This is a genomic window from Rhizobium etli CFN 42 (assembly GCF_000092045.1).
Classification (GTDB): Bacteria; Pseudomonadota; Alphaproteobacteria; order Rhizobiales; family Rhizobiaceae; genus Rhizobium; species Rhizobium etli.
This window is the reverse complement of the sequence record NC_007766.1, coordinates 340252-396075: the sequence shown is the minus strand read 5'-3', so window position 1 is coordinate 396075 and position 55824 is coordinate 340252. Positions and strand designations below refer to the sequence as shown.

Sequence of the window (55824 nt, the reverse complement as noted above, 5' to 3'; positions counted from 1 at the left end):
AAATAATCATAATCGACAATTTCGCCCACTGGGTAGGGGATGAGCGTGTGCGCGAAGATCGCGATAAAGGCCCAGAACAGGATCACGGCAAGCCCCAGGAGCCCGACGAGATTGAAGCGGTAGCTGAGCCGGCGCGCCACGGCGGGCCGTTGTTCGATATGGGATGTCATCGCAGCCTCGGATTGGAAAGAATGGCAACAATGTCGGCAAGCGTGATGAGGATGAGGTAGCCGACGCAGAAGACCATCGCGCAGGTCTGGACAAGAGGCAGGTCTCGCGTTGCGACCGCATCGACCATGAGCTTGGCAATTCCGGGATAGTTGAAGATCGTTTCGACGATGATGACGCCGCCGAGCAGATAAGAAAGCGAGAGCGCAACTGCGTTGACGATCGGGCCGAGTGCATTCGGCAATGCATGCTTCAAAACGATGCGACTGCGTGAGGCGCCTTTCAGCAACGCCATTTCGGCATAGGGCGTGTTCAGCGTTTCAATCACGGCAGCCCGCGTCATTCGGATCATCTGCGCCGATACGCCGAAGGTCAGTGTGATCACCGGCATCGCATAGACGCGTAGCATATCGGTAAAGGTTTTCGCTTCATTGGTCAGGGAGATTGCCGGAAGCCATTGCAGATAGACCGCAAAGAACAGGACGGCCGACGTCGCGATCATGAATTCAGGCACCGATATTACGCCAATCGTAAGCACGGTGACTGCACGGTCATAGAGCGATCCTCGCATCATGGCTGCTGTGGTGCCTAGTGTCAGCGCGATCGGCACCGCAAACAAGGCGGTGATACCCGCCAGCTTCATCGAGTTGGCAAAGCGGCCGCCGATGAGGTCAGCGATTGGCATATCGTTAGCGTAGGACGTGCCGAGGTCGCCCGACAACAGCCCGATCATCCAGTAGACGAAGCGGAGAAAAGCCGGCTGATCGAGATGCATTGCCTTGCGCAGTCCCTCGACGGCCTCCGGCGTTGCCGCCTGCCCGAGCAGGATGGACGCCGTATCGCCCGGAAGCATGGTCGTGGCGAAGAACACCGCGAAGGATACAATAATCAGCGTGACGACTGCGATCAGCAGCCTGCTTGCTATAAGGGACAGGATCGGATTGTTCATCTTCATGCTCCCCGTCGGCCGAAGTCCGACAGCTTATCACGAAAGGGGAGGATGACCGGGAACAATCCTGTTCCCGGCCAGGTGCCTCGTCAGGATTCCAACCAGATATATTCCGGGAAGGAATAGCCCATCATGCCGCCGAGCGGGTTGGATTCGAGCCCCTTGACTTTGGACGACACCGCATCGACGTTGGAGAGATAGGCCGGTATGATGGTGCCGGCTTCTTCCGACACCATGACCTGCATCTCGTTGTAGATCTCCCGGCGCTTGGCCTGATCGAGCGAGCCGCGGGCCTCGATCAGCATCCGATCGAACTTCTCTGACTTGTACTGGCTCTCGTTCCAAGGCGCGTCAGACGCATAGAGAAGCGAGAACAATATGTCGGGTGTCGGACGCGGATTGATATTGCCGAAATGGATCGGCGCTTTGAGCCAGTAATTGTCCCAGTAGCCGTCGGACGGTACGCGCTGCACGTCGAGCTTCATGCCGATTTCGGCGCCGGCCGCCTGGACGATCATCGCCATGTCGATCGCGGAATTGGCTGCGTCGGAGGCGATGACAGGGATTGACTGGCCGAGAAGGCCCGCCTTCTGGAATAGGAACTTCGCTTTTTCGGGATCGAATGCCTTCGGCTTCAGGTCTGCATTGTGATAGAAATTGGCGGGCGAGATTGGTTGGTCATTGCCGATTTCGGCGAAGCCGCGCAAGGCAGATTTCTGAATCTGCTCGCGGTTGATCAGATATTTCATGCCTTCCACGAAGCCCTTCTTGTCGCCGGGAGACATGTCCAGACGGATGTTGAGATCCGTGTAATTGCCCGACGTCGTTTTGGAGAGAAAGAAGCCGTCTTTGCCGTCCATCAGACGCACGGATCGTGGATTGATGGCTGCGGCGAGGTGAATATCGCCCGAGAGCAGCGCATTGATACGCGCATTGTCTTCGCTGATGGCAAAGAACTCAAAAGAATCAACGTTCGGGTGGTTGGCCTTCCAGTAGTTCTTGTTCTTCAGCCCGATCGAGCGGACGCCGGGCTCAAAAACTTCCCGCACGAAGGCGCCGGTGCCATTGCCCTTGGAAAAATCGGTTGTGCCGTCGGCAACGATCATGAAGTGGTGCATGCCGAGAATCGTCGGCAGATCGGCATTGGGGTTTTCCAGCGTAATCTCGACGGTCAGTTTGTCGACCGCTTTGAAGCCAGTCATTTGCTTGGCGATCTTGGCAACCTTGGAGCCGACCGCCGGGTCGAGATGGCGCTTCATCGAGAAGACCACATCGTCGGCAGTGAGCGGCTTGCCGTCATGGAAGGTCACGCCGCTGCGCAGCTTGATCGTCCAGACTTTGGCATCGCCGCTTTCGATGGATTCGGCGAGTTCCATCCGCGGCGTACCGTCCGACTGGATATAGGTGAGACGGTTGTAGAAGGCGCAGCAGCGGACATAGTCGGTGGAGAGCGATGCCTTGGCGGGGTCGAGCGTATCGGCCGTGGAGGACGACCAGCCGGCCGCCTTCAGCGCCCCGCCGGAAACGGGCGTGGCGGCGAGCGCCTTGCCGGCGCGGCCGAGCACGAGCCCGCCGGCGGACATGGCCACGCCGCCCGCGAGCATCATATGCAGCAGCTCGCGGCGGGTGGCGCCACGACGGATGGCGGTTTCGACCATGGCGTTGTCCGATCTGGTCCAATTGGTGATCTTGTCGTTCATCTCATTCCCCTTTTCTTCTGTGGCGGGCGGCAGTGCAGGGCGAGCCCGATCCGGTTTTAAAAGTCAGGCGCGTGCGGCCGCGGCATCGGCAAGGCCGGCCATGGATGTGAAATGATAGTCGGGTGTCGTAAACTCGGCTGGTTCGATCGTGCCGCCGTAACCCTTCTCAGCATGCCGCCGTTCGATCCAGCAGTTGGTCACGCCGAGCTTCCTGGATACTCCGATATCGTGATACTGGCTCTGGGCGACATGCAGGATATCGTCCTTCGAATGGCCTTCCGATGCGATGTAGGCGAAGACCGTCTCGAAGAAGGCGGGATCGGGTTTCTCGGTCCCGGTATCGTCGGCGGTGAAGGCGGCATGGAAAGGATTGCCGAGCTCCTTCTCGAAGAAGGCGAAGGCCCAGCGTCGGGCATTGGTCATCGCAATGAGGCGGTAGTTTTTCGCCAGGCTTGCGAGTGCTTTGGTGCTGTCTGCGAAACCCTTCCAGCTTTTCGCCGAATCCCGCAGCCGCTCGCCATATTTGCGATCGGCGGGCAGACCGAGCTTCGGCGCGATTGCGATGTAGACACGCACGAGGTCGTCGGGAAAGAGGTCGGCGTCGTCGGAGTAGCGGGCCTCGCGATAGAGGCTGAGCGCCTGCTCGCCATCGATTTCATTTCCCGTTTCGGCCGCGATCTCAGCGAGACAGGTCTTGAGACCGCCCTCGAAATCGATGAGCGTGCCGACGACGTCGAAGGTCATATACTTGAATTCCGAAAGGCTCTTGCTCATGCGAATTCCCCAGTGTTCGGCTCCGATGGGAGCACGCTTCTTAAAGAAGAATGTTCTGTTCCCGGCGGGATCATCGTCCCGCTCTTGTATGGAAGGCCCGCCTTTGCCTGGATCAAGGCCTTTCGTCGATTTCAGTTTGTCACCTGCACTGCGCCGGATTCTCCGAAAAGACGCCATCGAGCGGCACAAAATACCGAATCTCACCGTTTGGCGCTATTCTCAGACCCGCAACGCCCGGCGCACATCCGGGTCCTCAAGCGTCTCGTCCAGCGTGATGCGCGTGCGCTCGACGATGGCATCGATTTCCGTTTCGGTGCAGCATAGGGGCGGCGCATAGCCGAGGACGCCGTTGCCGAAGGCGCGGATGACGAGGCCGTTCTCCCAGGCGCGATCGAAGATCCGACGGGCGGGTTCGGCGGACGCCGGCAGCGGCGTCTTGTTGCTTTTGTCGACGACGAGCTCGACGGCGGCGAGCATGCCGCGGCCGCGGACATCGCCCACGAGCGGGTGATCTCTCAGCGATTGGAGGCCCTGCATCAGCCGCGCACCAGCCTTGACGCCATTGTCAAAAAGGCCGTTTTCATAAAGCTTCAGGACTTCCAGGCCGACGGCGGCGCTGACGGGATGGGCCGAGTAGGTGTACCCGTGACCGATAGCGGTGGTGCCGGCCCCCTCGGCAATCGTTTCATAGACGTGATCGGCCATGAAGACGGCGCCCATCGGGACATAGCCGGAGGTGAGGCCCTTGGCGGTCGTCATGAAGTCCGGCACGACCTCTTCCTCGCTGCAGGCAAAGAGCGGCCCGGTGCGGCCAAAGCCGGTGATCACCTCATCGGCCACGAAAAGGATGTCGTGCGCGCGGCAGAATTCCCGCATGGCCTTAACCCAGCCTTTGGGCGGCACGAGCACGCCGCCCGAACCCTGGATCGGCTCGACGTAGAAGGCGGCGACCAGCTCCGGCCCGATCGCCTCGACCTTGCTTTTCAGCGCCGCGAGCGAGGCTTCAATGATCGCCTGCGGATCCTCGCCGACCGGGTTGCGGTAGGCGTAATGAGACGGAATTTTATGCTGCCAATCGAAGGGAAGGCCGAAGCCGGCATGGAAGGCAGGCAAGGCGGTCAAACCCGCACCCGCGGTCGAGGAACCGTGATAACCCTGTTCGACCGAGATGAATTGATCGCGCTCGGGACGGCCTCGGGCATTCCAATAGTAGCGAATGAACCGGATTGTGCTGTCGACTGCGTCGGAGCCGCCGAGCGTGAAGTAGACATGGTTGAGATCACCAGGCGCGCGATCGGCGAGTTCTGAGGCAAGCCGGATCGCCGGCTCGGAGCCAAGGCCGAAATAGGCCGTTGCATAGGGAAGCTCCCGCATCTGCCGGGCCGCTGCCTCGACGATGCTCTCATGGCCGTAACCGGCATTGACGCACCAGAGGCCGGCGAAGCCGTCGATCAGCTGTTTGCCGGAGGCATCGGTGACCGTCGCGCCCTTGGCCGAGGCCAGCACGCGCACGCCATGCTTCTCGTGACTGCGGTAGGAGGCCACCGGATGGATGAGATGGGCGCGGTCGAGTTCGATGAGCGAGTTGGCGTACATGAGGTCTCCGATCAGCCGAGCGCCTGGCTGGCAAGCGCGAACGTGGTGGCAGCAGGGGCGGCAGCGTGGCCGACCGATGGTTTTTTCATTGCGATACCGCCGCCTACATGGGCGAGGCCATATTCGGCGAGCCGTGGGGAAAGTCCGGCCGCGGCCGTGGTATCCACCCTGAGAAAGCGTGCTGGCCGCCGCGCGATGTGATGTTCGATGAGTTTCCTAGCCTCTTCGATGTCCGCGGCAACCACGGGTCCGATCACCTCGCCGCGCCCGAAGGGACGCAGGCAGGCGAAGCCCGACACGCCGCCGTGGCGGCGAATGACGGCGAATTCGCCAGCCTTGGTGAGATAGGCGAGAAGTCCTTCGCGGTCGGCGCCGAAGGCAAGCCGATCGAGCGCCATGATGGCAGGGAGATCGTCGGCGGTGGCGGCCTCCGTGCCGGCCGGCGCAGGAATGTCTCCGGCAAGGCCTTGGTGCTGCAGCACGGTTCCGGTTTCATGGAATCCAAGCTTTTGATAGAGCGGCAGGCCAGCTGTTGTCGCGACCAGCCGCAGCGGCCGGTCACCTGCGATCTGCAGCGCGGCGTCCATCAGCCTGCGGCCGAGGCCGCGCCCGCGCATCGTCTCGTCGACGATGACCATGTTGATGGTGGCGCAATCTTCCTTGTATCGCGTGACGAGAACGGTGCCGACGACCCTGTCGTCTTCGATTGCGACCATTCCTTCGCTCAGGGCGAGCGCCATCTGCCAATCTTCCGTCCGATGCGGCCAGCCCGCCTGTCGGGAAAGCGCAACGGCGGCGTCCAGATGGTCGGACCTGAACGCGGCGATCTCGATCTGACGTGTTTGCATGGGGCGATCCTTGATGTTCTGCCCGCAAGTCTGCCGGAGTGCCGGCGGGCAGATCATCTGAAGGCCGTGGTTCAGGCAGTATGTTATGGCTTTGCGATCATGGGTCGCCGCATCTTATGCTGGCGGACCGACCCTTTCGCAAACCGCTTGCTGCGAGTGTGTTGAGGCCTTCGTCTTGTCACTGCATCATCGCCAGCGCGGCAATGAAGAAATCTTCGCCTCCAAAATTTCCTGATTTCAACGCCAGAAGCATGTCGCCCTGCCTATTGCCGACTGTACGCAGCACCGGCACGCCGGGAGCAATTTCGGGGCCGATCAGAAATGCCGGTATGGCGAGCTTGTCGACCGCGGCTCCCGAGGTCTCGCCGCCTGCGACCACGAGGCGCCGCACGCCTCTCTCCACCAGCTCGGCGGCAATGATCGATGTGGCGGTCTCGATCGCGTGGCCGGAGGCCTCCCGGCCATATTGCGATTGCAGCCGGGATACGGTTTCGGGCGCCGCGCTCGCGGCGACCACGACCGGGCCGGCAGAAATGCGCTCTCCGGCCCAGGAAATCGCCGCGGCGATCTCATCCGGGCCGGCGGCCAGCAGCCGCTCGGGATCAAGCCGCAGCACCGGCATCGCTCGTTCGGCGACGCCGATCTGGTGCAGCGTCGCCTTCGAACAGCTGCCGGCAATGATCGCCGAAAACCCGCCTACGGGGCGAATGACGTCTTCACCTGTCGCGCGGCCGGATATCCGGCCGGAGCGGACGAGCGCGCGGGCAAGGCCGAGGCCGAGACCGGACGCGCCGGTGGATACCGGCGTTTCCAGCGCGATCTCGCCCAGCGTTTCCAGATCGCGCTCGAAAATTGCGTCGGCGATAGCCATGGTCACGCCTGTCCTGAGGAGGGCATCGAGCTTCGCCCTGGTGGCGGCCGGTCCGGCTGCGATGGCTGGGAGATCGATCAGTCCGACGGTGCCACGCGATTGCCGGGCGAGAACCCGCACGAGATTGGCGTCGTGCATAGGGTTCAGCGGGTGGTCCTTGAGCGGACTTTCGCTCAACGGCTGGCCGCCGACGAAGAGGTGGCCGAGATAGAGGGTGCGCCCCGTCTCCGGAAAGGCCGGTGTCACCAGCACGCCGCCGCCGCCCGCCGCCGCGCTCAAAGCCTCGGTGACAGGGCCGATATTGCCGGCATCTGTGGAATCGAACGTCGAACAGATCTTGTAAAGCACATGCGCCGCGCCCTGCTGGCGCAGCCAGCGCTCGGCTTTGGTCGCAGCGGCCACGGCCTCCGAAGCGGGAACGGAGCGGATCTTCAGGGAGACGACCACCGCATCGACCTCCGGCAGCGCGAGCGACGGATTCGGAATGCCGACCGTCTGCACCGTGCGCAGGCCGTTTTTCGTCAGCGTGTTTGCGAGGTCGGACGCGCCGGTATAGTCGTCGGCGATCGACCCAAGTGAAATTGCCATGGTCTAGCTCCGTGCAAAAGGTTTGAACCAGCCAAGGCCGTCCAGTGTCTGGCCGCGCGGGACATATTCGCAGCCGATGAAACGGTCGTAACCCAGCCGGTCGATTTCACCGAACAGATAGGGATAGTTCAGCTCCTCTCCGTCAGGCTCGTTGCGTGACGGCACGCCGGCGATCTGGATATGGCCGGTGATCGGCAGCAGGCGCCGCAATGCCATCGTAACGTCGCCATGGAGGATCTGACGGTGATAGATGTCGAATTGCAGCTTCAGGTTGGGCAGGCCGCATTCGGCGATCAGCCGCTCGGCGATCGCGAAGTCGTTGAGGAAATATCCCGGCATATTGCGCCCGTTGATCGGCTCCAGCAGGAGATCAACGCCTTTTTCCGCAAGCCGGCCGGCAGTGTAGGTGACGGAGCGTCGGTAGGAGGCGGCGGCCTCTTGATCATGAGGGTCGGCGATACCCGCCATCAGGTGCAGTCGCCCGACGCCTGTCGCCGCCGCATAGTCCAATGCCCGCTCGACATCCGCTTTGAGGTCGTCGAACCGTCCGGGAAGAGCCGCGATGCCGCGCTCGCCCGCACCCCAGTCGCCCGGCGGCAGGTTGAACAGGGCCTGCCGCAGATTGTTGCGGGCAAGCCGTTCGGCGATTGCATCCGGTGCGGCCTCGTAGGGGAAGAGGTATTCGACGGCGGAAAACCCCGCGTCGGCTGCGGCGTCGAAGCGGTCGAGGAAGTCCCATTCGCTGAACATCATCGTCAGGTTGGCGGCGAAAACTGGCATGTCGACCCTCCTTACCGGCCTTGCGGCTCTTTGGCGAAACCGGGCAATTGCGCGCCGGAAAGCTGGGCGTAGAGGCGTGCGAGCGAGGAATCATCGTCGCCGCCCATGCCGGCGCCGGCGGCCGCCAGGTACATTTGCAGGGCCGCTGCCGCGAGCGGTGCCGGATAACGCTGCGAACGGGCCATATCCAGTACGATGCCGAGATCCTTGACGAAAATCTCAATGCTGCTGGCCGGCGTATAGTCCCCGGCCAGCACGTGCGGGACACGATTTTCAAACATCCAGGAATTGCCCGCCGAGGCGGTGATGACTTCATAGACCTTGTCGAGGTCGAGGCCCTGCTTGGCGGCAAAAGTTATCGCCTCGCATGCGGCCGCGATATGTACGCCGGCGAGAAGCTGGTTGATCATCTTGAAGGCGGCGCCGGTTCCCGCCGCCTCGCCGAGCTCGTAAACCTTGCCGGCCATGGCGTCGAGGGCCGGGCGCGCCCTATCGAAAGCCTGCCTGGAGCCGGAGGCCATGATCGTCAGCTCACCTTTCGCCGCCCTGGCCGCGCCGCCTGAAATCGGCGCGTCGAGATAGTGCAGGCCGAGAGCCTGCGCCCTCGCCGCCAGATCGCGCGCGATGGCGGGGTCCATCGTCGCCGACGAGATGAAGACCGCGCCGCGCTTCATCGGAGCAGCAACGCCCTTGGATCCGAACAGCACGGCTTCGGTCTGCGCGCCGTTGACCACCACGGAGACGATGATGTCGGCCCCCTTGGCGGCGTCGGCAGGGGATGCCGCGCCACGTCCGCCTTCGGCGACGAAGCGGTCCACCGCGGCCGGCGTTATGTCATATCCAACGACGTCCAGACCTGCGCGCTTCATTGAGCTGGCCATTCCCATTCCCATGGAACCGAGGCCGATGACGGCCGCGACGATGGCGGAGCCTGAGTTTTCAGCGAGCGGTGTCATGGGAACGTCCTCCGATCACGAGCCATTTTGGCAGCGCTGCCATTCTTTCTAGATCATTCCAGCGGCCTCGCCAACAGTCAAATGGCAGCGCTGCCAAAAAAATGTTGCTTCTTGCCCGAAGTGGTGAAAAATGAAAGTCGCTGCGACAGCGCGCCTAGCAGTTGCTTGCGCCGGACGCATTCCTAATGCCGGATTCGAAATTGACGATGGAATTCAAACATCAGGCGACGGTAACCCTTGCAGAGGTCGCAGAAGCGGCCGGCGTCGGGGAGAGCACGGTGTCGCGTGTCCTGCGCAACCATGGTTCGTTTTCGGGCAAGACACGGGAGCGGGTGATGGCCGCCGTGGAACGGCTGGGCTATGTGCCGAACCGCATCGCCGGAACGCTCGCTTCCACCACGTCACGCCTTGTCGCCTTCGTCATTCCCTCCCTGTCCAACATCGTCTTTGCCGACGTGCTGCGCGGTGCCGGCGCTGTCCTGGAGGAAAACCGATATCAGGCGGTCTTCTCGGTGACCGATTATGATCCGAGCAAGGAGGAGGCGCTCGCCGCTGCGATGCTTGCCTGGCGGCCGGCAGCGGTGATGCTGGCGGGATATGAGCATACCGACGGCACGGCGAAGATGCTGCGCGCCAGCGGTTGCCGGGTGGTGGAATTGCTTGATCTCGACGGCGATGCGATCGATATCGCGGTCGGTTTCTCGAACCGTGCGGCCGGGCGGGAGAGCGCGGCATTCCTGCTCAAGCGAGGCTATCGCCGGATCGGCTATGTCGGCCACGATCTCAGCCGCGACATCCGCGCCGGCAAGCGCTTTGCCAGCTTTTGCGAAATTCTCGAAGCCAACGGCACGCCCCTTGTCGCCCGCGAAATTCTGGCGGGCGCTTCGTCGGTGGAGAACGGCAGGCTGGCGCTGGAGCGACTGCTTGCACGAGCGAGCGATCTCGATGCGGTCTATTTTTCCAACGACGACATGGCGCTCGGCGGTTATTTTCACTGTCTCGCCCAAGGAATTGTCATTCCCTCGCAGCTGGCTCTTTTTGGCTATAACGGTCTCGATATCGGCCGGGCGATACCGCAGCCCTTGTCGACCATCCGGACGCCGCGCGTCGCGACGGGGCAGATGGCCGCCGAGCTGGTTGTCGCCAACGCGCCGCCGCAGGCTATCGACCTCGGTTTTGAACTGATCGAAGGGGCGACTGCGTAACTTTGGAGGAACTGTCATGTCCGACGCGCGCCTGCGTGAGGAAATCTGCCGGTACGGCCGCTCGCTGTTCGAGCGCGGGCTGACGCCCGGTTCGTCCGGCAACATATCGTTGCGGCTGGAGGACGGTGGCTGGTTGGTGACACCGACCAACGCGTCGCTCGGCTTCCTCGACCCGGCCCGCATATCGAGGCTCGACGCGGATCGCCGGTTATTGTCGGGCGACAAGCCGACCAAGGAAATCCCGCTACATACTGCCCTCTACGATACACGCGGCAGCGCCCGCGCCATCGTTCATCTTCACTCCACCCATGCGGTGGCGCTGACCATGCTGCCGGAGATCGATCCCCGCGCCGCCCTGCCGCCGATGACGCCATATTATCTCATGCGCGCCGGCGAGACGGCGCTGGTGCCCTATTATCGTCCCGGCGATCCCGCGGTGGCCGATGCAATCCGCGGGTTGGCAGGCAGATATTCATCGGTGCTTCTGGCCAATCATGGACCCGTCGTCGCCGGCGACAGCCTGGAGGCGGCGGTCTTCGCAACCGAGGAACTGGAGGAGACGGCGAAGCTCTATCTGCTGCTGCGCAATCTCAATCCGCGGTTCCTCAGTCCGGCTCAGGTGGCTGATCTCGTCAACACCTTCGGCCTCGATCTTCCCTCGCATCATGACCACGATCACGATTGAACTCGTCACCGGCCTCGGGGGGCGTCTGGGAGCCCACGCAACCTTCTGCCAAACGCCGCTTTTGATACGATAGATTCTGCTTCGGATGCCGCCAATTCAGGTAGGCCAGCGATAAAGCGATGCCTATGATTGTGAAACATCCCGGTTCCAATCATTCAAGGATACGCAGATGACGACGTTCCGCCCGAAATACATCACCTTCGATTGCTACGGCACGCTCACCAACTTCCAGATGGCGGAAGCGGCACGCGATCTCTACGGCGACCAGCTCGACGAACCGCGCATGGCGGAGTTCGTCAAGAATTTCGCCGCCTATCGTCTCGACGAGATCATGGGCGCCTGGAAACCCTATGCCGAGGTGGTGCACAACTCGCTCGAGCGCACATGCAAGCGCAACGGCGTGACATTTCGCGACGAAGCTGCGCAAATCGTTTACGAGCGCGTTCCGACCTGGGGGCCCCATCGCGACGTAGCCGAGGGTCTTGCCAGGGTTGCCCGGGAAATTCCGCTGGTGATCCTGTCCAATGCCATGGACGCCCAGATCATGTCGAACGTCGAAAAGCTCGGCGCACCCTTCCACGCGGTCTATACCGCTCAGCAGGCCAATGCTTACAAGCCACGTTTCCAGGCTTTCGAATACATGTTCGACATGCTCGGCTGCGGGCCTGAGGACGTGCTGCACTGCTCGTCTTCCTTCCGCTACGATCTGATGTCGGCGCACGATCTCGGAATCAAGAACAAGGTCTGGGTCAATCGCGGCCACGAGCCGGCCAATCCCTATTACGGCTATGTCGAAATCGCTGGTATCTCGGGCTTGCCTGGCGTCGTCGGCCTCTGACGGAGACAAGCGGATGCAGTTCCAATCCTACTGGCACGACACGGCCCGCCCTTTTGCCGAGGCGGCCCAAGGTCCTGTCGAGGGGCATTACGACGTCGCCGTCATCGGCGCCGGCTTCACCGGGCTTGCCGCTGCGCGCCAGCTTGCGAAAGCCGGCGTCAAGGTCGTCGTGCTGGAAGCCGAGCATGTCGGCTGGGGAGCATCGGGACGCAATGGCGGCCATCTCAACAACGGGCTTGCCCATAGCTTCCTGTCGGCCAAGAGCGCACTCGGAACGGAGCGGGCTATTGCGCTCTATCGAGCCTTCGACGATTCCATCGATGCGATCGAGGCGATCATCGCCCAGGAGGGGATCGACTGCAGTTTCCGGCGTGCCGGGAAGCTGAAGCTCGCTTCCAAGCCGCAGCATTTCGATGCCATTGCCCGGAATTTCGAGGCTGTGCATATAGAGGTCGATCCGGAGACGGCGCTTCTGACGCCAAGCGACCTGAAGAATGAGATCGGGTCGCCTTTCCATGGCGCCATGCTCTCGAAGAAGAGCGCGATGATGCATATGGGCCGCTATGTCATGGGGCTTGCCACTGCTGCCGCCCGTCATGGCGCCATCATTTTCGAACGGACTGCCGTAACCGGCCACAGGCAAGGCAATGGCCGCCATAGTCTCGAAACCGGGCGGGGCACCGTCACCGCCGACCACGTGCTGGTCGCGACAGGCGCCTACACGCCGTCGCTCTTCGGTCATTTCCGCCGTCGGATCATCTCCGTCGGCAGCTTCCTGATCGCCACCCGTCCGCTGAGCGACGCCGAAATCGCAGCGACGATGCCGGGCAACCGGACTTGCGTCACCTCGATGAACATCGGCAATTATTTTCGCCTGTCGCCGGACAAGCGGCTGATCTTCGGCGGCCGCGCCCGCTTTTCCGCCACGTCGGATCAGCGGTCGGATGCAAAGAGCGGCGATATTCTGCGCACAAGCATGGCGGAAATCTTCCCGCAGCTTGCCGGCGTCGAGATCGACTATTGCTGGGGGGGGCTCGTCGATATGACGAAGGACCGCTATCCGCGCGCGGGCTATGTCGACGGCGTCTGGTATGCCATGGGCTATTCCGGCCATGGCGCCCAGCTCTCCACTCACCTCGGCATGATGATCGCCGACGCCATCATGGGCAAGGCGGACCGCAATCCGGTGAAAGGGCTAGAATGGCCAGCCGTTCCCGGTCATTTCGGCAAGCCGTGGTTCCTGCCAATTGTTGGGCTCTATTACAAGACACTTGATCGCTTCATGTAAGCGCGGCATTGCGAGAGCGGCTCAGCCGTTCGGCGCATATGGCAAACCCTTGCGGCGGTGCGAAACCAGCAGAATCTAAGATCTAAGCTTGCGACGTCGTTTACGAAGGGCACCGGAATGATCTTCCGGCGCCCTTTGCCTTTTGCCGGTCAGGAGAGCCCGCCGATATGGAAGCTCTTCATTTCGAGATATTCGTCAATGCCGCACTGGGCGCCCTCACGCCCGAGGCCGGATTGCTTGACGCCGCCGAACGGGGCGACCTCGGTCGAGATGGCGCCCGTGTTCAGGCCGATCATGCCGAATTCGAGCGCCTCGCCAACGCGCCAGGACCGTTTCAGGCTCTCCGTGTAGAAATAGGCTGCTAGGCCGAAGGGGGTGGCGTTGGCAATGCGGATCGCCTCTTCCTCTGTGTCGAAGCGGAATAGCGGCGCAACGGGTCCGAATGTCTCTTCGCTGGCAAGCTGCATGTCGGTCGTCGCGTCGCCAAGCACCATCGGCGCAGCATATTGATCGCCGACCGGCACGGAACCGGCGGTGGCGAGGATCTTGGCTCCCTTTTCCACTGCATCGTCAACGTGACGGTTGATCTTCTCGATCGCCGCCTTGTTGATCATCGGTCCGATATCCGTTCCGGCCTCCGTGCCGGCCCCGACCTTCATAGCCGACACGCGCGCGCCGAGTTTGGCGGCAAAGGCATCGTAGACGCCGGACTGAACAAGAAGACGGTTGGCGCAGACGCAGGTCTGGCCGCCATTGCGGAATTTCGACGCGATAGCGCCTTCCACGGCAAGGTCGAGATCGGCATCGTCGAAAACGATGAAAGGGGCGTTGCCGCCGAGTTCGAGGCTGAGCCGCTTGACGCTATCGGCGGCGCCGCGCATCAGCAGCGAACCGACGCGGGTCGAGCCGGTGAACGAGATTTTGCGCACAGTCCGGTTGGACATCAACTCGTCGCCGATGCCGGCAGGCATGCCGGTGACGATATTGACCACGCCTTTGGGGATGCCGGCCCGCTCCGCCAGCACACCGAGCGCCAGCGCGGAGAACGGGGTCAGGTCCGATGGCTTGATCACGACCGTGCAGCCTGCCGCGAGCGCCGGCCCCACCTTGCGGGTGATCATTGCATTCGGAAAATTCCACGGCGTGATGATCGCCGAAACGCCGACGGGCTCCTTCAGGACGACGATCCGCCGATCGGCTGTCGGTGAGGGAATGGTTGTCCCGCCGATGCGCCGCGCCTCCTCGGAAAACCATTTGACGAACGAGGCGCCGTAACGGATTTCACCGCGCGCTTCTGCGAGCGGCTTACCTTGTTCCCTGGTGAGGATCAGCGCCAGATCCTCGATATTGTCGAGCATCAGATCGTGCCAGGCTTCCAGCAAGGCGGCGCGCTCGGCGTTGGTTTTGGCCCGCCATGCGCCAAAGGCTTTTTCCGCCGCCGCGATTGCGGTCCGCGTATCGGCTCCGTCCATATCGGGCACCGTGCCCAGCACATGCTGCGTCGCCGGATCGGTCACCTCGATCGTGCGGCCGGCTGCAGCCCCGCACCATTCGCCATCGATGAGACCTTGCTGGCGAAGCAGGCTACTGTCTCGCAATCCGTTCATTTTCTCCCCTTTCGTCAAAACTTTTCCAAATCACTTCCAGTTTGCGCGACGCGCTAGCCGAGCGCCGAAAGCACCGATGCCGTGATCGCGTCGGTCCTGTCCTTGCCGGGAATTGCGCCGACGCCGCGCGCAGTGGTCGTTTCGATTGCGTCCATCACCTTTTCGGCGGCGGCCGTTTCTCCGAGATGTTCCAGCATCATTGCACCCGACCAGATGGCGGCGATCGGATTGGCGATCCCGAGATGAGCGATATCGGGCGCTGACCCGTGGACTGGTTCGAACATGGAGGGCGCCGATCGATCGGGATTGATGTTGGCGGATGCGGCAAAGCCGAGCCCGCCCTGGATCGCGGCGCCAAGGTCGGTCAGGATGTCGCCGAACAGGTTGGAGGCGGCCACGACATCGAGGCTTTCGGGCGCCATCACCATGCGGGCGGCCATGGCGTCTATATGATAGCTGGTCACTTCGACATCGGGATATTCCGCAGAGAGCCCGTGGGTGATCTCGTCCCAGAAGACCATCGAATATTTCTGCGCGTTCGACTTCGTCACCGAGGCAAGCTTGCCGCGTCGCGCACGTGCCTGCTCGAAGCCGAAACGCAGGATGCGTTCGACCCCCTTGCGGGTGAAGATCGCGGTTTCGATCGCCACTTCGTTGTCCGCGCCCTGATGGATACGGCCGCCGGCGCCGGAATATTCGCCCTCGGTGTTTTCACGAATGCAGAGAATGTCGAAACCGTCAGACCGCAGCGGTCCCTGCACGCCTGGGAGCAAACGGTGCGGGCGGATATTGGCATATTGCACGAAGGCCTTGCGGATCGGCAGCAGGAGGCCGTGCAGCGATACGGAATCCGGCACTTTTCGGGGCCATCCGACGGCGCCGAGCAGGATGGCGTCGAAAGACTTCAGCGTCTCGATCCCATCGGCGGGCATCATGCTGCCGTTTTCGAGATAGTAGTCGCAGGACCAGGGGTAGCGGGTTGCCTCAAGGGAAAATCCGCCCGATCCAGCTGTTTTTTCGAGCACGGCCCAGGCAGCGTCGGTCACGTCGCGGCCGATGCCGTCTCCTGGCAGAAGGGCAATCCTGTAGGTCTTCATCTGAGCTCCTTAAAGGCTGATGAGCACGCTCTTGCTCTTGCGGTTGGCATGATAGGCTTCGCGGCCGAGATCCTTGCCGATTCCGGATTGCTTGTAGCCGCCGGTCGGCAGGATATGGTCGCGCGATCGGCCGTAACGGTTAACCCAGACGGTGCCGGCCTGCAGGCGGCGGGTGAGGCGGATCGCGCGCGAGAGATCGCGGGTGAAGAGGCCCGCGGCCAGGCCATAGGATGGGTGGTCGGCGAGGCTTAGCGCCTCCTCCTCATCCTCGAAGGTCTGGATGGTCAGAACCGGTCCGAAGATTTCCTCGAGAACCGCGGGCGATGTTGCCGTCACGCCCGAAATCAGCGTCGGCGCGTAAAAATAGCCCTCACGATCGAGCCGGCCGCCACCCGTAAGACATTCGGCCCCGCCGTCGATGGCGGCGCGGATGATGCCATCCATGCGGGCGATTTGGCGTTCGGAGATAACGGGCGAATAATCGGTCGTTTCCTCCCAGGTCGGCCCCGGCCGGACTGCCGCCAGTCTGGCGACGAGGGCCGCTACGAGCGCGTCCGCCACCTTCGCCTCGACGATGAGGCGGGATCCGCATATGCAGGCCTGGCCGGCGTTGGACAAAATGCTGGCGGCGATGGCGCCTGCCGCAAGATCGAGATCGGCATCCGCGAAGACCAGCTGAGGGCTCTTGCCGCCGAGCTCCAGCGTCATCGGCTTCACGCCCGTGCGGGCGATATTGGTCATGATCGCCGCACCGGCCGCGGTCGAGCCGGTGAAGCTGACCTTGGAAATCCCGGGATGGCCGGTGATGGCGGTTCCGGTGATCGGACCGTCACCGAGGACGACGTTGACGAGACCAGCGGGCAGACCGGCCCGCACCGAAAGCTCGGCAAGATAGAGGGTCGAAAACGGCGTCATCTCCGATGGCTTCAGCACCACCGCGTTGCCGGCCGCCAGTGCCGGGCCAAGCTTCCAGCCTGCCATCGACAGGGGAAAATTCCAGGGCGTGATGGCGCCGACGACGCCATAGGGTTCCGTCATGATCATGCCGAGATTCGCGTCGTCGGTCGGGACGAGATCGCCGCCTTCCTTGTCGGCGAATTCGGCAAAGAAGCGGATCTGCTCGGCGGTGACCGCGATGTCGCCGGCGACGAGATGGCCGACGGGGCGGGTTGAGGAGAGAGCCTCAAGTCTGGCGAGTGTCTCCGCCTCGGCTTCGATCAGGTCCGCCCAGCGCTGCAGCGCCTTGGTGCGCTCGCGCGGCCGCCCGCCACCCCAATTGCTTCTATCTAACGCCTCCCTTGCCGTCTCCACGGCCTGATCGACAAGGGCCGCGTCAGCAAGCGGACAGCCGGCATAAGCCTTGCCGTCGGACGGCCGATGCATATCGATGACGGCTTCGGCCGGAACCAGCCGGCCGCCGATGAAATGTCCCATGGGCAGGGAAATCGAATTCGGATCGAAGCTGAGTGTCATTGCGTGTCCTCGGCATGAGCTGACGTGAGGCTAGCTGGAGAAAGCGAGCAGCATGCATCGACCGGTATTGCTGCGACGGACAAAAATTGCGTTTTCCGCTCCGCCGCCAGTCAAATCTACGGCGGGCGTCCGGGCCTGGCGCCGCGCTGCCCGCGCGCGGAAGCCCGACGCCCGCCAGCTCATGTCACGGTCACGTAGATCTTGCGTACTGTCTCGATGGTCTTCCAGACGCCGATGAAGCCCGGCTTCATGACGAAGCTGTCTCCGGCTTTGTAGACCACCGGTTCTCCGCCTTCCGGTGTGAGTTCGACCAGGCCGGAAAGGATATGGCAGAACTCGAATGTCTCGCCCTTGATCGAACGCGTCTCACCGGGCGTCGCCTCCCATATGCCGGTATGGACCGTGTCTGCGCGAGCAACATCCTGCGCCCAGGTCTTGAAGGTGGGGTTGCCCGCGATCAACCGCTCGGGGAGGGGACCGGACTCGCGCGGCGCTTGGGACGGGTTGGTATCGATCGTCTTGAGCAGGGACATGGGTTTCCTTTCCAGGGTGCAGATTTGTAGTGAGATAAATCAGTAGCCGCGGCCGCGATCGACCAGCCCGATCGGGTCGAGGCCCGCCCGGTGCCGTTTGATGTTGCCGATCACCGCCGCCGCCGCGGGCTCGGCTTGAGTGACGCTGGCAATATGCGGCGTCAGCAGAATCTTGGGATGATTCCAGAAGGCATGGCCCGGAGGCAGCGGCTCCGGATCGGTAACATCGACCACGGCGCCGGAGAGATGTCCGGCGTCAAGCGCAGCGACGAGCGCCTGATGATCGAGCTGGGCGCCGCGACCGACATGAGCGAGTGCGGCACCAGCGGGAAGCCTTGCGAAGAGCTCGGCATTCAGGAAGCCCCGCGTCTCCTCCGTCAGCGGCAGCATGCAGACGAGAATATCGGTGGTGGCAAGCAGGGTCTCGAGTCCCTCGCCGCCGCTGAGGCATCGAACGCTGTCGATCGCGCGCGGAGCGCGGCTCCAGCCGGACAGCGGCAAACCGAATGGGCGCAAACTCTCAAGCACCGCCCTTCCCAGCATTCCGAGCCCGAGCACGCCGACGCGGCGTTCTGCGGCCTGAACGGGTGCGATCGGTTGCCAGATCCCGCGCCGCTGCTGGTCGAGATAGGCCGGCAGATCGCGATGGAGAGCGAGGACCGCCAGCGTCGCATATTCCTGCATCATTTTGACGATGCTATCCTCGACCATGCGCACTATCTTGACCGGAGCCGGCACGGCGTCGATGCGAAACTGATCGATGCCGGCGCCGATCGAAAACAAGATTTCGAGATTGCGGTAGCGGGCGAGATCATCCGGCACAGTCCAGGTGATTAGGTAGCGCACCGCCTCCGGTTCGACCGATTCCGGATCCATGGCGAAGGCAATGTCGGGCAGTTCGCGCGCGAAGGCCTCGGCGAATATAGCGCCGCGCTTCGCATCGGAATTGAAGAGAAAGGTCATTGCATCGGCTCCTTGATCTGACGGTCAGGCGATGCAACGTCGGGCGAGTGCCTCGATCATCGCCTGGCAGGCCAGGAGTTCGTTCGCGAGGATGAATTCGTCCGGTCGGTGAGCACGGGCGATATCGCCCGGCCCGCAGATGATCGCATCGATGCCTGCGCGCTGGAAAAGACCGGCCTCGGTGCCGTAGCTGACGGCGGCGAGTGGCTCGACACCGGTGAGTTCGCCAAGCAAGCGTGCAAGCGGCGCATCGGCGGCAAGCGACAGCGCCGGATAGGCGCTGAGTTCGCGCCATTCCGACTGAAAGCCGCGTTGCCGCAGTGCGTCGGCCATCGTTCGCAGCGGCGCCAGCAGCGTGGCCGGGTCGATTCCGGAAATAGCCCTCGCCTCGAACTCGGCTTCGCAGCTATCGGGAATGATGTTGACCGCCTGGCCACCCTTCAATGTGCCGACCTGGAGGGAGGAATAGGGCGGTTCGAAAACATGTTCGAACGGACCCTGCGCCAGCCGTTCGGCTTCGGCGCTGGCGCAAACCAAGATGTCGGTCATGGCATGGATTGCATTTAGTCCCCGGTCGGGGCGCGAGGAATGGCCGGACCGGCCTCTGACCGTCAGCCGAGCGGCCGCCTTGCCCTTGTGCGCTCGGATCGCCCGCATGCCGCTCGGTTCGCCGATAATCGCGCCGAGCGGAGGTGCACAGAGCTCAGGCAGGCGGGCGATCATGTGCGGGACCCCGCGGCAGCCTGCCTCCTCATCGTAGGAAAGAGCGAGGTGGATGGGTCGGCGGAGTTGTGCCGCCGCGAGTGCCGGGACGGCGGCAAGCACGACGGCGAGAAAGCCCTTCATGTCGGTGGTTCCGCGACCGTAGAGGCGGTCCGTTTCGGCGCGGAGACGGAACGGATCGCTGCTCCACCCGCCTTCCGTGGCGGGAACGACGTCCATATGGCCGGAGAGGATGTAACCCGGCGTCTCCCTTGGACCTATCGTTACGAAGAGGTTCGACCGGTCGCCCTCGGGGCCGGCAATCTCCGTGACGACAATACCGTGCCTTTGCAGGTAATGCCTGATCCACCCAACGATCTCGCCGTTCGGCGTGCCGACGACCGAGGGAAAGCCGACCAACCTTTCGAGGATTTCAATTGCCTGCATGAGCTTCCTCGCATCGCGGGATATAGAATTGCACCGGCCCACTCGCGGTCAAAGGTACGGGCGGCGGTCGGGATCTGGCCGATGACTGTAGAGACCCGGCCTGGCTTTATTTGCCGAAACTGCACTGGATTTGGACGATTGTTGTGTTTGCACAGGCTTCGCCAGTGAATTGTGTCGCGCGATCCGTCCTAATCTCAACGAAGGGTTTCCGTGCGCAGCTTTAAGGGTTGGCCGGACAACGCCGCAGGAGGGCGGGAGTGAGTGCACTGACATCCGAATCCAGGTTGGTCGATAGTTTCGAGACGCGCATAACCGGGATCGACAGCGTCGATCTCGACAAGCTGCATGCGCTTTCGATGTCCGTCGCCTGGCCGCATCGCCGTGAAGACTGGCAATTCCTACGCGAATTCGGCCAAGGCATTGCGGCTATCGATGAAATCGGGCGCATCCTGGGCTCCGCGATGTGGTTTCCCTATGATGATCGGTTCGCCACAATCGGTATGGTCATCACCTCGCCGCGCCTGCAGGCCAATGGTGCTGGGCAGTGGCTGATGGGCCACGCGCTCGACCAGGTTGCCGGGCGTAATCTTGGGCTGAACGCGACGCGGGCGGCGCGACGCCTATATCTGTCCTTGAACTTTGTTCGTGAGGCGCCCGTCTTTCAATGCCAGGGCGAAGCGATAGCGCCACCGGATGTGGAGTTGCCGCCCAGTGTCGCGATCCGACCCGTGGAAGCTGAGGATCTGGAGGCGATCGTGGAACTGGATCGCCTTGCCTTTGGCACGGACCGCACGCTACTTCTGACACAGCTCATGGCACATTCCAAAGGCGTCGTTTTGGTTCGCGCCGGCCGGATCGAGGCCTTTTCGCTTTGCCGACGGTTCGGGCGCGGCCATGTCATTGGTCCGGTGGTGGCGAGCAGCGACGCAGACGCAATCGCGGTCGTCCATCCGCATGCGCTCGAGCATACGGGGTCATTCCTACGCCTCGATACGCGCGAGAAAGTCGGGATATTTGCCGATTTTCTCTCCCGCTGTGGCCTTGCTGTCTTTGACTTCGTGACGACCATGTCTCTGGGCGACCCTTGGCTTCCAAGTCCGGGAGGTCAGGTGGGGCATCGGCCGAAAACCTATGCGCTCGTCAGCCAGGCGCTCGGCTGACGGGAATTAAGCGCCGGGATAAATGGGCATGGCGGCCGAAGCCTTGATACGTTCGGCTTCGGTCGGAAGGAACGATATTGCCACAGGCCTTCCGCCGTTTCCCGCCGGTATACGGTCTCGAGCCAGAACACCGTGTCATCGATCGGCTGAACAGGATGCCAGGCATACCACTCCGACCAGATCCTCTCTCGCCGCTCGATATTCATCGCCTCTCTCCCCATTCTTGAAGCGATCCGCTTCGAAATATTCAGCAGGAGAGAATTATATTGCGAAACTATTCTGTCGCGAAGATCGTTTTTGGCGCCGCGAGAAGTTGCTCAGCCAATTGTCTCACCGCCGCTTGCGCGGACAAGACGGCCGGGTACTCAGCCAATCGAGCGCAGCCCGAGATAGGCGGCCAGGCTAACGGCAGAAAGGGCGATCGTCAGCCTGGGTCGGGCGTCGTCGAACATTGCCGCCAGCAAAAGGCAGAGCATCAGGACCATGGATTTGGCCCAGAGATTCTGATCGGAGATGGTGAAGGCGACTGTCGCCAGAAACACCGCGCTTGCGACGATCGTCACGGGAGCGGATTTCTCGGCGAGATCGCCGCCGGGAAAATACGGCAGAAGAAAACGTCGCATGCTGAGGCCTGAAGCGACGCTCAGAAGAAGGCAGGTCAAAACAAGGTGCAGCATATGGTCGGCGCCGGTCATTCTACAGATCAGCCTAGAGACGCAATCTCCATGCCAGCCTCGAAACGCGCTGCAGTGGAGACGATGCAGCGGTTTGCGTGGCTATTTCGGCGGCGTCTCGATCTTTTTTTTGGCAATCATTCGGCCGTCTGGCCTGCAGATGGCACGGACATTTTCAAGTGAAGGTCGAGCCCGGGAGCCTTCACGCACTGCCCCGAGTCCGGGTTTTTGCCTGTGCCTAAACCCGCTTGAGCTCGGGTTATGATTTTTATATAGAGAACAATGACTCGCTTTAATTCCCGAAAAGAGATTTTTCATTGGACCTTTCGTCGATCGAGATATTCCTCGCCGTCGCCAGCGACCGCAGCGTTACCAAGGCCGCAAAGGCAGTCGGTCGGGTGCCGTCCAACGTGACGACACGCATCCAGCAACTGGAGGAGGACCTTGGCGCTTGCCTGTTCAGCCGCGACGGCAAGAAGATGACGCTGACTCGGGAGGGCGAGACGTTTCTCACCTATGCCAACCGGCTGATGGCGCTTGCGCTAGAAGCGCGCCGGGCCGTGCGGCCTCTCGCCCCATCGGGAACATTACGGGTCGGCACGATGGAAAGCACGGCGGCAAGCCGCCTGCCGGCGGCGCTGACGCAATTCAACCGGATGTGGCCGGATGTGTCGCTGCATCTGACAATGGGGGCTTCTCGCGATCTTGCCCGCGATGTTCTGGCCGATGTGCTGGATTGCGCGCTGATTGCCCGCCCGCCGGAGACGATGCGCGAGGAGGATTCGGATTTCGATGCCGAACTCATGGCGCTGGAGATGGAGACGGTTTTTGTCGAAGATCTGTTGATCGTGCTGCCATCCGGCCATCCCGCCATCAACTCCGCGGCCGACCTGCGGGTCGGATCGCTGGCAGCTTTGGAACCCGGCTGCACCTATCGCCGGATTGCCGAAAACTGGGCGCGCAAATCGAACACCCTGCCGACGAGCGAGCTCGGTTCCTACCACGCGATCCTGGCGAGCGTTGCGACTGGGAATACGGCGGGCGTGATGCCCAGGTCCGTTCTCGATCTCATGCACTGGCCGACCGCCGTTCATACCCATCAGCTCGGGCCGGTCGAGACCCTGCTGGTCTATCGCAAGGACAATTGCCCCAGCGCTTTCAGGGCCTTTCATGAAGTGCTTGGCGCAACCAAAGGCAGAGAGGTCAGGCTGGCGGCGAACTAGCTCCTGCCTCTCTTCCGTCACCCCCAGATTATCCTCACTCATAATTGGTCTTCGCATGCAGTTTCCCGTTTCACCGAAAGTGGGGCCGAGCCGTATCCGCCGCTTTCGCCTGTTTTCGCCGATCCTGGCCGGCGCGACATTAAGAGAACGATTGATCGCCTGTTTCGGCGCCTTGCTGGGCATCGGCCTCACCGGCGTCATCAGCGGCTATCTGTTTGGCCAGGGGCCGCATCTTCCATTGATCGTCGCGCCGATGGGGGCGTCGGCGGTGCTGCTTTTCGCAGTGCCGGCAAGTCCGCTGGCACAGCCGTGGGCGATCATCGGCGGCAATACAATTTCCGCTCTGATGGGCATCATTGCCGCCTATTTCATTCGTGATCCGATCATCGCAACGGGTGTCGGCGTTTCGCTGGCCATCGGCGCGATGTCGTTCACGCGATGCCTTCACCCGCCGGGAGGGGCTGCGGCACTCACCGCCGTGCTCGGCGGTCCCGTCGTCGCCGGTTGGGGGTTCCTCTTTCCCTTCGTGCCGGTCGCTTTGAACTCCTGCATTCTCGTGGGGCTCGGGCTGCTGTTCCACAAGCTTTCCAGACGGAACTATCCGCACGTCGTTCCGAAGCCGGCGGAGAACACCCACCAGACGATCGATCCGCCATCCGCCGCGCGGGTGGGCTTTCGCGAGGAGGATGTCGATGCCGCCCTCGAGGCGCTCGACGAAACGTTCGATATCGATCGGGCAGACCTCGGAAGATTGCTGCAGCAGGTCGAACTGCAGGCAGCCATCCGATCAAACGACAAGATCAGCTGCGCCGATATCATGTCGCGTGACGTGATCGCCATCGGCGAGACCTGCGAGCCGGACGCCGCGCGACATCTTCTTTTGAAGCATAATATCCGCACCCTGCCGGTGAAGGATCCGGAAGGCCGCCTGGTCGGCACTGTCGGCTTACGTGAATTGTTTGGGGGCGGCGATACGATTGCCCACGCGATCTCCAAACCGGCAGTGGCGAGAGCTTCAGATGCTGCCCTGTCGCTGCTGCCGGTTCTGACGGACGGGTGCACCCATGCCGTCATCATTGTCGACGACGACCACCGGATCCTCGGCCTGATATCGCAGACCGACCTTTTGAGCGCCGTGGCGCGGCTGCTGCCGAACGACGGCGACACGATCGCTGCCGTGGCGTGAAACGTGCGGAGTGGCTGGGATTTCCGCTGGCCCGCCACGGCCGCCGAAGGCGACAAGCCTTCGTCCTCAGCCCTTCCGATATGATCACGGCTATGACCTGAAACGGATGCGGGACGCGCTCGTCATCGATTCGTGCCGGCGCCGTCACTGAGCAATCGGCTGCCCTCCGTCCGTCTCAAAGAGGCCGCGGGCCGCCTGGACCATCGACTGCAGATGATTGGGATCGCGCACGCCCTGTCGGTAGAGCTCGATGATGATGCTCGCCATCCGTTCGGCTTCGTCGCTGTCTCTTGCCACTGCGTAATCGGCGCTGAGCTTGTCGAAGACGTGTTGGCAGGTTTCGAGATCGCGGGAGTCCAGCGGCACCTGCGATCGGCTTAGGATCGTTTGAACCATCTTCATTCCCTCGGAAACGGCCCGCCCGGGGTCTCCAGGCGAGCCTGCGACCCTGTCTTAAAAGTCCATACCGGCGCCGGCCGGCATTGCCGGAGGAGCATCCTTCTTCGGCTTCTCGGCGATCATCGCTTCCGTCGTCACCAGCAGGCCGGCGATGGAGGATGCGTCCTGCAGCGCGGTGCGAACGACCTTGGCTGGATCGATGACGCCCTGCGCGTAGAGATCGCCGAATTCGCCGGTCTGGGCATTCCAGCCATAGGAGAAGTCGCTCTTCTCGCGCAGCTTGCCGACAACGACCGAGCCTTCCGCGCCGGCGTTTTCGGCGATCTGGCGAGCCGGGGCCTCGAGCGCACGGCGGACGATTTCGACGCCGACGCGCTGGTCGTCATTGGCTGTCTTGATATTGTCGAGCGCCTTGACCGCGCGCAGCAGCGCCACGCCGCCACCGGGCAGGATGCCTTCCTCGACCGCTGCCCTTGTTGCATGAAGCGCGTCGTCGACGCGATCCTTCTTCTCCTTCACCTCGACCTCCGTCGAGCCGCCGACGCGGATAACGGCAACACCGCCGGCGAGTTTGGCAAGACGTTCCTGCAGCTTCTCGCGATCGTAGTCGGAGGTGGTCTCTTCGATCTGGGCCTTGATCTGGGCGATGCGGCCCGAAATCTCCTCCTTCGAACCGACGCCGTCGATGATGGTGGTGTTTTCCTTCTCGACCGTGATCTTCTTTGCCCGGCCGAGCATATTGAGCGTCACATTCTCAAGCTTGATGCCGAGATCTTCGGAGATGACGGTGCCGGCGGTGAGGATGGCGATGTCTTCGAGCATGGCCTTGCGGCGGTCGCCGAAGCCGGGCGCCTTGACGGCAGCGATCTTCAGGCCGCCGCGCAGCTTGTTGACGACGAGGGTAGCAAGGGCTTCGCCTTCGACATCTTCAGCGATGATGAGGAGCGGCTTGCCGGACTGAACGACGGCTTCGAGGATCGGCAGCATCGACTGCAGGTTCGACAGCTTCTTCTCGTGAATGAGGATATAGGGATCCTCGAATTCGACCCGCATCTTGTCGGCATTGGTGACGAAATAGGGACTCAAATAGCCGCGGTCGAACTGCATGCCTTCGACGACCTCGAGTTCGGTTTCGGCGGTCTTGGCTTCTTCAACGGTGATGACACCGTCATTGCCGACCTTTTGCACGGCCTCCGCCAGGAAGCGGCCGATTTCGGCATCGCCGTTGGCCGAGATCGTTCCGACCTGGGCAATTTCGGCATTATTCGATATCTTGCGGGCGTTGGCCTTCAGTTCTTCGACGATAGCACTGACGGCAAGATCGATTCCGCGCTTCAGGTCCATCGGGTTCATGCCTGACGTAACGGCCTTGGCGCCCTCCTTGACGATCGCCTGGGCAAGAACGGTTGCGGTCGTGGTGCCGTCGCCCGCGATGTCGCTGGTCTTCGAAGCGACTTCGCGGACCATCTGCGCACCCATGTTTTCGAACTTGTCTTCAAGTTCAATTTCCTTGGCGACCGAAACGCCGTCCTTGGTGATGCGCGGCGCGCCGAAGGACTTGTCGATCACCACGTTACGGCCTTTCGGACCGAGCGTGACCTTTACGGCGTTTGCCAGGATGTCGACACCGCGCAGCATTTTTTCGCGGGCTTCGACGCTGAATTTGACTTCTTTAGCAGCCATGTCCTCACTCCTTCATCGGCAGCTAGCGCATGTCGCCAAGTGTACAGCGGTTTTGCGAGAACGACATGCGTAGAAATTAAGATCCAAAGCGCGAGGAGCGAATCTCAGAGACCGCAACGCGCTTTAGCGTTGACTTCCGACTTGATGGACTCAGGCGGCCTCTTTCCGCTCGCTCTGAGCTTCGATGATACCCATCACGTCGCTTTCCTTCATGATCAGCAGGTCTTCGCCATTGATCTTGATCTCGGTGCCAGACCACTTGCCGAACAGGATGCGGTCGCCGACCTTGACGTCGAGCGGCTGGATCTGGCCGGCATCGTTGCGTGCACCGGGGCCGACGGCAATGACCTCGCCTTCCTGCGGCTTTTCCTTGGCGGTGTCGGGAATGATGATGCCGCCCTTGGTCTTTTCTTCGGAATCGACGCGGCGGACGAGAATGCGGTCATGAAGCGGTCGGAACGACATGTCTTCCTCCATAGACAAACAATGGCAACGGTGTTGGCGCTGGCTGGACCGGATTGACGAGATCCGGACGGGTGCAAGTCGCGCGCCTGCGCGAATGATCTGGTTCGAGCGTTTTTCGATTTCAAGAGGAGCAGGTGAAAAATTAGCACTCTCTATCGACGACTGCTAACAGCTCTCCCGGGAACAGAAGCCCGGCTCCTGCGTTCGACATAATGACGATGGTCGTCCCCCTCGTTTCGAAGGCGAGTTCAAAGCGCACATGGCTTGAATCCGGATGTCGGCGTTCCTAGCTCTCAGGCGATCGAGGCTCGATGAGCTCGATCACCGTCGCACGTCTTTAGGAGTGAGTGACATGGAAGAGAAGACTAATATAATCAAAGACCTTAGTATCGAGGAACGCGAGGAGATCTTCGTCGACATCGCGCGCACGCTCGAGGATACGGCGCGTGAGGCTCTTGTCGAGGGCAATACACACTTCGCCGTGCTCTCAAACAACATGGCCGAAGCAATTCGCGTCAATGCCGACGAACTCGCCCGGGACGATCCCGAGAATGCCGAGCGCGTGTTGCTCCAGGCAACGGCTATGATCTCGCAATTCGAGGCAGTGCACCCCTATCGCATGGTGAGCATGGCCGTTCACTGATTGCCAGCAGCACGGTTTGGCTCGAACGCCCGCTCGAATCAATTGCCAGCATGCGGAACTCTCGCGGCTGGTGGTGGTTATTGGATCACAGCATCGAGAGGTGATCCATGACCATTTCCCCAACCAACATGTCACCCGAGAGCGGAACCGACGATGCGCGCTCCTTCGATACGCGGCAAGCCGAGGCCGATCGCCAGACAGCATTGGAAGCCGCCCGACGCAACGCGCGTTCGACGTTGGATCGCGATGGGGGCACTGAGACCCCAAGCCTGAAACTGGCGAAGGAGTATCTGAGCCTGGGTGGGCGCCGCCGGTCCAAGATCGACGACAACATTACGAAAGTTCGCCAATGGGAGAAGGATCCGCCGGAGGCCGAACGCTTCTGGAAAGAGCGGGTGGAAACGCTTTCAGACAATGAGCGCAAGCAGGTGGAAGATTTTCTTCCCACCATCAACTGGCCTTGAAAGGCAGCCGCTTGGCTCGTTCTCGCACGATGTGTTCGAACGCTCCGAAGCAGGAGAATGCGTGAGATCAATCCGGCAATGCAGCAATGCATCGACAATTGCCTGCGTTGCTACGGCGCTTGTCTTCGCACGGCCATGAACCACTGCCTCGATGCAGGTAGAAAACGTACTGAACCCGCGCATTTCAGGTTGATGATCGCCTGCGTCGAAACTGGAGAAGATCATGGCCATAGACAAACACGAGCAGATACGGCGGCGCGCCTATGAAATCTGGGAAGCCGAGGGCCGCCCTGAAGGTTCGGACCTGCGTCATTGGATGCAAGCTTGCGACGAGCTGGCTGGCGAAGACGAGAATGAGACGCTGCAAGACCTGCTTGATCAAGACGACAGAGATGATGCGGCCTTGCTTCAAGGAGCCGGGGAAAGCGGTGACCTCGACCCGCCGGGAGCCGACCTTGGTCAAGTTGCCGGCGCGACGACGCCCGATATCGAGATAACAACGGGGGAGAAACCTTCCCGGCGAAAAATCAGAAGAACCGAAGGACCGTAACCGCCATGCAGCATCTCGACCATGCCATTCAAATCGCCTTAGAGGCGCATGAAGGGCAGGTGGACAAGACCGGCCGGCCGTTCTTCGAGCATTGCCAGCGGGTCGCGCTTCTCGTGTCGGGCGATGAGGGGCGAACGGTCGCCTATCTTCACGACGTCGCTGAAAAAGGCAGTGGCTGGACGCTCGACAGATTAAGGGAGGAAGGCTTCCCGCCGGCGATCATCTCCGCGGTGGATGCCTTGACGCGGCGGCCCGAGGAGCCTGACGACGAATTCGTCAGACGCGCCACGTCGAATCCGCTGGCCCTGTCAGTCAAACAGGCCGACCTTGAAGACAATCTCCGACAAGCTGAACAAGCCGGCAAGAAAACTGAAAAATACCAGCGCGGTCTGGATCTCCTGCACGACATCCGGAACCAACGCTAGGTCTGATCGTGTGACGCCGAAATCTCGAGGAATGTCCTACCGCGCGTCCTCTTGCATCACCTGATATTTTTCCGCATCGCCCGCAACCGTTCTTCAACCATGCAACGCGGAGCACCCTGATGCCGACCTGAGATGAGGGGCGTGTTAACCGGTACGACTTATAGTCGCGTCCATGTGGATGAACGGGGGAACGGTCGTGTCCGGCGAACTGCACACAATCTTTGCAATGGATGGCACGTTAGAATGCCCGCATGGTGTCGGCGACGACCTTGAGCGACATGGTATCGTGCTGCGCGTTCACTGCGACCGAGCTGAGCTTCACGAATGGGCCGCCAAGCGACCGCAGCCGGAGCTTATTCTGCTGGACGCCCAGTCGCGGGAGGGAGGTGGTCTCGAAGACTGCCGGCGTCTCAAAGCAAACCCCCTAACGCGTGATATTCCGATAATCATCATGGTCTCGCCGGAGGGCGAGGAGAGCCGGATCGAAGGGCTTGCCGGCGGTGCGGTGGATTGCGTTTCCAACCTTGTCTCCGCCGCGGAGCTCGTCGCCCGCATCAAGCGACATATCGAGCTCGGCGCAGTCCACGCGCGCCTGCAGCGGCGCAACGAACAACTCGACACGGCGCTTGCCAGCATGGGACAAGGCGTCTGCCTGTTCGACGAGGCCGGTCGGCTGCTGCTTTCAAACGATCGTTATGCCGAGGTCTACGGACTTGATCCCTCCGTCATTCATCCGGGACAGTCGCTTGAAGACATCCTCAACCTGAGGCAAAGGGTCGGCGCCGTTCCCGCCACCTCGACCTCGGAATATCTCGCCTGGGCCGAAGCGACCAATAAGGGCGATACGCCTCGGGATTGGATCAAGGAACTCAAGTCGGGCCAGATCATCCGTGGCTATCATCAGCGCACGTCGGACGGCGGCTGGGTATCGACCCACGAGGATATCACGCAGGCTTGGCAGGCTGAAAAGGCCCTTGCGAAGGCGCATGTCCAGGCAGAACGCGCCGAGCAGGAGGCGCGCGCGGCGCACGCGCGTCTTCTGGCGGCTTTCGAAGTCGTCCCGGAAGGTCTCGTCCTGTTCGACGAGGAAGACCGCTTCGTCCTGTGGAACCAGAGATATGAGCAGCTTTACGCCGAAAGTGGCGATATGCTCGTGAAAGGCATGCGCTTCGAAGACCGCCTGCGTGCTGGCCTCGAACGCGGCCAATATCCGGAAGCAGTCGGGCGCGAAGAGGAATGGCTGGCGGAGAGGCTGGCCCATCATGCAAAGCCCACCAGCAAACACGAGCAGCGCCTACCCGGAAACCACTGGATACGGATCGAAGAACGCCAGATCTCCGAAGGCGGTAGCGTCGGCATACGTGTCGACATTACCGACCTCAAGATGCAGGAGGCGTCGTTCAGGCTGCTGTTCGAGGGCAACCCGATGCCGATGTGGGTTTACGATCATGAAACGTTGAGGTTTCTCCACGTAAACCAAGCCGCCATCGATCACTATGGTTATCGTCTGGAGCAATTCCTGACGATGCGACTATCCGACATCGAGGCGCAGGAAACCAATCCGCCGGAGGCCGTCGTTTTCGATCTCGAGGATACCGCGTCGTCCCGCTCTTCCCGCCATCTCAAGGGAGATGGTACGGCCATCGAGGTGACCGTCTATTCCACCTGCTTGAACTACAAGGGCAAGGCGGCATCGCTGATGGCTGTCGTCGACGTCACCGAGGCCAAGCGCGCCGAAAAGGCATTGCTGCAGCACCGCGACACGCTTGAAGAGATGGTGCGCTCCCGCACGGTCGAACTGGCGCGGCAGACAGAAGAACTCGAACGGATGCTCGAACAGGAAAAGCAGATCAACGAATTGCAGCGACAGTTCGTCTCGATGGCGTCGCATGAGTTCCGCACCCCGCTTGCGGTGATCGACGGCGCGGCGCAACGGCTCATTCGGCGCAAAGAGGCAGCGACGCCGGAGTTTCTTTGCGAAAAAGCCGATCAGATCCGCAGCTCGGTTTCGCGCATGCTTGAACTGATGGAAAGCATTCTTGCCGCCGGGCGGCTGGATCATGGCCGGATCACCATCGTGCACAAGCCGTGCTCGATTGCCGAGATCATCGGAATCTGCAGCGCGCGCCAGGAAAGCATCCGCCGGTCGCATCGTTTTTTACTCGACCTCGACCGGCTTCCCCCGACGATCTTCGGCGATCATCCTGCGCTCGACCAGGTCTTCAGCAATCTCTTCTCGAACGCCGTGAAATACGCGCCTGATGCCCCGAACGTCCACGTGACTGGATGGCAGGACGGGACAAGCGTCTGCATCACGGTCCGCGACGAAGGTATCGGCATCGACACCGATGACCTCCCGAAGATGTTCCAGCGATATTTTCGCGCCAGAAGCTCCACGGGCATCGCCGGCACCGGCATCGGCCTCAACCTCGTCAAGCAGATCATCGAGCTCCACGGCGGCACGATCGAGGTGGCAAGCAGCCGCGGCAACGGCACGACCTTCACGCTGCGGCTTCCGATCGGCGCAGAGATATTGGATGAACTGCGCGTTGCTGGCGCCCGGTAGGCGGGACAAAGATCGTCAGTAACGGCGGCCTTCATCCCGCCATTCGCGCAATTCAGCTTGCGTCGTGGACTGACGAGGGATGCGCTGCGCCTTAATTTCGGCGATCAGCGTGTCGATATCGTTCTTGCTGCGAACTCGAGAAAGGCGAGCAACCGGCTTGGTGCCGCGAGAGATGATGACCTCTTCGCCGGCTTCGACCTTCGCCAGCAATTCAGATAGACGAGCCTTCGCTTCAGCGACTTTGACTGTGATCGCCATAACGGTTTCTCCCCTTGTTTGCATCTCTCGTCGAGCCAGTGCGAGCTATGTTAGCAGATACCGCATCATCCCCCAAAGGTTCAAAGAATTGACGACGATTTTTCTCCTTCGACATGGCGAGACCGTCTGGAATGCGGCAGGTCGCTTTCAGGGGCAGAAGGATTCCCCACTTACTGAAAGAGGGCAGCAGCAGGCGGATGAGGCGGGTAGGCGTCTTGCTCGCGAGCTTGAGCGGCATCCGGGTCAAATCGATGTTCATGTCAGCCCGTTGGGCCGCACGAAGGAAACAGCGGCGCGCATTGCGCGATATGTGCCCTTGCGCAGCCGCGACGAACCGCGATTGATGGAAGTGACGATCGGCTCCTGGGATGGCATGAGCCACTATGAAATCCACATGGAATATCCGGGCATGCTCGAAGGCGCCGATGCTTTTAACTGGTTCTTTCGATCGCCGGATGGAGAAACATTCGATGCAGCTTGCGCCCGCATAAAGGAGTGGCTGTCGCAGCTTCGCTCGACCACGATAGCCATATCTCATGGACTGACGGGGAGACTGATACGAGGTATGTATCTTGGATTATCAAGGGAAGAAATGCTAGAACTACCGGTGCCGCAGACCGGATTTTATCGGCTTCAGAACGGCCAAGCCCAATACATCGAATAATTCTCCTCGGCCAGATCGTCGCGTCGAGCTGACGCCGGCACTCAGCGATCAAGAGCTTGAGGCGATCGAGGCGTCGCAGATGCAGCCGGGTCTTAGTCATCTAGATGCCGACTTTTGAATGACAAGCACATCGCTGACGGACCGAAAGTCCTCTGACTTCTGCTATCCCTGTCTCTTACCCTTCAAGCACCTACGGCCGAAGAGCAAAGGCCGGCACACGAACGCCGTTCTCGCCGATATCTCGCTCCACCTCCTCAAGATCCGGGCATGCCGGCGGATTTCCCAGTGCCTCTGCCCAATCCGCCCAGTTGGGCAGCGCCATCGCGGCCGTCACGAGCACAGTGGTGCCAGGGCCGATTTCTCCGCGCAGCTGTGGCAGCAAGGTCTTGGCGTGGATCAGGTTGGTGTTTGGGATCGGGCTCATGGCGTGGCCGGCCCTCAGGTTCGGCGATAGGTCGACGATCCCGCTGACATCGGTCTGCCCGTACCAGACGGCCCTGCCTTCGCCCTGTTCGGATCGATCGGCATTGAAATCGGCGCGTTCGATCGCAAAACCACCCTCTATGGTGCTGAGCGCACGCGGCGTGGATATGCGGTGAATGCGGATGTGCCAGGGCTTTGCGGGAATGAGCCATGTCTCGATGCTGACGTCCTGCCAGGGGCGCCAGCGCGAGTAGAGCCGGTCGCCCGCCATCAGCGCTTCTTCGAGGGTTTCGCGCATGCGGAAGTGGACCCCATCGTCGGAAAGGCCGAGCATGCCGTCGAAGCTGGCGGCGGCAAAGTTCCGGTCGTCGGCCTCGATGTTGAAGGCGTAGCGGGTGGAATAGACAAATTTCGAATATTTCTCGTTTGCGCCGCGCATCTTGTCGTGTTGCTGGCCGGAGGAAAACACGACCACATTTCCCGGCGTGTGCATGGCGACCATGCCGGCCGGCTTCAGTGCCACCGGCTCGGGGAAATCCGGCTGCGGCGCCTCTTCGGCGGTCCAGAACGAATGGTCCTGAGGAAGAGCGAGCGGCAGGAAGAATTTCAGCGCCCAATAGGGTGAGCCGGGCGAGTTGTAGCTCTCGCTCATCAGCAGGTTCGGATAGCCGTAGCCGATCGCGAGAACGCCGTCGCGGTCGGCGATCGGCAATGCCGACCACCAGCGGATATGGCGCATGTAATAGCCCTTGACCTCGGCCCAGGGCAGCGCTTCGAGGCCGGCAAAGGCAAGGGCCCCCCAGAAGCCGCCGGCCGCGAAGCGGTAGGTCTGGCTGCGGCCGAAGGCAAGGGCGGCGCCATCGGGGCCGAACCAGTGGCGGATATCCCGGGCGAAGATTTCGGCGCGATCGCGGAACCGGTTCTTTCGCGCCTCGTCGCCGCGCGCCAGTACCGTGTAGATCAGGCCATAGAAATGCATGGCGAAGGGAATGTAGTGGTCGACCCGCCGGACTGGTCCGTCACGATACCAGCCTTCGCCGATGTCGAAAGCTTCCAATTCATCGAGATAGGCGGCGGTTTTCGCCATGTCGAAAGCGACACCGACGCGCTCCAGTCCGAGGTCGATCAGGACGCGGAAGAATTTCCAGTTGTTGTCGATGAATTCCAGTTCGCGCGCTGCAAGAAGATAGGCGGCGACGGTCCTTTTTTCGCCATCGCTCAACGGTTCCCAGATGTGTTCGGGCACCAGCGCCAGGGCGAAACCGACGGCGGCGAGCTCGACCAGCCGCTGATTACGGTCGGCCAAATCGCCGCAATATTCGGGATGCGCAGGATTGGTCCCATTCGCCAGTCCGCGTCGATAGAGGTTCCAATGCGGGAAGTGGCCGCCGCCGGCAGCAAGGGGAACGATGCCCCAGAGCGGCCGCGCATAACCTTCGAGATCCGCCGCCGCCCGGTCGAAGATCGCGCCGGCAGCGCCGAGGCGGACGCGGGCGCCGCCTTCGGAAAAATAGGGCAGGAGCGGCTCGAAAAGGTCGATGACGGCTTTTGCCAGATCGTCGCGCGTCTTCAGGGGATTGCCGGAAAGTGGGTTGGCCCTGCTGGGATCGTAGATCATTGTCTGCTCTGATTTTTCTAAAACAGGTCGGCCGCGGCCATGTGCTGGTCCGCGGCCGCCGGTATCTCGCGAGACTTACTTGATGGCCTTCACGCCTTCGGTCATTTCCTTCAGCCCGTCATCGACGGAGGTGTTGTCGGTCATGATCGCGTCATGGGCGCGGTTGAGCACCACCTCGATCTTGGCGGCGTTCGGATTGACGGCCATTTCCAGGTAGGCTTTGGCCGGTATCAGCGCTTCCTTGCTGGCCTCATCCTGCGGGAAGCCGGGCGTCGATGCGATCTTGGCACTGACGTCGGCGGTCTTCAGCGCCGGGAAGGTGCCGGTCGCCGCGACGACGGCCGCGCCCTCGGGGCCGGCGACGAACTTGATGAAATCAAGCGCGGCATCCTTGTGCTGGGAATTGGAGTTCACCGCCAGACCGGAGATCTGCGCGGCCGTGGTGCCGGCCGGCACGCCATCGGGATGCGGGAACTTCACGATGCCCCAGTTCTTGCTCTTCGATTCACCCGATTTGACTTTGGCGATCTGGGTGCCGACGAACCATGTGCCCATCGGCAGCATGCCGATCGTGCCGTTGAAGAAGAGCGCCGAATAATGCGTGTTCGATGTCTTCAGGAAGGCATAGGAGGGGATGGCGCCATCCTTCTGCAGGGTGAGCGCGCGCTCGTACCAGGGCTTCAGGAAAGCGTAGTCGCCATCGACGAGCGTATGTTTTCCGTCGAGGATGCCGGGCAGCTGGACGGTGGAGCGCCAGGTATGCAGCAGCGCGCCATAGGTCTTGTTGGTGCCCATGCCGCCGGCAAGCTTCTCGGCGGTCTCGTCGAACTGCGCCCAGGTCATGTCATTGGTGGGATAGGGCACGCCCGCCTTGTCGAAAATGTCCTTGTTGTAATAGACGATCCAGAAGTCGGAGCGGAACGGCAGCGAATAGATCTTGCCGTCGATGGTCAGCTCCTCGATCAGGCCGCCATAGGGTGCCGGATCGATCTTCTGATCCTTCACGAAGCCGCTGAGATCGGCAATATTGCCGGCGCGCACGAGATTGGTATAGCCCGGTACGTCCTTGATCGTGACGATGTCGATATCCTTCGAGCCGCCGGTCAGCTGCGTCGAGATCATCTGCTGATAATCCTGCGAGCCGAGATCCATCGGCTCGAACTTCACGTTCGGATGCTTGGCCTGATAGGCCTCGATCAGCGGCTTGTAATAGGCTGTCTTGTCCCAGTCCCACAAAGCCCATTTCAGCGTCACGGCCTCCTGAGCAAGTGCTGCGCCTGCCGTCGTCGCGGCCAGAGTGAAACTTGCCACGGCAAGTTTCACCCTCCTCCCGAAATTATCCAAATACATTCCTGTTCTCCTTCCCTGGATTAGTTATTTATGAAGCGTCTCTTGCATGCGATTTGCAGTGCGTCGGTAAGTCCAGAACCATCTCCGCCGCGCGATGTACGGCGAATGCGACAGCGAACATTCCGAGCGAGAAATTGAAGGTCGCCGGCATGAACACGGAGACCGGATAGAAGAGGATATGCGCCAACCACAGCGCTGCGTTGAAGCCAAGCGCTGCAAGTGCCGGCAGCGGGCAGGCGACGGAGGCGAGCGCTGCGAGGCGAAGGAGCCGCAGCGCCGGCAGGTCGCGCATCACCATAAGAACGATGAGATGGCAGGCGGTGACCGCGAGGAAAGCGGTCGCGACGAGCGCGATCGCGAGCGGTGCGGCGAGCATCAGATTGCCGCGCGCGCCGGCTGCATAGGTGGCAGTCGCATGGACGCCGATCGCAAGCGCGCTTGCCAAGGCCAGGCCCCAGGCGGTGGCGCGCCAGAAGTAGCGCAGGAAGGCTTCGGTGAAGTCACGCAGCAGATAGGTATTTCGATCTTCGACGAAGGCCACCGAGACGCGGGCCATGGCGGCGAGTGCCGCCGGCAGCGTCACTACGAAGAGCGAGGCCAGGATGAACAGGATGTTGAGCTTGACCATCTCCCACCATTCGCGAGCGAGGATGTCGGCGAACAGGGCAAAGCCGGTCTTTGCAGGCGCATCCTTTGGAATGCCCGGCCCCTCCTTCGTCCACATGTCCCGCAACCACTGCATGGCCGTCTCCCGCAGGCGCCTCAGTAAAGAATCGAGCGTTCCGTTTCCTTGTCGAACAGCTGCGCATTGCTCATATCGGCGACGAGGCTCGCCTCCTCGCCGATATCGGGCCGGAAGCGCGGCGACACTCGGGCGATGAGATTGCGGCCGCCGGCCACCATGTTCAGGTGCACCTCCGAGCCCATCGGCTCGGCAAGCTCGACCACTGCCTTCACGGGCGCGAGATTTTCGGCCGGGATGTCGGCCGGCGGCAGTTCATGGAAATTCTCCGGGCGGATGCCGAGCACCAGCTCGCGGCCCTCATAGGGCGCGATCCTGCTCTTGTCGAAATGAACGGGCAGCGGCAGCTCCCGGCCGTCGAAGATGGCGACGTAGCCGTCACCCCGGCGCTGAATGGTCGAGGGCAGCATGTTCATCTGCGGCGCACCGATGAAGCCGGCGACGAACATGTTGACGGGGCGGTCGTAGAGGTTCTGCGGCGTGTCGACCTGCTGGATGTGGCCGTCCTTCATGACGACGATCCGGTCGGCCATCGTCATGGCTTCCACCTGGTCGTGGGTGACGTAGATGAAGGTGGCGTTGAGGCGCTTGTGCAGCTTGGTGATTTCCGAGCGCATCGTGCCGCGCAGCTTGGCGTCGAGATTGGAAAGCGGCTCGTCGAGAAGGAAGACGGCAGGATTGCGCACCATGGCGCGGCCGAGTGCGACGCGCTGGCGCTGCCCGCCCGAAAGCGCTTTCGGCTTGCGGTTCAGGAGATGGGTGATGTCGAGGATCTTGGCGGCGTCCTGCACCTGCTTATCGATGAAATCGCGCGACACTTTGCGCAGCTGCAGGCCGAAGGCCATGTTCTTGTAGACGGTCATATGCGGGTAGAGCGCATAATTCTGGAAGACCATGGCGATGTCGCGGTCCTTGGAAGGGACATCATTCATGACGTCGCCGCCGATCCGGAGTTCGCCGCCCGAGATTTCCTCGAGGCCGGCGATCATCCTGAGCGTGGTGGATTTGCCGCAGCCGGAGGGGCCGACCAGGATGATGAATTCCTTATCGGCAATTTCCAGATCGATATCGTGGACGACGGTAAGCGCGCCGTAGGATTTGTTCAGCTCTTTAAGCGAAATGCTGGCCATCGGGTTCTCCTGACCTCACCAATAGGAAGACCAGCGGCGCGAAAGGCGCGTCAAAGCTTCCATGTAATAATAATCTCCCCAGGAGACGCATTCATCGACGCCCTCACCGCGGCAGGTGTTGAAGGGCGATTTCTTCGAATAGGTGGCGTGCAGCACCAGGCCGTTTGAAACCGCGGGGTCCTTGACCGCATAGTGGTCGGCAAGGCTCTTCACCATGCGCCGCGCCAGCACACGGTAGCGTTCGGCGGCTTCGGCCTCGACGAGATCGGCCATCTCGAGCAGGCCGCAGGCGGTGATCGAAGCCGAGGAACTGTCGCGCGGCTCGCCGTCGCCGTCCGAAAAGACGAGATCCCAATAGGGCACCATGTCGGCCGGCAGCCGGTTGAGGTAGAAGGCGAGCAGCCGGTCGAAGGTCTGGCGATATTCCTCGATCCGCTCGTAGCGATAGGAAATCGCCATGCCCGCGATGGCCCAGGCCTGTCCGCGCGCCCAGAAACTGTCGTCCCGGTAGCCCTGTTTGGTGGCGCCGCGCACAGGCGCGCCGGTGACCGGGTCCATATAGAAGGTGTGATAGGTGGAATCGTCCGGCCGCACCGAATGGGCGAGCGTCGTGCGAGCGTGCGTGAGCGCGATCTCGCGGTATTTCGGGTCGCCCGTCTCGCTGCTGGCCCAGTAGAGAAGCGGCAGGTTCAGCAGGCAGTCGATGATGTAGCGGTATTCCTCCGGTCTGCCCTTGCGGCCCCAGGCTTGGATGAACTGGCCGATCGGCTGGAAGCGCTCGATCAGTTGGTCGGCGGCCAGGATCGCCGCCTTGCGGCCGTCCTCGTCGCCGACGAGCTTCCAGGCGGCGATGCAGGAGGGCGAATAGAGAAAGCCCATGTCGTGATGATCGGTCTCGATGCGGTTGACGATCCGATGCAGGAAGGACTGGACCTGGATCTGCGCGGCATGCCGGAACACCGGATCGCCGCTATGCTCGAAGGCGAGCCACAGCTCGCCCGGCCAGAAGCCCGCCGTCCATTGGTCGTTGGCGACGGCGGGATAAAAGTTGTTGACGCTCGAATGGTTCTGCGCGGCATAAGTGAACTGAGGAAGGTTGCGCCTGACCTGCTCGACGGCAAGGTCGAGCGCGGCATTCACTTGCTTATCGGTGATCGGCTGCGGGGCGACTGTTGAAACGGCATTCATGGCTTTAACCCTTCAATCCCGTTGAGGCGATGCCCTCGACAAAGAAGCGCTGCAGAGAGAGGAAGACGATGAGAACGGGCACGAGGGCGACGACGGAGGCCGCCATGATCAGCCCGTATTCGGCCGAATATTGCGAGATGAACATGCGCAGGCCGATCTGGACGGTCTTCAGCTCGGTCTTGGTGAGATAGATCATCGGCCCGAGGAAATCGTTCCAGGTGCTGACGAAGGTGAAGATCGTCAGCGTCGAGAGGGCGGGCTTAGACAGCGGCAGCATGATGCGCGCCCAGATCTGGTACTCGTTCATGCCGTCGATGCGGGCAGCTTCGCAAAGCTCGGTTGGGATCGACATGTAGAACTGCCGCATCAGGAAGACGCCGAAGGCGGTGAAGGCCTGCAGGCAGATCAGCGCCAGATGCGTGTTGTTGAGGCCGAATTCGCGCATCAGCAGGAACTGCGGCACCATATAGACCTGCCAGGGCATGGCGATGGTGGCGATATAGCCGAGGAACAGCGTGTTCTTGTAGGGGAAGTTCAGCTTGGCGAAGGCGTAGGCCGCAAAGCTTGAAGTCAGAAGCTGCAGCAGCGTGACGATGATCGTCAGCTTCGAGGTGTTGTAGATGAAGAGCGCAAGCGGGATCTTCGTCCAGATATCCACGTAGTTCTGCCATTGCGGCTGTGACGGTATCCACTCGATCGGGAAGGCGAAGACGTCGCGGCTGAGCTTCAGCGATGCCGAGAGCATCCAGGCGAAGGGCATCAGCATGACAATCGTCACCGTGATGACGATGGCATAGAGGAGGACCGTTTTGACGGTGATCTTGCGCCCGGCGATCCTCATGCCTCGTCCTCCCTCTGGCGGCGGAACTGGAAGATCGTGACCGCGAGCACCAGGAAAAACAGTACCAGCGAAATCATGCTGGAATAGCCGAGATCCCAGGAAATGAAGGCCTCGTTATAGATGTGGTAGACGAGGACGAGCGTCGATGTGCCGGGGCCGCCCTGGGTGATCATGAAGATCTGATCGAACACCTTGAAGGACTGGATCGTCAGCATGACCGTGACGAAGAAGGTGGTCGGTCCGAGCTGCGGCACGGTGACATGGATGAACTTCTGCCAGGAGTTGGCCCCGTCGAGATCAGCAGCCTCATAGAGTTCGGCATTGATCCCCTGCAGGCCGGCCAAATAGATGACCATGTAATAGCCCATGTTCTTCCAGATGCCGAAGAGGATCACCGTCACCATCGCCCAGTGGCGGTCGGCCGCCCATCCCGGCATGTTCTTCGGGTCGAGGCCGAGCGTGTAGAGGATCATGTTCACCGGTCCCATCTCGGGATTGAAGATCATGTTCCAGACGACGGCGACCGCGACCAGCGAAGCGACATAGGGAAAGAACATCGCCGTGCGGAAGAAATTCCGCCCGGCGATCTTCTGGTTGAGAAGGACGGCAAGGCCGAGCGCGCAGAGCAGCGTCGCTGGCACCGAGGCGACCGTATAGATGATCGTGTTCCAGAAGGCCGCGATGAAGGCCTTGTCGTTGAACAGTCGCCAGAAATTGTCGAACCCCGCGAATGTGATCGCATTCGAGCCGTCCCAGTGCATGAAGGCGAGCGCGAAGGCGAAGAGGATCGGGCCGAGCGTGAAGACGGCGAAGCCGAGGAAATTCGGCGCGATGAAGGAATAGGCGACCAACGCGCTGCGAATCTTGCGCTGGCGCTTGGACAGAACCGCGACCTTCCGGCGTGGCTCTGCCGGGGCGCCATCCGTCACTATGACCGAATTCGATATGGACACCGATGCTTCCTCCTGGTCGGCACTCTGCAGCTGGCGACGTCTGGGCTTCTCTAACCTAAAGTCCAGAGCCGTTCGGGCGGATGGACGCCGCCTGTTCTTCCTCCTGCCAAGGACATAGCACATCTCCGGTATTGGTCAAACAAGTTCTGAATAGATCATACAAATTTTATGGCGAACGCCGAAAACATATGATAGGTGAGGATGAAGGCCAGAGGCCGGTCGATGCTTTTCCGCTGCGGGGAGGGATATGTTCAGGGAGATTTCGGGCGCGTTGCCGGACGTCTTCGGCGATTTCACGCCGGGAGCCGTCTACTCCGACCGCGAGAGATGGAACGGGGTGCCGCAGGCGGTGCGGGACGTGGTCGTGCGCGACGCCGAAGCCACGCTGGCGCGAACATGGCCTCTGATCACGGCCGCGGATTACCGGGAATATACGGCAACCGGCAATCGCTCGCGTTTCGAGGTGCTTTATTTCACGCGGCGGCGGATGCTTAACGATCTGGTGCTAGGAGAACTTGTCGAAGGAAGCGGCCGGTTCCTGCCGGGGATCGTCGACGGCATCTTCCTGATTGCCGAGGAGAGCGGCTGGCAGCTTCCGGCGCATAATGCCTATGGGCGCGGCGGCCCGCGTCTGCCGCTTCCCGACAGTTCGCAGCCGGTCGTCGATCTCTTCGCTGCCGAAACGGCTGCCCTTCTGGCCACGATCGTCGCCTTGCTCGGCGATGCGCTCGACGGCATCAGCCCGGAGATTGCGGCGCGTGTGAAGCGCGAGATCGAGGTCCGTATCCTGACGCCCTATCTCGGCCGGCATTTCTGGTGGATGGGCGACGGCGACGAGCGGATGAACAACTGGACCGCCTGGATCACCCAGAACGTCCTGCTGACCACCTTCTCACTGAAGACCGATCAGCCGACGCGCCGCGCCGTCACTGAAAAGGCGCTCGGCAGCCTCGATGCCTTTCTGAAGGATTATGCCGAGGACGGCGCCTGCGAGGAAGGCGTGGTCTATTACCGCCACGCCGCACTCTGCCTGCATGGCGCGCTGACCGTGCTCGACAGCGTAGCGCCGGGCTTGTTCGACAAGGTGTGGCGGCAGTCGAAAATCAGGAACATGGCCGAATATATCGCCAACATGCATGTGGCCGACCGCTATTATTTCAACTTCGCGGACTCCTCTGCTGTGGTCGAGCCCTGCAGCGCGCGCGAATATCTGTTCGGAAAGGCGGTCGGCTCCGAGATGCTATCGGCCTTTGCCGCAGCCGACCGGGCGGCAGCCGAGAGCCCGCACCTGCCGGAGGAGTGGAACCTCTGGTATCGCGTGCAGGAACTATTAGAGGGATCGGCGATCCCCAGGGTCAAACCGGATCCGGCGCCCAAGCGGGATATCTTTTATCCCGGCATCGGCCTCTTCGTCGCCCGCGACGAGCAATTTTCGCTCGCGGTCAAGGGCGGCAGCAATGGCGAGGGCCACAATCACAACGATGTCGGCAGCGTGACGCTCTACAAGAACGGACGCCCGTTCCTGATCGACGTCGGCGTCGAGACCTATGCCGCCAAGACCTTCTCGCCGCGGCGCTACGAGATCTGGACAATGCAGTCGGCCTATCACAACCTGCCGACTTTCTCCGGCGTCATGCAGGTCGCCGGGGAAGCCTTCGGCGCAAGGAATGTAGAGGTCGAATTCGCCGAGGAGTGCGCGCGCATAACCCTCGAAATATCAGGCGCCTATCCCGAGGAAGCGCAACTGCGCAGCTATCGCCGCACGGTCTCCCTGCTGCGGGGGCGCCATGTCGAGATCGTCGATACCCATGACGGCGACCGGCCGGCGGTCCTGGCGCTGATGACGTGCCTCGCGCCGACCGTCGTCTCCGACAGAATAGATCTCGCCGATCTCGGCAGCATTTTTGTCGAGGGCGCCGGCGAAATCGAAGTCGATGAGATCGAGGTCAATGACATCAGGCTGAGATCGGCCTGGCCCGAGAGGCTCTACCGGCTGCGTGTGCCGTTCGCGGACAAGCGCCTGAAATTGCAAGTTAATTAGCGAGTTAGAGCATGATATCCTCCGGAGGTCGAGCATGGAATTGACGCTGAAGATCGTGGATGCCGACGGGTTCGTGCAGGCAAGCGCCACTGGGCGGGACGAGACCTTTCTCGTCTATCGCCAGGATTATCGTGAGGGCGACTGCGTCGTCGTCGAAGCCTCCGAACCCGGGCATCTCTTCCTCGCCTTAGACAGCGCGATCCATCCCGGTTTTGTCTACATCAAGGAAAGTACTTACTCGCTCGCTGTGCCTTTCGGCGATAAGCGCAAGTCCTATTCGCCGAATGCCTTCAAGGGGGACATCCACCGGCTTTCAGCGAGAAAGGCGCGGCCCGACGAACTCGCGCAGCGGCGCAATCTCGCTTTGAACCCCTGGGACGACCACGCCAATCGGGCGCTCTTCCCGCATGCGCGGGCCAATGTCGAGACCCGCGGCGAAGCGGTCTTTGCGGCGCGCAATGCGATCGACGGCGAAAAGGCCAACGACAATCATGGATTCTGGCCCTATACGAGTTGGGGCATCAATCGCGACCCCGAAGCGACGCTGACGGTGGAGTTCGGCAGGCCCGTCCGGATTGATGAGATCGTCTTCTACCTCAGGGCTGATTTCCCGCATGATTCCTGGTGGGAGCAGGCGAGCGTCACCTTCTCCAACGGCAAGACCCGCTCCTTTTCGTTGACAAAAACCGGCGTCGCGCAATGTTTTTCCATCGAGCCCTACATCGTCGAATGGGTGGAGCTGCACGGATTGGTTAAGGCCGAGGACGGTTCGCCTTTTCCGGCGCTGACGCAGATCGAAATCTGGGGAGCAGAGGCGTTGGGCGCCGCAGCCGTCGCTGCCGAAGATCAGGCCGGTCACGCCGCTCTTTCTGTTCCTCTATGAACCCAAGGCCGGCCTCGGCCGTGCTGCGCTCGGCGGGCTGTCGTGCAGACGGTTCCACGCTCGGCGCAGCTGCCGGGCCGAGCCGAAGCCTGAGCGCATCGCCACAGCCTCCATATCCAGCCTTGAACCGGCGAGCATCTCCCGGGCAAGCGCCACGCGCATGCGGTTGACGAAATCCGTGACGCTCATGCCGGTCTGCTCGTTGAACAGCCGCGAGAGGTTCCGCGGACTGGCACCGCTGAGGTGCGCAAGCGAGGCGACCGACCAGTCGCGAGTGGGATCGGCGGCGACGGCATCCTGTGCACGATGAATGACCGGATGGATATGGTTACGGCCTTCGAGCCAGGGCGAAAGCTGCGGGTCCGAGCCGGCGCGCCTGAGATAGACGACGAGATACCGCGCCACCGCAAGCGCGCAGGCATGTCCCGTCGCTTCGGCGACGATATACAGCATGAGATCAATGCCGGCGGTGATGCCGGCGCTCGTCAGGCGCTCTCCATCCTCAACATAGAGGCGGTTGTCCCGGATGCGCGCGGTGGGCGCGAGTCTGGCCAGGTCTTCCATGCAGCCGTGATGGGTGGTGCATTCGCGGCCATCGAGCATTCCGGCCTCGGCGGCGAGCAGGGCGCCGGAGCAGATCGAGACCAATCGAACTCCCGGACGAATGGCGCGCTTCAGCCATGCGACGATGCCGGCCTGCGCGGCGCGCTCCTGCCCGTCCCAAGGACGGTTGTTCTCCATCGGCGCGTCGGCGCTGCCGGCGATGACGACGAGCGCCCGATCGGGCAAGCGCTCCGGCAGGGCGGCGACGCCGGTGACGGAAAGGCCGATCGAGCTGCCGACCGTTGCCGACGGGCCGATATAGGTGACGCTGAAGCGCACCGCCTGCTGTTCGAGATTGGCCTTGCGCAGCACTTCGATCGGACCGGCGACGTCGAGCAGCAGCACGCGCGGCGGCACGACGACGAAAACGGGAATCTCGAAGGGCTGCGCGACTTCCGTCATGCGGCGAGTTGCTCAGCGCGCCCCGCCAGCGCCTGTTCGACGGTTGAGATCCTGGCGAAACGGCCCGACAGGACCAGTTCCGTGCGGCCGCGTATTTCCCCGGCGCTCCAGGTGCGTCCCGCCGCGTCGGTCATCGGGAAAGTCAGCGTCGCTTCGCCGACATAATCGACCTGATAGCCGAGATCCGATGCGTGGCGGGTCGTGGTCTCGCAGCACTGTTCGGTGCGGATGCCCGAGACGATGATGCGACGGACGCCGTTCTCGGTCAGCCAGACGTCGAGACCGGAGCCGACGAGCGCGCTGTGACGGCTCTTTTTGAAGGTCACGTCGGGGGCGATCCTCAGCGGAGCGAGCGTCCTGACGAAGCCCGAGCTTTCCGAAAACGGCCCGCTGCCATCGACATGGAAGATCTGAACGACGGGTATCCCGCTTGCCGCCGCGCCATCGATCAGAGCCTGCTGGCGATCGATATAGGCGGATGCGAGGCTTTCATCCCAATGATCGCGCTGCCGGAAGGACTCCTGAGCGTCGATGACGAGAAGTATGGTTTCATGGCCGGACATTTCTTGCTCCGTGGATGTTGATCATGAAGCCATACTCGGCGACCCCAGGCCAGAGGAAAATGCACGCGTCGGACAATTAGCGGACACTTCGCGCCAACTAAGGCGGAAGGCAGCCCGATGCCGCGAACGGTGGACGCGATCGAATGTTGCCGCCCTTCCATGCGCCTGCTTCCGCGAGCCCCTCCGCACGTGCTAAGGGGATTGGATGCGACTGCTTGTGGTGGAGGACAACAAGGAACTGGCGGCCTGGCTGGGCAAAGCCCTGCGGCAGGCGCAATATACGATCGACATTGCCTATGACGGCGAAGACGCGGAGCATCTGCTCAAGGTGGCGGAATATTCGGCGATGATCCTCGACCTTTCGCTGCCGAAGCTCGACGGATTGACGCTCCTGAAGCGGCTGAGACAATCAGGCAACAAGCTCCCGGTCATCATCCTGACCGCCAATGCGAGCCTCGACGGCCGCGTGGCCGGGCTCGACAGCGGCGCCGACGATTACCTCGCCAAGCCCTTCGAAATCGCCGAACTCGAAGCCAGGATACGCGCGGTGGTGCGCCGCGGGCAGGACCGGGCCTCGTCGGAAATCACCGTCGGAAACCTGCGTTTTTCCGGCGGCACGCGGCAGTTCTTCGTCGAGGGCGAGCCGCTGCAATTGACGCCGCGGGAATATGCCGTGCTCGAACAGCTCGTCATGAAGCTCGGCACTACGGTTTCGAAAGCCGCCCTGTCCGAAAGCGTCTTCGGTTTCGACGATGAGGCGGATCCGAGCGCCATCGAAATCTATGTCCATAGGCTTCGAAAGAAGCTCGAAGCCAGCTCCGTGCAGATCGCGACGTTGCGCGGCCTCGGTTATCTCCTCAGACATGTTCAGTAGCGTCTTCAGGAAAACTGGCGCTGCCATGGGTCGGCTCAGCCAGAGCCTCAGGGTGCAGTTGCTTTCCCTGGTGCTGCTGACGCTGTTCGGCGCGATCGGCTTCAATCTCTACGACAGTTTCTGGTCAGCCGACGCGACGGCAAAGCTGGTGACGGATCGAACGCTTCTCGCGTCCGCCCGCGTCATCGCCGAGGCGGTGCGCGTCGACGAGGGCGGCAATGTTCAGGTGGATGTGCCGCCGGCTGCGCTCGAGATGTTTGATACCGGCTTCGGCGACCGCGTCTTTTACCAGGTCATCACCGCCTGGGGCAATCTGGTGAGTGGCTTTCCCGATCTGCCGCTGCCGGCCGTCCAGCGCTCCGGCGAGGATCGCGCCTTCCGCGGCGCCGATGTGCGCGTCCTGATGCTCGATCATCCGGTCGTCGGTCTTCCCAACGACGGCACGATCTCCGTGACCGTCGCCGTGACGCATATCAGCCAATATGCGATGCGAAAACAATTATGGCTTTCGGATTTTTCGAAGCAGTTCGTGCTGGTCTTCCTTGCAAGCTTGGTGACCATTCTCGGGCTGCAGCGCGGCCTTGCGCCGGCTTTGAGGCTGCGGGACGCCGTGCGCCGGCGCGGGCGCAATCGTCTCGATCCGTTGCCGCCGGAGATGGTCCAGAGCGAATTGCGCCCGCTCGTCCATGCGCTGAACGATTACATGGAGCGCGTCCAGAACCAAATGGCCGCACAGCGGCGGTTCGTATCGAACGCGGCGCATCAGTTGAGGACGCCGCTTGCGCTGATTTCGACGCAGGCGAGTGTGGCGTCCCGAGAAGATGATGCGGCCCGCCGCGACGAGGCGCTTGCTGCGCTCCGCGCCAGTACCCGGCAGATTTCGCGCCTCGCCAGCCAGCTTCTCACCTTGTCGCGGGCCGAGCCCGGCAGCCGCCGCCCGCGCAGCGATGCGACCGATCTCAGCAAGGCTGCCCGCGAGATCCTGGAGGCCTATGCCGAAGAGGCGCTCAAGCGCAACATCGATCTCGGTCTGGAGGCGGACCGCTCCGTCATCGTCGAGGGTGACGGGACAATGCTGCGCGAAATGCTGGTTAATCTCATCGACAATGCGATCCGCTATAGCAAAGCCGATGGGCGAGTGACCGTTGCTGTCGGGCAGGAGAACGGCCACGCGGTCGTCACTGTCGAGGACAATGGGCCGGGCATTCCCGAAGGGGAGCGCGAGCAGGTTTTTGAACGGTTCTATCGGATCATGGGAACCGAAAGCGAAGGGAGCGGTCTCGGGCTTGCGATTGTCCGTGAGGTCGTCGAAGGCGCTGGAGGTTCGGTTTCGCTGAGCGATGCGAAGGGCGGCGGGCTCGTCGTGACCATTCGAGTTCCGCTTGCCTGAATGGTCATGCTTGGGCTTGCCCATTCTGTCCGGTTCCCGACCGTGAGGCTGCCCGTAAAAGGCGGGGAGAGGGTGCGGCATGGTCCCTTCGCCGCGGGGAGGTGCGGCAGCCAGATGAGGGGCAAGTGCCGGATGACGCGGGGCAAAGAACGATTTTTGCCATCAAACGAAAGGCCGGGCATGGCGCCCGGCCTTCGCTTCGATCTGCCTTGGGAGGAGGCGGATTTATTGCGTATCGAGGTGCTGCTGCGGCCGCCATTTCGCCAGGCGGTTTTCGATCAGCGTCATGATGTATTCGGCAAAAAGCGTGACGACCATGACGAGGAGGATGGCCGCGAACATGCCGGCCGCATCGAACGTGCCCTTGGCGATCGAGATCAACTGACCGATGCCGAAGCGGGCGCCGACGAATTCGCCGACGATTGCACCGATGATCGCAAAGCCGAAGGAGACGTGGAGGCTCGCGAAGATCCAGCTCATCGCCGAGGGAATGACCACCGTGCGCGTCACCTGCCAGTCGGAAGCGCCGAGAATGCGGGCGTTGGCGATCATGTTGCGGTCGGCTTCGCGCACGCCCTGGAAGGCGTTGGCGAAGACGACGAAGAACACCATGATGAAGGCGAGCGCCACCTTGGACGGCAGGCCGAGACCCATGATCATGATGAAGATTGGGGCCAGGACGACGCGCGGGATCGAGTTGATCGCCTTGATGTAGACGGAGAAGATATCCGACAGGAAACGGTTGCGGCCGAGGCCGATGCCGACGAAGACGCCGGTGATCGAGCCGGCGAAGAAGCCGATCAGCGCCTCCTCCATCGTCACCCAGAGATTATACCAGAGCGATCCTTCGGTCGTGCCCTCTGTCGCCCATTCGTAAAGGCGCTCGAGAACGCCGCTCGGGCTCGAGTAGAAGAACGGGTCGATCCACTGCATGTTGGAGGCAAGCTCCCACATGCCGATCACGAAGACCAGGATGGCGATCTGCCAGAAGCGCACCAGCGTGTTGCGCCGGCGCATGGCCTTCAGTGCTGAGGCTTCGATTTCGGCATCCGATGTGCCCGGGCGAAAGAGAGCGGTCGAACCGGCCTCGAGCGTGATGTGTGCCATGATATCCTCCCTCAGGCTGCTTCGCTTGCGCGGCGGTAGCTGGTCTCGACCTCTTCGCGCAGGTCTTCCCAGATCGTCTTGCAGTAATCGATGAAGCTCTGCTCGTAGCGGATCTCCGAGACGATGCGCGGCCGGGGAAGATCGATCGTGTAGACCGACTTGACCGTGGCCGGGCCGGCGGTCAGCACATAGACCTTGTCGGCGAGCGCCACGGCCTCTTCGAGATCGTGGGTGACGAACACCACCGACGCCTTGCGCTCCGCCCAGAGCTTGAGCAGTTCCTCGTGCATGACGGTCCGGGTCTGCACGTCGAGCGCCGAGAAAGGCTCGTCCATCAGCAGGATCTCAGGTTCGTTGATGAAGGTCTGCGCCAGCGAGACGCGCTTGCGCATACCGCCGGAGAGCTGATGCGGATAGTGATGCAGAAACTTCGACAGGCCGACGCGCGCCAGCCAATCGCGGGCCATCTTCTCAGCCTCGGCGCGCGATTTGCCGCGGAACAGCGGACCGGCCATGACGTTGTCGATGACGTTCTTCCAGGGAAAGAGCGCGTCGGTCTGGAACGCAAAGCCGACGCGCGGGTCGATACCGGTGATCGGCCCGCCCATCAGGCGGACTTCGCCGGCGGAGGGGCGTGCGAGGCCCGTCACGAGATTGAGGGTCGTCGACTTGCCGCATCCGGTCGGGCCGACGACGGCGACGAACTCGCCGCGAGCGACCGTCATGTTGAAATCCCGCAGCGCAGTGAGCGACTTGCCTGTGGGCGAGACGAAGCGGCGGCTGACATTGATCAGCTCGATCGCCGGGACCTGTTTGTTGTCCTGTTGCATGGTGATACCTGAGGCGTGCTTGAGGGCGCGCACGCAATGCCCATGATCGAACGGGGCCGCTCCCGGTTGGAAGCCGGGAGCGGCGCGGCTGACTTACTGGACGTTCTTGACGAATTCCGTCGTGTAGGTCTTGGAAAGGTCGATCTGCTTGCCCTTGACGTTCTTGGAGAACTCCGAGAGCACGGCAAGCACGGTCTTCGGACCGTCTTCCGGCATGACGCCATCGGCCGTGAACATGCCCTTGCCCTCTTCGAGGGCCTTGATGTAGCCGTCCTTGTCGCCGACGTAGAAATCCTTCGGCATCTTGTCGGCGATTTCGGCGGCCGAATGGGTGTTGATGTATTTCAGCGTCTTGACGAAGGCGTTAGCGAGCTTCTGCGCTTCTTCCTTGTGCTCATCTACCCAGGAGGTTTCCATGTAGAGCGAGGCAGCCGGATAGGTGCCACCGAGCGCCTGACGGGTCGCTTCAACAGTGCGCATGTCGACGAGAACGCTCGCTTCGCCTGTCTTGATCATGCGCGAAATCGTCGGCTCCGTCGTCATGCCGGCCTGGATCTGATCTTGCTGCATGGCCGCGATGAAAGTGCCGCCGGCGCCGACGGGAATGGTGACGACATCGCCGGGCTTCAGGCCGGCCTTGGAGGCCATGTAAAGGGTCAGGAAATTGGTCGAGGAGCCGAGACCGGTGACGCCGAGGCTCTTGCCCTTGAAGTCGGCCGGCGACTTGATCTCCTGATGCTTGCTCGACACCATCTCGACCTCGCCCGGCGCCTGGCTGAACTGGACGATGGATTCGACGAACTTGCCCTTGGCCTGGAGATCCACACAGTGGTCGTAGAAGCCGACAACACCCTGGACGGCGCCAGCCAGCAGCTGGTTTTCGGCATCGACGCCGGCCGCTTCGTTCAAAAGCTCGACATCGAGTCCCTCGTCCTTGAAGTAGCCGAGGGATTCGGCAAGCTTGGCGGGCAGATAGATCTGTTTTTCATAGCCGCCGACCATGATGGTGATCTTGTCGGCCGCATGGGCGGCGCTGGTGGTCAGCGATGCCGTGGCCATGAGGGCGGAAATAGCGACGGTGTGAAAAAGGCTGCGTGAAGAACGCATGGAAAACTCCTCCTAGTGGTTTACCCGCATCGTCGTCTCGCCACCTTGACCCGTGTCTCCTCCACGATGCTGCCCTTTCCTAGGACGCCGAAGCTTTCAACTAGCTTTCAGTCGCAGACGGGTAAACCGTCCGTCCATACCGCATGCGGACCGGGCGCGCAGCAGCCCTACAATAGACGTGATGACGCAATCGGCCAGCAGATTCGCTTGCTGCTGCCGGATGGGCTTGCGGCGCTTCCCGCCGGCCTCAGCTTGTAAAGCTGCGCAGATCCTTCAGCAGGTTGCGATATCGCGCCTGGCTGCCGACCAGATGCTCGCGCATGGCGTTGCGCGCGGCCTGATCGTCCCTGTCAGAGATCGCGACGATGATCGTTTCATGTTCGCGATGGATCAGCTTGCGGTAGGCGGTCTGCTCGACGGTTCGGGTTTCCGGGACGAGCCGCGACTGCGGGATGATCGCCGAGCCCTGGGATTCCAGGAAGTGCTTGAACAGCGGATTGTTCGTCGCCTCGGCGATGGCGACATGGAGTTCCAGATCCGCCTCGCGGATGGATTGGTCCGTCTCGATGCAATGGAGGATTTTCCGATGGCATTCGAAGATCGCCTCTTCCTGCGCCGGTGAACGGCGGAGCGCGGCAAGTCCCGCTGCCTCGATTTCGACGGGGGTGCGGATTTCGAGCACTTCGAGATCGGAAGCGACGCGGGCCTTGTCGACCTTCCGGCCCGACAGCGCCGGGTCGGGGCTGATCACGAAAATTCCGGCACCCTGGCGCACCTCGACCAACCCGTCGGACCGCAGCGCGGCGACCGCCTCGCGCACCACGGTTCGGCTGACGCTGTGCGTTTCGGTCAGTTCATGCTCGCTCGGAAGCTTGTCGCCGGCGGCATACTGGCCGCTCAAAATGGCTTGCCGAAGGCTTTCGCCGACCCGTGAGACCAGTGACCCCGAGCCCCTGCCGCGATCCTTCCCCTGCATAGCCATGCTTCCCCCCCCCGCATCGGCTTTGATCCGGATGCCGTTAGTGCGGCATTCGTAAATCTACGATTCATCACACATGTATGACAAATCTGTCTTCATTTCAATGCGGGTTCGCCGAGGCTTCTTCGCTGGATACCGCAAGAGTTAGTCGCGCGAATGGTTGGATGGGGATTTCGATGGAAGCTAAGGGGCTGGCCTCACACGTTCAGTTTTCGCAGAAGGCCGAGCGTCGGCGCTTGACGATCGAGGCGCTGGCGGACGTTGATGGGGGTAATACTGTCAATCACCGGTTTGTGCAGGCCTGGGCCGATAGCCTCGATGGCGAGAAGCCGATCTCGCTGCCTTCGCAATAGAATCACAGCCGCTTGGTCGACTCCCCCCGCACGAATCTCGGCGTCAGAATGAAATCCCGCGGCGGCTCGGCGGCGGCTTCGGGGCTTGAGATTCTTGCCAGCAGCCGCTGCGCCGCCAGTTCGCCGAGCTTCTGGGCATCCTGCACCACCATGGTTATGCGCGGCGTGATGACGTTGCTCCAGGGCACATCGTCGACCATTGCCAGCGATACGTCCTCAGGGCAGCGGAAGCCCATTTCCTGCATCACCTGCAGCGTCGCGAGCCCCATCATGTTGTTGGCGCCGATGATGGCGGTCGGCCTGTCGCGGAGGGTGAGCAGCCGCATCGCCTGCGTATGGCCGCCGGTCCTGGTATAGCCGCCCTCGGTGACCAGCGAGGGATCGACATCGACGCCGGCGGCGGCCATCGTATCGATGAAGCCCTTCAGACGCTCGTCGGCGGTGTGCAGGCCGCTTGGGCCGGAGATGAAGGCGATGCGCCGGTGGCCGAGCTGCAGCAGGTGCTCGGTCAGGATGGTCGTCGTCAGCGGATTGTCGGAGCCGACAAAATCGCGCTCGGCACCTTCCACCTTCTGGTCGAACATCACGATCGGCGTCTTGAAGTCGCGCAGGAACGCGGCGTATTCCTCGCCGTGGCCGTTGGTCGCCAGCGCGATGCCGGCGATCTTCTGGGCTTCCATTCGCTCCAACAGCGCCCGTTCGAGATCGGCCCTGCCGGAAGAGTCGGCGATCAGGACGAAATAGCCATGATCGAGCGCCTGGTGCTCGATCTCGCGGCGGATGTCGCCGAAGAACATGTTGCCGAGATTGGCGGACACGAAACCGACGAGCGAGCTGCGCCCGCGCGCCAGCGTCTGGGCCACCGGATCGATGCGGTAGCCGGTCGATTTGATCGCCTGCTGAATGCGGTCCAGCGTCTCGGCGCCCACCCGCTTCGGGCTGTTGAGCGCAAGCGAGACGGTCGAGATTGAAACTCCCGCAAGGCGCGCGACATCTCTTATGGTCGTCATGTCCATCGAACCGGTTCTAAGGCTTTCCTTTTGGCAGATTTCCTTCGTCTGTGCAACTTGTCCCCTTTGACAGGCCAGAATCTGCGTCATCGACGCTGGGTCTTCCGATTTTCGAATTTCGACTTGACAGGCGCGGAGTCAAGCAAGATGATCAGCCACCGAACCGGTTCGATATGATATCGAGCCGGGAAACAGGGAGGAGAAACCTGTGACAATTTCGGAACGCCAGCCGGGCAAGCACGCCTGGTTCAGCCATGATCGCCTTGGCATGTTCATCCATTGGGGCCTTTATGCTTTGGGAGCCCGGCATGAGTGGTTGAAGAACCGCGAAGAGCTGAACGACGACCACTACCAGCGCTATTTCGAGAATTTCGATCCCGATCTCTACGATCCCAAGGCCTGGGCGCGCCGCGCGCGGCGTGCCGGCATGAAATACGTCGTGGTGACGACCAAGCACCACGAAGGCTTCTGCCTCTGGGACAGCAAGGTGACGGACTATAAAGCGCCGAACACGCCCTGCGGCAAGGATCTGCTGACGCCGCTGGTCGAAGCGTTTCGCGCCGAGGGGCTGAAGATCGGCTTCTACTATTCGCTGCTCGACTGGCATCACCCCGATTTCCCGATCGACGTTCACCACCCCTTGCGCAACCACCCCGAGGCCGCGGCGCTGAATGCCGGTCGCAACATCGCCAATTATGCCGCCTATATGCGCGAGCAGGTGCGCGAGCTTCTGACCGGCTTCGGTCGCATCGACATCATTTGGTTCGATTTCAGCTATCCCGGCCGCGAATATCGCGGCCTGCCAGGCAAGGGCCGCGCCGATTGGGAAAGCGAGCGGCTGCTCGAACTTGTTCGCCAGCTGCAGCCCGAAATCATCGTCAACAACCGCCTCGACCTGCCGCCGGGCAAGCTGCCCGACGTGACGACGCCTGAGCAGTATACGCCGCGCGTGGCACCCGCCATCGCCAGTCAGGGTGTGCTCTGGGAAGCCTGCCACACCTTTAGCGGCTCATGGGGCTATCACCGCGACGAGGACAGCTGGAAGAGCCCGGAGCAGATCATCCAGCTGCTGATCGATTCCGTCGCGCTCGGCGGCAACCTCCTGATGAATGTCGGCCCCACTGGCCGCGGCACCTTCGACGCCCGCGCCATCGCCGCGCTCGAGGTCTACCAGAACTGGATGGAGGTCAATGGGCGCTCGATCTATGGCGCCGGTCCGTCCGAATTTCCCGTGCCGGCCGGCTGCCGCTACACCCAACGTGGCAACCGCCTCTATCTGCATGTCTACAACTGGCCTTACCGCCACATCCATATCGAGGGCCTCGCCGACAGGATCGCCTATGCCCAGTTCCTGCACGATGCCAGCGAAGTGCGCTGGCTCAGCCAGACGAAGGACGTGGATTCCAATATCGGCGTGATGGTGCCGGAGGGCATGATCACGCTCGAACTGCCGGTCCGGCGACCTGATGTCACTGTCCCGGTGATCGAGATCGTCCTCAAGGCGTGAACTCGGTCGCATTCGCGTGTTCATTGCGTCATGGAGGGAGGAGAAACCCATGAAGGTTCTGAAGAAAACGCTTTTGCTTGCCGCAGTCGGCGGCAGCCTCTTTGCCACAACAGCATCGGCCGAGCAGATCAACCTGACCTGGCAGATGTGGACCGGTTCCGAGGCCGATACCAAGGGCTGGCAGCACCTGGCCGACATGGTGAATGCCAAATACCCCGATATCAAAGTGACGCTGACGACGACGGGCTGGGTCGATTACTGGACCCGTCTGCCCGTGCTGGCGGCGTCGGGCCAGCTCGCCGACATTGTTTCCATGCAGTCGCTGCGCATGCCGAATTTCTATTCGCTGCTCGAGCCGCTGAATGACCGGATCGCGGCCGATAAGTTCGACGTCGGCGCTTTTACGCCATCGATCATCGGCGGCATGTCGGTCGATAAGCAGCTTTATGGTCTACCCTATGACGTTGGTCCTTGGGTCGTCTATTATAACCGCGATGCGCTTGAAGCTGCGGGCATTCCGCTGCCGAAGCCGGGCTGGACGCTCGCGGAATTTTCCGACGTCGCCAAGAAGCTGACGAAAGACGGCAAGTACGGCTTCGGCATCACTCCGCAGAACTATTCCGTCCTGGCGGCGGCTTGGGGTGATAAATATGTCAACGATGCCGGCGAGCTCGACCTTACCAATCCCAGCGCCATTGCCGCCGCCGACAGGGTGATCGGCTTTGCCGCCAAGGATAAGATCGCGCCGCTGGTGCCGTCGAGCGCCGATGTCGGCACATTCATCCAGGGCCGGTTCAATTCGGGCAATGTCGCTATGTATGTCGATGGTCCCTGGTCGATCATCGGCATGAAGGACAAGGCGAAGTTCAAGATCGGCCTCACCACCCTGCCGCGCGAAGACGACAAGGACCTTGCCGCGGTTACGGCGGGCTCCGGCTTCGGCATTGCCACGACGAGCAAGAACAAGGATGCCGCCTGGAAAGCGATCCAGGTGCTGACCAGTCCGGAGGCACTGCAATACCTCGCCGAGCAAGGGCGCGCGCTGCCGGCCCGCTCGGCCTCGCAATCCTCCTGGTACAAGGTGGCGGCCAAGGACATCACCAATGGCGGCGAGGCGCTCGATTATTCTTTGGCGCATTCGGTGCCCTATGTGATCACCAACAATTGGGCGGCGGTGGAAAACCTTTTCAACCAGTATTTCCCGCCGGCCTTCGGCGGCAGCGCCGACGCCAAGCAGACGATGGAGTCGATCCAGAGCCTCGCGCAGCAATAGAGCGCGGCGGCACAAGTTGCCGCCTATGGAGGAAAACATGTCGGAAAGCGCCGTTGCCGAAATTACCCTGCAGACCGGTCAGCCACGGCGCCTCCTGAAGCCGGAAACGCAGACGGCCATGCTGTTCCTGCTGCCGAGTTTCCTCGGCTTCATGATCTTCATGGCGCTGCCGATCCTGGCGTCGCTGGCACTGTCCTTCACCAACTGGCAGCTGCTGAAGACGCCGTCC

The 55824-nt window shown here is 61.8% G+C and carries 55 protein-coding genes and 1 pseudogene (2 of these 56 cut by a window edge); 21 read left to right on the top strand and 35 right to left on the bottom strand.

The features are described from left to right. The 9 genes from RHE_RS28265 to ltnD form a co-directional block, all read right to left on the bottom strand. On the bottom strand, positions 1-170 hold the 5' end (the start) of the coding sequence (locus RHE_RS28265; RefSeq protein WP_011428660.1) for an ABC transporter permease. 685 nt of this gene lie to the left of the window's left edge; only the first 170 of its 855 coding nucleotides appear in the window; it begins with the start codon at positions 168-170; its stop codon lies beyond the left edge, outside the window. After that, entirely contained in the window at positions 167-1117 is a 951-nt protein-coding gene (locus tag RHE_RS28260; RefSeq protein ID WP_011428659.1) for an ABC transporter permease, read from the bottom strand. The genes RHE_RS28265 and RHE_RS28260 overlap by 4 nt, the downstream gene beginning before the upstream one ends. An 89-nt stretch (positions 1118-1206) precedes the next feature. Then, complete coding sequence (locus RHE_RS28255) at positions 1207-2817, bottom strand: ABC transporter substrate-binding protein (RefSeq protein ID WP_011428658.1); 1611 nt, start codon at positions 2815-2817, stop codon at positions 1207-1209. Between the two features lie 63 nt (positions 2818-2880). Then, a complete protein-coding gene (locus tag RHE_RS28250) occupies positions 2881-3591 on the bottom strand; it encodes an HAD-IA family hydrolase (protein ID WP_042120004.1) in 711 nt (236 codons plus the stop codon). A gap of 219 nt (positions 3592-3810) precedes the next feature. Beyond that, positions 3811-5187: an aspartate aminotransferase family protein gene (locus tag RHE_RS28245; RefSeq protein ID WP_011428656.1), complete on the bottom strand. Its 1377-nt coding sequence runs from the start codon at positions 5185-5187 to the stop codon at positions 3811-3813. A gap of 11 nt (positions 5188-5198) precedes the next feature. Further along, on the bottom strand, positions 5199-6035 hold the full coding sequence (locus RHE_RS28240; protein WP_011428655.1) for a GNAT family N-acetyltransferase: 837 nt from the start codon (positions 6033-6035) through the stop codon (positions 5199-5201). A 178-nt stretch (positions 6036-6213) separates the two neighbouring features. Then, positions 6214-7494 carry a 3-oxo-tetronate kinase gene (gene otnK, locus RHE_RS28235; RefSeq protein ID WP_011428654.1) on the bottom strand — a complete coding sequence of 427 codons (1281 nt, stop codon included), beginning with the start codon at positions 7492-7494 and terminating at the stop codon, positions 6214-6216. Between the two features lie 3 nt (positions 7495-7497). Then, a complete protein-coding gene (gene otnI / locus RHE_RS28230) occupies positions 7498-8274 on the bottom strand; it encodes a 2-oxo-tetronate isomerase (RefSeq protein ID WP_011428653.1) in 777 nt (258 codons plus the stop codon). A gap of 11 nt (positions 8275-8285) precedes the next feature. Continuing rightward, a complete protein-coding gene (gene ltnD / locus RHE_RS28225) occupies positions 8286-9230 on the bottom strand; it encodes an L-threonate dehydrogenase (protein ID WP_011428652.1) in 945 nt (314 codons plus the stop codon). Positions 9231-9436: 206 nt separating this feature from the next. On the opposite strand from ltnD, the gene RHE_RS28220 reads away from it, so the two are divergent. From RHE_RS28220 to RHE_RS28205, 4 genes are all read left to right on the top strand, one after another. Further along, positions 9437-10435, top strand: coding sequence for a LacI family DNA-binding transcriptional regulator (locus RHE_RS28220; RefSeq protein WP_020919586.1), 999 nt, complete (start codon positions 9437-9439; stop codon positions 10433-10435). Between the two features lie 16 nt (positions 10436-10451). Next, the gene (otnC, locus tag RHE_RS28215) at positions 10452-11120 is read left to right on the top strand and encodes a 3-oxo-tetronate 4-phosphate decarboxylase (protein ID WP_011428650.1); all 669 of its coding nucleotides are present in this window, start codon (positions 10452-10454) and stop codon (positions 11118-11120) included. Positions 11121-11289: 169 nt separating this feature from the next. Beyond that, the gene (locus tag RHE_RS28210) at positions 11290-11958 is read left to right on the top strand and encodes a haloacid dehalogenase type II (protein WP_011428649.1); all 669 of its coding nucleotides are present in this window, start codon (positions 11290-11292) and stop codon (positions 11956-11958) included. Positions 11959-11971: 13 nt separating this feature from the next. Next, positions 11972-13246, top strand: coding sequence for an NAD(P)/FAD-dependent oxidoreductase (locus tag RHE_RS28205; RefSeq protein ID WP_011428648.1), 1275 nt, complete (start codon positions 11972-11974; stop codon positions 13244-13246). 149 nt (positions 13247-13395) lie between these two features. Here the strand turns inward: RHE_RS28205 and RHE_RS28200 are convergent, their stop codons facing one another. The 6 genes from RHE_RS28200 to argE form a co-directional block, all read right to left on the bottom strand. After that, on the bottom strand, positions 13396-14853 hold the full coding sequence (locus tag RHE_RS28200) for an NAD-dependent succinate-semialdehyde dehydrogenase (RefSeq protein ID WP_011428647.1): 1458 nt from the start codon (positions 14851-14853) through the stop codon (positions 13396-13398). Positions 14854-14906: 53 nt separating this feature from the next. Beyond that, positions 14907-15950, bottom strand: coding sequence for a tartrate dehydrogenase (locus RHE_RS28195; protein WP_011428646.1), 1044 nt, complete (start codon positions 15948-15950; stop codon positions 14907-14909). Positions 15951-15959: 9 nt separating this feature from the next. Next, a complete protein-coding gene (locus tag RHE_RS28190; protein ID WP_011428645.1) occupies positions 15960-17423 on the bottom strand; it encodes an aldehyde dehydrogenase family protein in 1464 nt (487 codons plus the stop codon). Between the two features lie 179 nt (positions 17424-17602). Next, positions 17603-17956: a cupin domain-containing protein gene (locus RHE_RS28185; protein ID WP_020919594.1), complete on the bottom strand. Its 354-nt coding sequence runs from the start codon at positions 17954-17956 to the stop codon at positions 17603-17605. A gap of 39 nt (positions 17957-17995) precedes the next feature. Further along, entirely contained in the window at positions 17996-18919 is a 924-nt protein-coding gene (locus RHE_RS28180; protein ID WP_011428643.1) for a 2-hydroxyacid dehydrogenase, read from the bottom strand. 24 nt (positions 18920-18943) lie between these two features. Continuing rightward, positions 18944-20068: an acetylornithine deacetylase gene (argE, locus tag RHE_RS28175; protein WP_011428642.1), complete on the bottom strand. Its 1125-nt coding sequence runs from the start codon at positions 20066-20068 to the stop codon at positions 18944-18946. A 257-nt stretch (positions 20069-20325) separates the two neighbouring features. On the opposite strand from argE, the gene RHE_RS28170 reads away from it, so the two are divergent. Then, the gene (locus RHE_RS28170) at positions 20326-21228 is read left to right on the top strand and encodes a GNAT family N-acetyltransferase (RefSeq protein WP_011428641.1); all 903 of its coding nucleotides are present in this window, start codon (positions 20326-20328) and stop codon (positions 21226-21228) included. A 6-nt stretch (positions 21229-21234) separates the two neighbouring features. Here RHE_RS28170 and RHE_RS34620 read toward each other — a convergent pair. Next, positions 21235-21449 (bottom strand): annotated as a pseudogene (locus RHE_RS34620) (hypothetical protein). Between the two features lie 144 nt (positions 21450-21593). Next, on the bottom strand, positions 21594-21905 hold the full coding sequence (locus RHE_RS28165; RefSeq protein WP_011428640.1) for a hypothetical protein: 312 nt from the start codon (positions 21903-21905) through the stop codon (positions 21594-21596). Between the two features lie 314 nt (positions 21906-22219). On the opposite strand from RHE_RS28165, the gene RHE_RS28160 reads away from it, so the two are divergent. Then, a complete protein-coding gene (locus RHE_RS28160; RefSeq protein WP_011428639.1) occupies positions 22220-23125 on the top strand; it encodes a LysR substrate-binding domain-containing protein in 906 nt (301 codons plus the stop codon). 55 nt (positions 23126-23180) lie between these two features. After that, entirely contained in the window at positions 23181-24311 is a 1131-nt protein-coding gene (locus RHE_RS28155; protein ID WP_042120003.1) for an HPP family protein, read from the top strand. Positions 24312-24455: 144 nt separating this feature from the next. Here RHE_RS28155 and RHE_RS28150 read toward each other — a convergent pair whose 3' ends face one another. From RHE_RS28150 to groES, 3 genes are all read right to left on the bottom strand, one after another. After that, positions 24456-24707, bottom strand: a complete 252-nt coding sequence (locus RHE_RS28150; RefSeq protein ID WP_020919600.1) for a hypothetical protein — start codon at positions 24705-24707, stop codon at positions 24456-24458. A 57-nt stretch (positions 24708-24764) separates the two neighbouring features. Then, positions 24765-26393, bottom strand: a complete 1629-nt coding sequence (gene groL, locus RHE_RS28145; RefSeq protein WP_011428637.1) for a chaperonin GroEL — start codon at positions 26391-26393, stop codon at positions 24765-24767. Positions 26394-26543: 150 nt separating this feature from the next. Further along, on the bottom strand, positions 26544-26858 hold the full coding sequence (groES, locus tag RHE_RS28140) for a co-chaperone GroES (protein ID WP_011428636.1): 315 nt from the start codon (positions 26856-26858) through the stop codon (positions 26544-26546). 352 nt (positions 26859-27210) lie between these two features. On the opposite strand from groES, the gene RHE_RS28135 reads away from it, so the two are divergent. The 5 genes from RHE_RS28135 (at position 27211) to RHE_RS31305 (ending at position 31506) form a co-directional block, all read left to right on the top strand. Beyond that, positions 27211-27501, top strand: a complete 291-nt coding sequence (locus RHE_RS28135) for a hypothetical protein (protein ID WP_011428635.1) — start codon at positions 27211-27213, stop codon at positions 27499-27501. Positions 27502-27608: 107 nt separating this feature from the next. Next, entirely contained in the window at positions 27609-27965 is a 357-nt protein-coding gene (locus tag RHE_RS28130) for a hypothetical protein (protein ID WP_011428634.1), read from the top strand. 223 nt (positions 27966-28188) lie between these two features. Further along, positions 28189-28515 carry a DUF2934 domain-containing protein gene (locus RHE_RS28125; protein ID WP_011428633.1) on the top strand — a complete coding sequence of 109 codons (327 nt, stop codon included), beginning with the start codon at positions 28189-28191 and terminating at the stop codon, positions 28513-28515. Positions 28516-28520: 5 nt separating this feature from the next. Then, a complete protein-coding gene (locus RHE_RS28120; protein ID WP_011428632.1) occupies positions 28521-28940 on the top strand; it encodes an HD domain-containing protein in 420 nt (139 codons plus the stop codon). A 196-nt stretch (positions 28941-29136) separates the two neighbouring features. Then, positions 29137-31506 carry a PAS-domain containing protein gene (locus tag RHE_RS31305; protein ID WP_406867031.1) on the top strand — a complete coding sequence of 790 codons (2370 nt, stop codon included), beginning with the start codon at positions 29137-29139 and terminating at the stop codon, positions 31504-31506. Positions 31507-31521: 15 nt separating this feature from the next. On the opposite strand, the gene RHE_RS28110 is transcribed toward RHE_RS31305, so the two are convergent. Further along, on the bottom strand, positions 31522-31764 hold the full coding sequence (locus RHE_RS28110) for a type II toxin-antitoxin system Phd/YefM family antitoxin (RefSeq protein WP_020919605.1): 243 nt from the start codon (positions 31762-31764) through the stop codon (positions 31522-31524). Positions 31765-31852: 88 nt separating this feature from the next. Between RHE_RS28110 and RHE_RS28105 the strand changes: the two genes are divergently transcribed. Next, on the top strand, positions 31853-32428 hold the full coding sequence (locus RHE_RS28105; RefSeq protein ID WP_042120002.1) for a histidine phosphatase family protein: 576 nt from the start codon (positions 31853-31855) through the stop codon (positions 32426-32428). A 190-nt stretch (positions 32429-32618) separates the two neighbouring features. Here the strand turns inward: RHE_RS28105 and RHE_RS28100 are convergent, their stop codons facing one another. The 7 genes from RHE_RS28100 to RHE_RS28070 form a co-directional block, all read right to left on the bottom strand. Next, positions 32619-34469: a DUF2264 domain-containing protein gene (locus RHE_RS28100; protein ID WP_011428629.1), complete on the bottom strand. Its 1851-nt coding sequence runs from the start codon at positions 34467-34469 to the stop codon at positions 32619-32621. Between the two features lie 75 nt (positions 34470-34544). Then, positions 34545-35819: an ABC transporter substrate-binding protein gene (locus RHE_RS28095; protein ID WP_011428628.1), complete on the bottom strand. Its 1275-nt coding sequence runs from the start codon at positions 35817-35819 to the stop codon at positions 34545-34547. 28 nt (positions 35820-35847) lie between these two features. Then, positions 35848-36561 carry a YesL family protein gene (locus RHE_RS28090; protein ID WP_011428627.1) on the bottom strand — a complete coding sequence of 238 codons (714 nt, stop codon included), beginning with the start codon at positions 36559-36561 and terminating at the stop codon, positions 35848-35850. A gap of 20 nt (positions 36562-36581) precedes the next feature. Next, positions 36582-37691 (bottom strand): ABC transporter ATP-binding protein, encoded by a 1110-nt coding sequence (locus RHE_RS28085; protein ID WP_011428626.1) that lies wholly within the window; start codon positions 37689-37691, stop codon positions 36582-36584. Between the two features lie 15 nt (positions 37692-37706). Further along, positions 37707-38879 (bottom strand): glycoside hydrolase family 88 protein, encoded by a 1173-nt coding sequence (locus RHE_RS28080; RefSeq protein ID WP_011428625.1) that lies wholly within the window; start codon positions 38877-38879, stop codon positions 37707-37709. A 4-nt stretch (positions 38880-38883) separates the two neighbouring features. Further along, positions 38884-39720, bottom strand: a complete 837-nt coding sequence (locus tag RHE_RS28075) for a carbohydrate ABC transporter permease (protein ID WP_011428624.1) — start codon at positions 39718-39720, stop codon at positions 38884-38886. Further along, entirely contained in the window at positions 39717-40673 is a 957-nt protein-coding gene (locus RHE_RS28070; RefSeq protein ID WP_042120001.1) for a carbohydrate ABC transporter permease, read from the bottom strand. Before RHE_RS28070 ends, RHE_RS28075 begins: the two co-directional genes overlap by 4 nt. A gap of 247 nt (positions 40674-40920) precedes the next feature. Between RHE_RS28070 and RHE_RS28065 the strand changes: the two genes are divergently transcribed. Beyond that, the gene (locus tag RHE_RS28065; RefSeq protein WP_011428622.1) at positions 40921-42714 is read left to right on the top strand and encodes a heparinase II/III domain-containing protein; all 1794 of its coding nucleotides are present in this window, start codon (positions 40921-40923) and stop codon (positions 42712-42714) included. 34 nt (positions 42715-42748) lie between these two features. Next, the gene (locus RHE_RS28060; protein WP_011428621.1) at positions 42749-43597 is read left to right on the top strand and encodes a carbohydrate-binding protein; all 849 of its coding nucleotides are present in this window, start codon (positions 42749-42751) and stop codon (positions 43595-43597) included. Here the strand turns inward: RHE_RS28060 and RHE_RS28055 are convergent. Further along, a complete protein-coding gene (locus RHE_RS28055) occupies positions 43592-44602 on the bottom strand; it encodes a GlxA family transcriptional regulator (protein WP_011428620.1) in 1011 nt (336 codons plus the stop codon). The genes RHE_RS28060 and RHE_RS28055 overlap by 6 nt on opposite strands. Next, positions 44599-45165 carry an isochorismatase family protein gene (locus RHE_RS28050; protein WP_011428619.1) on the bottom strand — a complete coding sequence of 189 codons (567 nt, stop codon included), beginning with the start codon at positions 45163-45165 and terminating at the stop codon, positions 44599-44601. The genes RHE_RS28055 and RHE_RS28050 overlap by 4 nt, the downstream gene beginning before the upstream one ends. Before the next feature lie 205 nt (positions 45166-45370). On the opposite strand from RHE_RS28050, the gene RHE_RS28045 reads away from it, so the two are divergent. Continuing rightward, positions 45371-46039, top strand: coding sequence for a response regulator (locus RHE_RS28045; protein ID WP_011428618.1), 669 nt, complete (start codon positions 45371-45373; stop codon positions 46037-46039). Next, on the top strand, positions 46029-47429 hold the full coding sequence (locus tag RHE_RS28040) for a sensor histidine kinase (RefSeq protein ID WP_042120000.1): 1401 nt from the start codon (positions 46029-46031) through the stop codon (positions 47427-47429). The genes RHE_RS28045 and RHE_RS28040 overlap by 11 nt, the downstream gene beginning before the upstream one ends. A gap of 225 nt (positions 47430-47654) precedes the next feature. Here the strand turns inward: RHE_RS28040 and RHE_RS28035 are convergent, their stop codons facing one another. From RHE_RS28035 to RHE_RS28020, 4 genes are all read right to left on the bottom strand, one after another. Next, entirely contained in the window at positions 47655-48536 is an 882-nt protein-coding gene (locus tag RHE_RS28035; RefSeq protein ID WP_011428616.1) for an ABC transporter permease, read from the bottom strand. 11 nt (positions 48537-48547) lie between these two features. Beyond that, positions 48548-49366, bottom strand: coding sequence for an ABC transporter ATP-binding protein (locus tag RHE_RS28030; protein WP_042119999.1), 819 nt, complete (start codon positions 49364-49366; stop codon positions 48548-48550). Positions 49367-49459: 93 nt separating this feature from the next. After that, complete coding sequence (locus RHE_RS28025) at positions 49460-50473, bottom strand: ABC transporter substrate-binding protein (RefSeq protein WP_011428614.1); 1014 nt, start codon at positions 50471-50473, stop codon at positions 49460-49462. A gap of 247 nt (positions 50474-50720) precedes the next feature. Next, positions 50721-51449: a FadR/GntR family transcriptional regulator gene (locus RHE_RS28020; protein WP_020919624.1), complete on the bottom strand. Its 729-nt coding sequence runs from the start codon at positions 51447-51449 to the stop codon at positions 50721-50723. Positions 51450-51532: 83 nt separating this feature from the next. On the opposite strand from RHE_RS28020, the gene RHE_RS35170 reads away from it, so the two are divergent. Next, positions 51533-51805: a hypothetical protein gene (locus tag RHE_RS35170; protein WP_042119998.1), complete on the top strand. Its 273-nt coding sequence runs from the start codon at positions 51533-51535 to the stop codon at positions 51803-51805. A gap of 2 nt (positions 51806-51807) precedes the next feature. Here RHE_RS35170 and RHE_RS28010 read toward each other — a convergent pair whose 3' ends face one another. After that, a complete protein-coding gene (locus tag RHE_RS28010) occupies positions 51808-52815 on the bottom strand; it encodes a LacI family DNA-binding transcriptional regulator (RefSeq protein WP_011428612.1) in 1008 nt (335 codons plus the stop codon). A 208-nt stretch (positions 52816-53023) separates the two neighbouring features. On the opposite strand from RHE_RS28010, the gene RHE_RS28005 reads away from it, so the two are divergent. The 3 genes in view from RHE_RS28005 to RHE_RS27995 are tightly spaced (at most 49 nt apart) and all read left to right on the top strand, a layout consistent with a single transcriptional unit that may run on beyond the window. Further along, positions 53024-54322, top strand: coding sequence for an alpha-L-fucosidase (locus tag RHE_RS28005; protein ID WP_011428611.1), 1299 nt, complete (start codon positions 53024-53026; stop codon positions 54320-54322). Positions 54323-54371: 49 nt separating this feature from the next. Then, a complete protein-coding gene (locus tag RHE_RS28000) occupies positions 54372-55595 on the top strand; it encodes an ABC transporter substrate-binding protein (protein WP_011428610.1) in 1224 nt (407 codons plus the stop codon). Positions 55596-55632: 37 nt separating this feature from the next. Then, positions 55633-55824, top strand: the 5' end (the start) of a protein-coding gene (locus RHE_RS27995; protein WP_011428609.1) for a carbohydrate ABC transporter permease. The gene runs 735 nt beyond the window's last position; only the first 192 of its 927 coding nucleotides appear in the window; its start codon is at positions 55633-55635; its stop codon lies off the right edge, out of view.

What these genes read in the sequence shown, in the direction of transcription:
- RHE_RS28035 (WP_011428616.1), bottom strand. Translation starts at nt 48,536, where the DNA reads ATGGCACACATCACGCTCGAGGCCGGTTCGACCGCTCTCTTTCGCCCG.
- RHE_RS28045 (WP_011428618.1), top strand. Translation starts at nt 45,371, where the DNA reads ATGCGACTGCTTGTGGTGGAGGACAACAAGGAACTGGCGGCCTGGCTG.
- otnC (WP_011428650.1), top strand. Translation starts at nt 10,452, where the DNA reads ATGTCCGACGCGCGCCTGCGTGAGGAAATCTGCCGGTACGGCCGCTCG.
- RHE_RS28245 (WP_011428656.1), bottom strand. Translation starts at nt 5,187, where the DNA reads ATGTACGCCAACTCGCTCATCGAACTCGACCGCGCCCATCTCATCCAT.
- RHE_RS28025 (WP_011428614.1), bottom strand. Translation starts at nt 50,473, where the DNA reads ATGCGTTCTTCACGCAGCCTTTTTCACACCGTCGCTATTTCCGCCCTC.
- RHE_RS28060 (WP_011428621.1), top strand. Translation starts at nt 42,749, where the DNA reads ATGGAATTGACGCTGAAGATCGTGGATGCCGACGGGTTCGTGCAGGCA.
- RHE_RS28095 (WP_011428628.1), bottom strand. Translation starts at nt 35,819, where the DNA reads ATGTATTTGGATAATTTCGGGAGGAGGGTGAAACTTGCCGTGGCAAGT.
- RHE_RS28075 (WP_011428624.1), bottom strand. Translation starts at nt 39,720, where the DNA reads ATGAGGATCGCCGGGCGCAAGATCACCGTCAAAACGGTCCTCCTCTAT.
- RHE_RS28155 (WP_042120003.1), top strand. Translation starts at nt 23,181, where the DNA reads ATGCAGTTTCCCGTTTCACCGAAAGTGGGGCCGAGCCGTATCCGCCGC.
- RHE_RS28220 (WP_020919586.1), top strand. Translation starts at nt 9,437, where the DNA reads ATGGAATTCAAACATCAGGCGACGGTAACCCTTGCAGAGGTCGCAGAA.
- RHE_RS28040 (WP_042120000.1), top strand. Translation starts at nt 46,029, where the DNA reads ATGTTCAGTAGCGTCTTCAGGAAAACTGGCGCTGCCATGGGTCGGCTC.
- RHE_RS28135 (WP_011428635.1), top strand. Translation starts at nt 27,211, where the DNA reads ATGGAAGAGAAGACTAATATAATCAAAGACCTTAGTATCGAGGAACGC.
- RHE_RS28050 (WP_011428619.1), bottom strand. Translation starts at nt 45,165, where the DNA reads ATGTCCGGCCATGAAACCATACTTCTCGTCATCGACGCTCAGGAGTCC.
- RHE_RS28090 (WP_011428627.1), bottom strand. Translation starts at nt 36,561, where the DNA reads ATGCAGTGGTTGCGGGACATGTGGACGAAGGAGGGGCCGGGCATTCCA.
- RHE_RS28250 (WP_042120004.1), bottom strand. Translation starts at nt 3,591, where the DNA reads ATGAGCAAGAGCCTTTCGGAATTCAAGTATATGACCTTCGACGTCGTC.
- RHE_RS28150 (WP_020919600.1), bottom strand. Translation starts at nt 24,707, where the DNA reads ATGGTTCAAACGATCCTAAGCCGATCGCAGGTGCCGCTGGACTCCCGC.
- RHE_RS28085 (WP_011428626.1), bottom strand. Translation starts at nt 37,691, where the DNA reads ATGGCCAGCATTTCGCTTAAAGAGCTGAACAAATCCTACGGCGCGCTT.
- RHE_RS28200 (WP_011428647.1), bottom strand. Translation starts at nt 14,853, where the DNA reads ATGAACGGATTGCGAGACAGTAGCCTGCTTCGCCAGCAAGGTCTCATC.
- RHE_RS28130 (WP_011428634.1), top strand. Translation starts at nt 27,609, where the DNA reads ATGACCATTTCCCCAACCAACATGTCACCCGAGAGCGGAACCGACGAT.
- RHE_RS28205 (WP_011428648.1), top strand. Translation starts at nt 11,972, where the DNA reads ATGCAGTTCCAATCCTACTGGCACGACACGGCCCGCCCTTTTGCCGAG.
- RHE_RS28010 (WP_011428612.1), bottom strand. Translation starts at nt 52,815, where the DNA reads ATGACGACCATAAGAGATGTCGCGCGCCTTGCGGGAGTTTCAATCTCG.
- RHE_RS28180 (WP_011428643.1), bottom strand. Translation starts at nt 18,919, where the DNA reads ATGACCTTTCTCTTCAATTCCGATGCGAAGCGCGGCGCTATATTCGCC.
- RHE_RS28190 (WP_011428645.1), bottom strand. Translation starts at nt 17,423, where the DNA reads ATGACACTCAGCTTCGATCCGAATTCGATTTCCCTGCCCATGGGACAT.
- RHE_RS35170 (WP_042119998.1), top strand. Translation starts at nt 51,533, where the DNA reads ATGACAAATCTGTCTTCATTTCAATGCGGGTTCGCCGAGGCTTCTTCG.
- RHE_RS28195 (WP_011428646.1), bottom strand. Translation starts at nt 15,950, where the DNA reads ATGAAGACCTACAGGATTGCCCTTCTGCCAGGAGACGGCATCGGCCGC.
- RHE_RS28020 (WP_020919624.1), bottom strand. Translation starts at nt 51,449, where the DNA reads ATGCAGGGGAAGGATCGCGGCAGGGGCTCGGGGTCACTGGTCTCACGG.
- RHE_RS28255 (WP_011428658.1), bottom strand. Translation starts at nt 2,817, where the DNA reads ATGAACGACAAGATCACCAATTGGACCAGATCGGACAACGCCATGGTC.
- RHE_RS28000 (WP_011428610.1), top strand. Translation starts at nt 54,372, where the DNA reads ATGAAGGTTCTGAAGAAAACGCTTTTGCTTGCCGCAGTCGGCGGCAGC.
- RHE_RS28210 (WP_011428649.1), top strand. Translation starts at nt 11,290, where the DNA reads ATGACGACGTTCCGCCCGAAATACATCACCTTCGATTGCTACGGCACG.
- RHE_RS28030 (WP_042119999.1), bottom strand. Translation starts at nt 49,366, where the DNA reads ATGCAACAGGACAACAAACAGGTCCCGGCGATCGAGCTGATCAATGTC.
- RHE_RS28185 (WP_020919594.1), bottom strand. Translation starts at nt 17,956, where the DNA reads ATGTCCCTGCTCAAGACGATCGATACCAACCCGTCCCAAGCGCCGCGC.
- RHE_RS28120 (WP_011428632.1), top strand. Translation starts at nt 28,521, where the DNA reads ATGCAGCATCTCGACCATGCCATTCAAATCGCCTTAGAGGCGCATGAA.
- ltnD (WP_011428652.1), bottom strand. Translation starts at nt 9,230, where the DNA reads ATGACACCGCTCGCTGAAAACTCAGGCTCCGCCATCGTCGCGGCCGTC.
- argE (WP_011428642.1), bottom strand. Translation starts at nt 20,068, where the DNA reads ATGCAGGCAATTGAAATCCTCGAAAGGTTGGTCGGCTTTCCCTCGGTC.
- RHE_RS28165 (WP_011428640.1), bottom strand. Translation starts at nt 21,905, where the DNA reads ATGCTGCACCTTGTTTTGACCTGCCTTCTTCTGAGCGTCGCTTCAGGC.
- RHE_RS28125 (WP_011428633.1), top strand. Translation starts at nt 28,189, where the DNA reads ATGGCCATAGACAAACACGAGCAGATACGGCGGCGCGCCTATGAAATC.
- groL (WP_011428637.1), bottom strand. Translation starts at nt 26,393, where the DNA reads ATGGCTGCTAAAGAAGTCAAATTCAGCGTCGAAGCCCGCGAAAAAATG.
- otnI (WP_011428653.1), bottom strand. Translation starts at nt 8,274, where the DNA reads ATGCCAGTTTTCGCCGCCAACCTGACGATGATGTTCAGCGAATGGGAC.
- RHE_RS28110 (WP_020919605.1), bottom strand. Translation starts at nt 31,764, where the DNA reads ATGGCGATCACAGTCAAAGTCGCTGAAGCGAAGGCTCGTCTATCTGAA.
- otnK (WP_011428654.1), bottom strand. Translation starts at nt 7,494, where the DNA reads ATGGCAATTTCACTTGGGTCGATCGCCGACGACTATACCGGCGCGTCC.
- RHE_RS28065 (WP_011428622.1), top strand. Translation starts at nt 40,921, where the DNA reads ATGTTCAGGGAGATTTCGGGCGCGTTGCCGGACGTCTTCGGCGATTTC.
- RHE_RS28260 (WP_011428659.1), bottom strand. Translation starts at nt 1,117, where the DNA reads ATGAACAATCCGATCCTGTCCCTTATAGCAAGCAGGCTGCTGATCGCA.
- groES (WP_011428636.1), bottom strand. Translation starts at nt 26,858, where the DNA reads ATGTCGTTCCGACCGCTTCATGACCGCATTCTCGTCCGCCGCGTCGAT.
- RHE_RS28100 (WP_011428629.1), bottom strand. Translation starts at nt 34,469, where the DNA reads ATGATCTACGATCCCAGCAGGGCCAACCCACTTTCCGGCAATCCCCTG.
- RHE_RS28080 (WP_011428625.1), bottom strand. Translation starts at nt 38,879, where the DNA reads ATGAATGCCGTTTCAACAGTCGCCCCGCAGCCGATCACCGATAAGCAA.
- RHE_RS28240 (WP_011428655.1), bottom strand. Translation starts at nt 6,035, where the DNA reads ATGCAAACACGTCAGATCGAGATCGCCGCGTTCAGGTCCGACCATCTG.
- RHE_RS28055 (WP_011428620.1), bottom strand. Translation starts at nt 44,602, where the DNA reads ATGACGGAAGTCGCGCAGCCCTTCGAGATTCCCGTTTTCGTCGTCGTG.